This window comes from Pseudomonas sp. R4-39-08, from assembly GCF_003852275.1.
Lineage (GTDB): Bacteria > Pseudomonadota > Gammaproteobacteria > Pseudomonadales > Pseudomonadaceae > Aquipseudomonas.
In genome coordinates, this window is sequence record NZ_CP027733.1 from 2,972,317 (window position 1) to 3,028,167 (window position 55,851).

At 60.2% G+C, this 55,851-nt stretch carries 53 protein-coding genes and 3 pseudogenes (2 of these 56 cut by a window edge); 30 read left to right on the forward strand and 26 right to left on the reverse strand.

Features of this window, described 5'->3' with window-relative positions; all coding sequences use genetic code 11:
* Positions 1-1,147, forward strand: the 3' portion of a protein-coding gene (gene xylB / locus C4J88_RS13510; protein ID WP_124407204.1) for a xylulokinase. It extends 314 nt beyond the left edge of the window; the window shows 1,147 of its 1,461 coding nt (coding positions 315-1,461); its start codon lies off the left edge, out of view; the stop codon is at positions 1,145-1,147.
* A gap of 145 nt (positions 1,148-1,292) precedes the next feature.
* Here the strand turns inward: xylB and C4J88_RS13515 are convergent, their stop codons facing one another.
* Positions 1,293-1,733 carry an Lrp/AsnC family transcriptional regulator gene (locus C4J88_RS13515; protein WP_124407205.1) on the reverse strand — a complete coding sequence of 147 codons (441 nt, stop codon included), beginning with the start codon at positions 1,731-1,733 and terminating at the stop codon, positions 1,293-1,295.
* Positions 1,734-1,842: 109 nt separating this feature from the next.
* Between C4J88_RS13515 and C4J88_RS13520 the strand changes: the two genes are divergently transcribed.
* Positions 1,843-2,751, forward strand: coding sequence for a DMT family transporter (locus C4J88_RS13520; protein WP_124407206.1), 909 nt, complete (start codon positions 1,843-1,845; stop codon positions 2,749-2,751).
* Positions 2,752-2,824: 73 nt separating this feature from the next.
* Here the strand turns inward: C4J88_RS13520 and C4J88_RS13525 are convergent, their stop codons facing one another.
* From C4J88_RS13525 to C4J88_RS13535, 3 genes are all read right to left on the reverse strand, one after another.
* On the reverse strand, positions 2,825-4,804 hold the full coding sequence (locus C4J88_RS13525; protein ID WP_124407207.1) for a U32 family peptidase: 1,980 nt from the start codon (positions 4,802-4,804) through the stop codon (positions 2,825-2,827).
* Between the two features lie 182 nt (positions 4,805-4,986).
* Complete coding sequence (locus C4J88_RS13530) at positions 4,987-5,367, reverse strand: RidA family protein (RefSeq protein WP_124362863.1); 381 nt, start codon at positions 5,365-5,367, stop codon at positions 4,987-4,989.
* Positions 5,368-5,439: 72 nt separating this feature from the next.
* Positions 5,440-6,309: an oxaloacetate decarboxylase gene (locus C4J88_RS13535; protein ID WP_124362864.1), complete on the reverse strand. Its 870-nt coding sequence runs from the start codon at positions 6,307-6,309 to the stop codon at positions 5,440-5,442.
* 290 nt (positions 6,310-6,599) lie between these two features.
* Here C4J88_RS13535 and C4J88_RS13540 point away from each other — a divergent pair, with 290 nt between their 5' ends.
* From C4J88_RS13540 to C4J88_RS13550, 3 genes are all read left to right on the forward strand, one after another.
* A complete protein-coding gene (locus tag C4J88_RS13540; protein ID WP_124407208.1) occupies positions 6,600-7,556 on the forward strand; it encodes an ABC transporter substrate-binding protein in 957 nt (318 codons plus the stop codon).
* 23 nt (positions 7,557-7,579) lie between these two features.
* Entirely contained in the window at positions 7,580-8,902 is a 1,323-nt protein-coding gene (locus C4J88_RS13545; protein ID WP_124407209.1) for an LLM class flavin-dependent oxidoreductase, read from the forward strand.
* A gap of 135 nt (positions 8,903-9,037) precedes the next feature.
* Positions 9,038-9,970 (forward strand): cupin, encoded by a 933-nt coding sequence (locus tag C4J88_RS13550; protein ID WP_124407210.1) that lies wholly within the window; start codon positions 9,038-9,040, stop codon positions 9,968-9,970.
* A gap of 29 nt (positions 9,971-9,999) precedes the next feature.
* Here the strand turns inward: C4J88_RS13550 and C4J88_RS13555 are convergent, their stop codons facing one another.
* Complete coding sequence (locus C4J88_RS13555; protein WP_177412746.1) at positions 10,000-10,260, reverse strand: metallothionein; 261 nt, start codon at positions 10,258-10,260, stop codon at positions 10,000-10,002.
* A 194-nt stretch (positions 10,261-10,454) separates the two neighbouring features.
* Between C4J88_RS13555 and C4J88_RS13560 the strand changes: the two genes are divergently transcribed.
* From C4J88_RS13560 to C4J88_RS13570, 3 genes are all read left to right on the forward strand, one after another.
* Positions 10,455-10,685 (forward strand): DUF317 domain-containing protein, encoded by a 231-nt coding sequence (locus tag C4J88_RS13560; RefSeq protein ID WP_124362868.1) that lies wholly within the window; start codon positions 10,455-10,457, stop codon positions 10,683-10,685.
* A gap of 326 nt (positions 10,686-11,011) precedes the next feature.
* A complete protein-coding gene (locus C4J88_RS13565; RefSeq protein ID WP_124407211.1) occupies positions 11,012-11,629 on the forward strand; it encodes a dTMP kinase in 618 nt (205 codons plus the stop codon).
* 145 nt (positions 11,630-11,774) lie between these two features.
* A complete protein-coding gene (locus C4J88_RS13570; protein WP_124407212.1) occupies positions 11,775-12,989 on the forward strand; it encodes a cytochrome c biogenesis protein DipZ in 1,215 nt (404 codons plus the stop codon).
* Here C4J88_RS13570 and C4J88_RS13575 read toward each other — a convergent pair whose 3' ends face one another.
* Together C4J88_RS13575 and C4J88_RS13580 are read right to left on the reverse strand one after the other, a co-directional pair.
* Positions 12,990-14,333, reverse strand: coding sequence for a HAMP domain-containing sensor histidine kinase (locus C4J88_RS13575; RefSeq protein WP_124407213.1), 1,344 nt, complete (start codon positions 14,331-14,333; stop codon positions 12,990-12,992).
* Positions 14,330-15,070 carry a response regulator gene (locus tag C4J88_RS13580; protein ID WP_124407214.1) on the reverse strand — a complete coding sequence of 247 codons (741 nt, stop codon included), beginning with the start codon at positions 15,068-15,070 and terminating at the stop codon, positions 14,330-14,332. Before C4J88_RS13580 ends, C4J88_RS13575 begins: the two co-directional genes overlap by 4 nt.
* Before the next feature lie 268 nt (positions 15,071-15,338).
* On the opposite strand from C4J88_RS13580, the gene C4J88_RS13585 reads away from it, so the two are divergent.
* The 4 genes from C4J88_RS13585 to C4J88_RS13600 all read left to right on the forward strand — a co-directional run bounded on the left by C4J88_RS13585 (position 15,339) and on the right by C4J88_RS13600 (position 19,111).
* Positions 15,339-16,661: an epoxide hydrolase family protein gene (locus C4J88_RS13585; RefSeq protein WP_256659021.1), complete on the forward strand. Its 1,323-nt coding sequence runs from the start codon at positions 15,339-15,341 to the stop codon at positions 16,659-16,661.
* Between the two features lie 62 nt (positions 16,662-16,723).
* The gene (locus C4J88_RS13590; protein WP_124407216.1) at positions 16,724-17,797 is read left to right on the forward strand and encodes an alpha/beta fold hydrolase; all 1,074 of its coding nucleotides are present in this window, start codon (positions 16,724-16,726) and stop codon (positions 17,795-17,797) included.
* A 14-nt stretch (positions 17,798-17,811) separates the two neighbouring features.
* A complete protein-coding gene (locus C4J88_RS13595) occupies positions 17,812-18,312 on the forward strand; it encodes a cytochrome P460 family protein (RefSeq protein ID WP_124407217.1) in 501 nt (166 codons plus the stop codon).
* Positions 18,313-18,334: 22 nt separating this feature from the next.
* Positions 18,335-19,111 carry an alpha/beta fold hydrolase gene (locus C4J88_RS13600; RefSeq protein WP_124407218.1) on the forward strand — a complete coding sequence of 259 codons (777 nt, stop codon included), beginning with the start codon at positions 18,335-18,337 and terminating at the stop codon, positions 19,109-19,111.
* Positions 19,112-19,152: 41 nt separating this feature from the next.
* Here the strand turns inward: C4J88_RS13600 and C4J88_RS13605 are convergent, their stop codons facing one another.
* Positions 19,153-19,872, reverse strand: coding sequence for a helix-turn-helix transcriptional regulator (locus tag C4J88_RS13605; protein WP_124407219.1), 720 nt, complete (start codon positions 19,870-19,872; stop codon positions 19,153-19,155).
* A 74-nt stretch (positions 19,873-19,946) separates the two neighbouring features.
* On the opposite strand from C4J88_RS13605, the gene C4J88_RS13610 reads away from it, so the two are divergent.
* The gene (locus C4J88_RS13610) at positions 19,947-21,122 is read left to right on the forward strand and encodes a cytochrome P450 (protein ID WP_164487715.1); all 1,176 of its coding nucleotides are present in this window, start codon (positions 19,947-19,949) and stop codon (positions 21,120-21,122) included.
* A 43-nt stretch (positions 21,123-21,165) separates the two neighbouring features.
* Here the strand turns inward: C4J88_RS13610 and C4J88_RS13615 are convergent, their stop codons facing one another.
* Entirely contained in the window at positions 21,166-22,077 is a 912-nt protein-coding gene (locus tag C4J88_RS13615) for a LysR family transcriptional regulator (RefSeq protein WP_124407220.1), read from the reverse strand.
* 121 nt (positions 22,078-22,198) lie between these two features.
* Here C4J88_RS13615 and C4J88_RS13620 point away from each other — a divergent pair, with 121 nt between their 5' ends.
* The gene (locus C4J88_RS13620; protein ID WP_124367069.1) at positions 22,199-22,939 is read left to right on the forward strand and encodes an SDR family NAD(P)-dependent oxidoreductase; all 741 of its coding nucleotides are present in this window, start codon (positions 22,199-22,201) and stop codon (positions 22,937-22,939) included.
* A 19-nt stretch (positions 22,940-22,958) separates the two neighbouring features.
* Positions 22,959-23,174: a 4-oxalocrotonate tautomerase family protein gene (locus tag C4J88_RS13625; protein ID WP_124367070.1), complete on the forward strand. Its 216-nt coding sequence runs from the start codon at positions 22,959-22,961 to the stop codon at positions 23,172-23,174.
* A gap of 46 nt (positions 23,175-23,220) precedes the next feature.
* Here the strand turns inward: C4J88_RS13625 and phzG are convergent, their stop codons facing one another.
* From phzG to C4J88_RS13660, 7 genes are read right to left on the reverse strand one after another with little or no spacing between them, the layout of a single operon-like run.
* Positions 23,221-23,889, reverse strand: coding sequence for a phenazine biosynthesis FMN-dependent oxidase PhzG (gene phzG, locus C4J88_RS13630; protein ID WP_124407221.1), 669 nt, complete (start codon positions 23,887-23,889; stop codon positions 23,221-23,223).
* Positions 23,886-24,722 (reverse strand): PhzF family phenazine biosynthesis protein, encoded by an 837-nt coding sequence (locus tag C4J88_RS13635; RefSeq protein WP_124407222.1) that lies wholly within the window; start codon positions 24,720-24,722, stop codon positions 23,886-23,888. Before C4J88_RS13635 ends, phzG begins: the two co-directional genes overlap by 4 nt.
* Positions 24,723-24,724: 2 nt before the next feature.
* A complete protein-coding gene (locus C4J88_RS13640; RefSeq protein WP_372238018.1) occupies positions 24,725-26,614 on the reverse strand; it encodes an anthranilate synthase family protein in 1,890 nt (629 codons plus the stop codon).
* Between the two features lie 20 nt (positions 26,615-26,634).
* Positions 26,635-27,258, reverse strand: coding sequence for an isochorismatase family protein (locus tag C4J88_RS13645; RefSeq protein WP_124404198.1), 624 nt, complete (start codon positions 27,256-27,258; stop codon positions 26,635-26,637).
* Positions 27,255-28,475, reverse strand: coding sequence for a 3-deoxy-7-phosphoheptulonate synthase (locus tag C4J88_RS13650; RefSeq protein WP_124407224.1), 1,221 nt, complete (start codon positions 28,473-28,475; stop codon positions 27,255-27,257). The genes C4J88_RS13645 and C4J88_RS13650 overlap by 4 nt, the downstream gene beginning before the upstream one ends.
* 23 nt (positions 28,476-28,498) lie before the next feature.
* On the reverse strand, positions 28,499-28,987 hold the full coding sequence (locus C4J88_RS13655) for a PhzA/PhzB family protein (protein WP_124367076.1): 489 nt from the start codon (positions 28,985-28,987) through the stop codon (positions 28,499-28,501).
* Between the two features lie 25 nt (positions 28,988-29,012).
* Positions 29,013-29,504: a PhzA/PhzB family protein gene (locus tag C4J88_RS13660; protein ID WP_124407225.1), complete on the reverse strand. Its 492-nt coding sequence runs from the start codon at positions 29,502-29,504 to the stop codon at positions 29,013-29,015.
* Between the two features lie 402 nt (positions 29,505-29,906).
* Here C4J88_RS13660 and C4J88_RS13665 point away from each other — a divergent pair, with 402 nt between their 5' ends.
* Positions 29,907-30,632, forward strand: coding sequence for an autoinducer binding domain-containing protein (locus C4J88_RS13665; RefSeq protein WP_124365155.1), 726 nt, complete (start codon positions 29,907-29,909; stop codon positions 30,630-30,632).
* Positions 30,633-30,679: 47 nt separating this feature from the next.
* Here C4J88_RS13665 and C4J88_RS13670 read toward each other — a convergent pair whose 3' ends face one another.
* A complete protein-coding gene (locus C4J88_RS13670) occupies positions 30,680-31,270 on the reverse strand; it encodes an acyl-homoserine-lactone synthase (protein ID WP_124407226.1) in 591 nt (196 codons plus the stop codon).
* A gap of 266 nt (positions 31,271-31,536) precedes the next feature.
* Here C4J88_RS13670 and C4J88_RS13675 point away from each other — a divergent pair, with 266 nt between their 5' ends.
* From C4J88_RS13675 to C4J88_RS28105, 4 genes and pseudogenes are all read left to right on the forward strand, one after another.
* The gene (locus C4J88_RS13675) at positions 31,537-33,720 is read left to right on the forward strand and encodes a PAS domain S-box protein (RefSeq protein WP_124407227.1); all 2,184 of its coding nucleotides are present in this window, start codon (positions 31,537-31,539) and stop codon (positions 33,718-33,720) included.
* On the forward strand, positions 33,717-34,082 hold the full coding sequence (locus tag C4J88_RS13680; RefSeq protein WP_124367081.1) for a response regulator: 366 nt from the start codon (positions 33,717-33,719) through the stop codon (positions 34,080-34,082). The genes C4J88_RS13675 and C4J88_RS13680 overlap by 4 nt, the downstream gene beginning before the upstream one ends.
* Before the next feature lie 207 nt (positions 34,083-34,289).
* Positions 34,290-34,967: pseudogene (locus tag C4J88_RS28100) on the forward strand (PAS domain-containing protein); the annotation flags it as partial.
* A gap of 111 nt (positions 34,968-35,078) precedes the next feature.
* Positions 35,079-35,555: pseudogene (locus C4J88_RS28105) on the forward strand (methyl-accepting chemotaxis protein); the annotation flags it as partial.
* A gap of 220 nt (positions 35,556-35,775) precedes the next feature.
* Here the strand turns inward: C4J88_RS28105 and C4J88_RS13690 are convergent.
* Positions 35,776-36,972 (reverse strand): hypothetical protein, encoded by a 1,197-nt coding sequence (locus tag C4J88_RS13690; protein WP_124407228.1) that lies wholly within the window; start codon positions 36,970-36,972, stop codon positions 35,776-35,778.
* Positions 36,973-37,497: 525 nt separating this feature from the next.
* Between C4J88_RS13690 and C4J88_RS13700 the strand changes: the two genes are divergently transcribed.
* The gene (locus tag C4J88_RS13700) at positions 37,498-38,103 is read left to right on the forward strand and encodes a class I SAM-dependent methyltransferase (protein WP_124407230.1); all 606 of its coding nucleotides are present in this window, start codon (positions 37,498-37,500) and stop codon (positions 38,101-38,103) included.
* Positions 38,104-38,209: 106 nt separating this feature from the next.
* Here C4J88_RS13700 and deoC read toward each other — a convergent pair whose 3' ends face one another.
* Positions 38,210-38,893, reverse strand: a complete 684-nt coding sequence (gene deoC, locus C4J88_RS13705) for a deoxyribose-phosphate aldolase (RefSeq protein ID WP_124367085.1) — start codon at positions 38,891-38,893, stop codon at positions 38,210-38,212.
* 128 nt (positions 38,894-39,021) lie between these two features.
* Between deoC and deoR the strand changes: the two genes are divergently transcribed.
* Complete coding sequence (gene deoR, locus C4J88_RS13710; RefSeq protein WP_124362918.1) at positions 39,022-39,780, forward strand: DNA-binding transcriptional repressor DeoR; 759 nt, start codon at positions 39,022-39,024, stop codon at positions 39,778-39,780.
* Here deoR and C4J88_RS13715 read toward each other — a convergent pair.
* The 5 genes and pseudogenes from C4J88_RS13715 to C4J88_RS28115 all read right to left on the reverse strand — a co-directional run.
* Complete coding sequence (locus C4J88_RS13715) at positions 39,777-40,823, reverse strand: aldose 1-epimerase family protein (protein WP_124407231.1); 1,047 nt, start codon at positions 40,821-40,823, stop codon at positions 39,777-39,779. The genes deoR and C4J88_RS13715 overlap by 4 nt on opposite strands.
* On the reverse strand, positions 40,820-42,151 hold the full coding sequence (fucP, locus tag C4J88_RS13720; protein WP_124407232.1) for an L-fucose:H+ symporter permease: 1,332 nt from the start codon (positions 42,149-42,151) through the stop codon (positions 40,820-40,822). Before fucP ends, C4J88_RS13715 begins: the two co-directional genes overlap by 4 nt.
* A gap of 26 nt (positions 42,152-42,177) precedes the next feature.
* Positions 42,178-43,098, reverse strand: a complete 921-nt coding sequence (gene rbsK / locus C4J88_RS13725; RefSeq protein WP_124407233.1) for a ribokinase — start codon at positions 43,096-43,098, stop codon at positions 42,178-42,180.
* A gap of 191 nt (positions 43,099-43,289) precedes the next feature.
* Positions 43,290-44,153 (reverse strand): methyl-accepting chemotaxis protein, encoded by an 864-nt coding sequence (locus C4J88_RS28110; RefSeq protein ID WP_372238019.1) that lies wholly within the window; start codon positions 44,151-44,153, stop codon positions 43,290-43,292.
* Positions 44,148-44,903: pseudogene (locus tag C4J88_RS28115) on the reverse strand (MCP four helix bundle domain-containing protein); the annotation flags it as partial. The gene C4J88_RS28110 and the pseudogene C4J88_RS28115, both read right to left, overlap by 6 nt.
* 134 nt (positions 44,904-45,037) lie before the next feature.
* Here C4J88_RS28115 and C4J88_RS13735 point away from each other — a divergent pair.
* On the forward strand, positions 45,038-46,234 hold the full coding sequence (locus C4J88_RS13735; protein WP_124407235.1) for a multidrug effflux MFS transporter: 1,197 nt from the start codon (positions 45,038-45,040) through the stop codon (positions 46,232-46,234).
* Positions 46,235-46,237: 3 nt separating this feature from the next.
* Here the strand turns inward: C4J88_RS13735 and xerC are convergent, their stop codons facing one another.
* Positions 46,238-47,152: a tyrosine recombinase XerC gene (xerC, locus tag C4J88_RS13740; protein WP_124407236.1), complete on the reverse strand. Its 915-nt coding sequence runs from the start codon at positions 47,150-47,152 to the stop codon at positions 46,238-46,240.
* A 108-nt stretch (positions 47,153-47,260) separates the two neighbouring features.
* Positions 47,261-48,073, reverse strand: a complete 813-nt coding sequence (locus C4J88_RS13745) for a M949_RS01915 family surface polysaccharide biosynthesis protein (protein ID WP_124407237.1) — start codon at positions 48,071-48,073, stop codon at positions 47,261-47,263.
* A 414-nt stretch (positions 48,074-48,487) separates the two neighbouring features.
* Here C4J88_RS13745 and arnC point away from each other — a divergent pair, with 414 nt between their 5' ends.
* The 7 genes in view from arnC to C4J88_RS13780 are tightly spaced (each overlapping or abutting the next) and all read left to right on the forward strand, a layout consistent with a single transcriptional unit that may run on beyond the window.
* The gene (arnC, locus tag C4J88_RS13750; RefSeq protein WP_124407238.1) at positions 48,488-49,522 is read left to right on the forward strand and encodes an undecaprenyl-phosphate 4-deoxy-4-formamido-L-arabinose transferase; all 1,035 of its coding nucleotides are present in this window, start codon (positions 48,488-48,490) and stop codon (positions 49,520-49,522) included.
* Positions 49,519-51,510, forward strand: a complete 1,992-nt coding sequence (gene arnA, locus C4J88_RS13755) for a bifunctional UDP-4-amino-4-deoxy-L-arabinose formyltransferase/UDP-glucuronic acid oxidase ArnA (RefSeq protein WP_124407239.1) — start codon at positions 49,519-49,521, stop codon at positions 51,508-51,510. The genes arnC and arnA overlap by 4 nt, the downstream gene beginning before the upstream one ends.
* Positions 51,510-52,394: a 4-deoxy-4-formamido-L-arabinose-phosphoundecaprenol deformylase gene (gene arnD, locus C4J88_RS13760; RefSeq protein WP_124407240.1), complete on the forward strand. Its 885-nt coding sequence runs from the start codon at positions 51,510-51,512 to the stop codon at positions 52,392-52,394. Before arnA ends, arnD begins: the two co-directional genes overlap by 1 nt.
* Entirely contained in the window at positions 52,391-54,046 is a 1,656-nt protein-coding gene (arnT, locus tag C4J88_RS13765; protein ID WP_124407241.1) for a lipid IV(A) 4-amino-4-deoxy-L-arabinosyltransferase, read from the forward strand. The genes arnD and arnT overlap by 4 nt, the downstream gene beginning before the upstream one ends.
* Positions 54,043-54,390 (forward strand): 4-amino-4-deoxy-L-arabinose-phosphoundecaprenol flippase subunit ArnE, encoded by a 348-nt coding sequence (gene arnE, locus C4J88_RS13770; RefSeq protein ID WP_124404218.1) that lies wholly within the window; start codon positions 54,043-54,045, stop codon positions 54,388-54,390. Before arnT ends, arnE begins: the two co-directional genes overlap by 4 nt.
* Positions 54,387-54,800 (forward strand): 4-amino-4-deoxy-L-arabinose-phosphoundecaprenol flippase subunit ArnF, encoded by a 414-nt coding sequence (gene arnF / locus C4J88_RS13775; protein WP_124407242.1) that lies wholly within the window; start codon positions 54,387-54,389, stop codon positions 54,798-54,800. Before arnE ends, arnF begins: the two co-directional genes overlap by 4 nt.
* Positions 54,797-55,851: the 5' portion of a UDP-glucose/GDP-mannose dehydrogenase family protein gene (locus C4J88_RS13780; RefSeq protein WP_124407243.1), read on the forward strand. The gene runs 325 nt beyond the window's last position; the window shows 1,055 of its 1,380 coding nt (coding positions 1-1,055); its start codon is at positions 54,797-54,799; its stop codon lies beyond the right edge, outside the window. Before arnF ends, C4J88_RS13780 begins: the two co-directional genes overlap by 4 nt.

Consider the following 55,851-nt stretch of genomic DNA (forward strand, 5'->3'; position numbering starts at 1 on the left):
AGTCTTGCAGGCCGAACAACTGGGCACCGGCTATGCCGAGATCACCGGCAGCTTGTCGATGGCCGGGTTGACCGCGCCGAAACTACTCTGGCTGCAACAGCATGAACCTGAGGTGTTCAAGGCGATTGATTGCGTGCTGTCGCCCAAGGATTACCTGCGCTTGCGCCTGTGCGGGGAGCGGATCAGCGAGATGTCGGACGCGGCCGGCACCCTGTGGCTGGATGTGGCGCGACGTGAGTGGTTTACCCCGATGCTGCACGCCACCGGCCTGACGCCTGCGCACATGCCCCGACTGGTGGAGGGCGGTGCCGCAAGCGCTGGTGTCACGGCCGCTGGCCTGGGCTTGTCGCCGCAGGTGGTGATCGCCGGGGGCGGCGGCGATAACCCGGTAGCGGCCGTCGGGATCGGCGCTATCGATGCCGGTGACGGGTTTATCACCCTGGGCACCAGCGCGGCGATTGTCGCGATTACCGCTCACGCCGCCGGCAACCCGGCCAGTGCGGTGCACAGCTTCTGCCATGCGCTGCCCGAGCGCTGGTACACCATGGGCGCCATGCTGGCCGGCGCCAGTTGCTTGCGCTGGGTAACGCGCCTGACGGGCATGGCGGATGAACAAACGCTGTTGGACCAGGTGCAGACGCAACTGCCAATCGAACACGCGGTACCGCTGTCCACCCCGTTGTTTCTGCCGTACCTGGCGGGTGAGCGCACGCCGCATAACGACCCCTTGCTGCGCGGCGGCTTCATGGGGCTTGGCCATGACTGCACACCGGCGATGCTCGGCTATGCGGTGATGGAAGGCGTGGGTTTTGGCTTGCTCGACGCTTGGCGCGCGGTGCAGTCGACCGGGGCTGAGGTCAAATCCTTCGCGCTCGTCGGCGGAGGGGCGCGCAGTGAGTATTGGGCGCAACTGCTGGCGAATATTCTGCAGCGGGAGGTTTTTACCCTGCATGGCAGCGAACTGAGCGCGTGCATCGGGGCGGCGAAATTGGGGTTCATGGCCATCGGGGAGGGCGCTGATTTGCTGGCGGCGGGGATGCCGGTGAAGGCGCGGTATGTGCCCGATGAGCAAGTGCAGCCGGTATTGGCGGCGCGGTATGGCAAATTCCAGGGGTTGCTTGCGGCAGCCAAAGCCCTCCGGGATTGAACAGGATCATTCCCACGCTCCCGCGTGGGAATGCAGCCCGTGACGCTCTGCGTCACCTGCTCACTTGCAGCGGTTGGCGAGACGCAGAGCGTCCCAGGAGGCGTTCCCACGCAGAGCGTGGGAACGATCAGTGTTCTGCGTGCTGTCAGTCGGTCAACGGCGGCAAGCGCCGTTTCACCGGGGTTTTCTTGACGATGGCAGTGTTGGTTTCGGCATACCCGTTGATCCGGTCGAGCAGGCTGTCCAGGTGGTCCATGGTGCGCACATGCAGGCGGGCGATGAAGCAGTCGTCGCCGGTGACTTTGTCGCATTCGGTGAATTCGGGGATTGCCTGAATCTGGCGTTCCACTTCCTGCAACTTGCCGGGCAGCGGACGGATGCGCACGATGGCTTGCAGCAGATAGCCAAAATGCTTGGGATCGATATCGACGGTGTAGTGGGTCAGCACGCCGCGTTCCTCCAGGCGGCGCAAGCGCTCGCCGACGCTTGGCGAAGACAGCCCGGTGATGCCGGCCAGGGCTTTGAGGGATAAACGCGAATCATCCATCAAGGCGGCGATCAGTTGCTGGTCGATGGTGTCAATCATAGGGTTCGCCTAATAAGAAAAGGTGAATCGACGGTTTGGGCTTTTTTAGTCGCTGGAGCGGCTGTCGGGCAGCTTGCCATAATTGAGCCTCACTTGAGGAGCATCAATCATGGATACAGCTGTCCGTCGCGGAACCTGGGAAATGATCGCCGCCATGCTGATCTCCGGCACCATCGGTTGGTTTGTGCTGGTGTCCGGCGTGTCGGTGATCGAAGTGGTGTTCTGGCGCTGCATGATCGGCGCGCTGGCGCTGCTGCTGGTGTGCGCATGGCTCGGCTACCTGAAGCTGGACTTGCTCAGTTGGGCCAGGTTCGGGCTGGCGGTACTCAGCGGTGTGGCCATCGTCGGCAACTGGCTGCTGCTGTTCGAATCCTACTCGCGTGCGTCAATCGCCATCAGTACGGCGGTGTACAACGTGCAACCGTTTCTATTGGTGATGCTGGCGGCGCTGTTTCTCGGTGAGAAAATCACCCTGCAGAAGATGGCCTGGCTGAGCGTGGCGTTCCTGGGCATGCTGGCAATCGTCACGGCCCATGGTGAACAACCGGCTGGCGAGGACTATTTGACCGGCATCGCGCTGGCCCTGGGCGCGGCGTTGTTGTACGCGATTGCAGCGCTGATCATCAAGCAGCTCAAGCAAGTGCCGCCGCATTTGATGGCGTTGATCCAGGTGACTACCGGCGCGGTATTGCTGGCGCCGCTGGTGCCTTGGGACCGCTTACCCACGTCGACTGATGCCTGGGCGGCACTCGCCACCCTGGGCCTGGTGCACACGGGTTTGATGTATGTGTTGTTGTACGGAGCCATTCAGAAGCTACCGACTGCGATGACCGGCGCCTTGTCGTTCATCTACCCGATTGCGGCGATTTTCGTCGACTGGATCGCCTTCGGGCATCGCCTTGGATGGCTGCAATGGTTGGGCGTGGCGGCGATTCTGCTGGCGGCGGCGGGGTTGCAGCGGGGCTGGTGGTGGCCCCGTAGCTTCGGCAGGAGCGAGCTTGCTCGCGAAGAACGCTAACGATAACGCAGCTCATCGAGTTAACACGCGGCGTTCTCAGGTTTCTCGCGAGCAAGCTCGCTCCTACAGAGGGTCAGTGTGTGCCCTGGAAAATGAGGTTCTCGGGGTTGAAATGCTCCACGGCGCTGCCCGGCTGCGGCAATCCGAGGATGTGCCCCTTGATCTTGCCGACCACGTGCATTTCGCACGGTTTGCAGTCGAACTTCAGCGTCAGCACTTCATCGCCATGGATCAACTGCATCGGCGCCACCTTGGTCTTCACCCCCGTCACACCCTTGGCCTGTTTAGGGCACAGGTTGAACGAGAAACGCAGGCAGTGCTTGGTGATCATCACCGGTACTTCGCCGGTTTCTTCGTGGGCCTCGAAGGCGGCATCGATCAGCTTCACACCGTGACGGTGGTAAAAGTCGCGGGCCTTCTGGTTGTACACGTTGGCCAGGAACGACAGGTGCGCGTCCGGGTACACCGGCGGCGGCGTGGTCTCGGCTTTGCGTGCACCCCGCGGGTGCGCGGCGACGCGAGCGACGGTCAGGGCTTCGATCACTTCACGGCGCAATGCCTTGAGCTGCGAGTTGGGAATGAAGAACGCGTGCGGCGCGTCCAGCTCGATGCGGGTGGCGTGGTACTCGGTGGTACCGAGTTGGCCCAGCAGGTCGCGCAGGGTATCCAGGGCCTGTTCCGGCTTGTTGGCCACGCCAAACGGGCCGGGCAGGGTGACGCTGGCGCTGATACCTTCTTCGCTGGTGGCGGTGAGGTGCAACTGCTCTTCACGCAGGCGCGCCACCCAAGCCAGGCCGATACGACGCTCGGCCGAGGTCTTGAGCAACGCCTGCTGCCAGTTATGGTCCAGGTTGCGGTTCAACGGGTGATTCGGGCGCAGCTGGTGCAGGCCCGCCGGCATTTCGTTCGGTTCGACGCGGTAGCGGTAGCGCTTCTCGCCGTCTTCCTCGAATTCGCCCTTGGGCTCGGCGATGTTGGCGCGGAACCCCACCACTTCACGCTTGACCAGTACATTGAGGCCGTCGCCGTTGGACAGCGGCTCATGGGTGACCACCTGCAAGTCGCGCTTGCCGGCTTTTTCCACCACACCCACCGGCAGGCCGGTGAAGGTCGGGGTGTCGAAGGCGCCGATATCGATCTTGCGGTCGCTGACAAAGTAGTCGGTACTGCCACGGTGGAAGGTTTTTTCCGGGTCGGGCAGGAAGAAGTGCGCGGTACGCCCGCTGGAAGCGCGGGCCAGGTCCGGGCGGTCTTCGAGGATTTCGTCGAGGCGCTGGCGGTAGTAAGCGGTGATGTTCTTCACATAGCCCATGTCCTTGTAGCGGCCTTCGATCTTGAACGAACGCACGCCAGCTTCGACCAGTGCGCGCAGGTTGGCGCTCTGGTTGTTGTCTTTCATCGACAGCAGGTGCTTTTCAAAGGCGACGACGCGGCCCTGATCATCTTTCAAGGTATACGGCAGGCGGCACGCCTGGGAGCAGTCGCCCCGGTTGGCGCTGCGGCCGTTCTGCGCGTGGGAGATATTGCACTGCCCGGAGAACGCCACACACAGGGCGCCATGGATGAAGAACTCGATGGCGGCATCGGTCTCGTCGGCGATGGCGCGGATCTCTTGCAGGTTCAGCTCGCGCGCCAGTACCAACTGGGAGAAACCGGCCTGGTCGAGGAACTTGGCGCGGCCCAGAGTGCGGATATCGGTCTGGGTGCTGGCGTGCAGCTCGATGGGCGGAATATCCAGCTCCATCACGCCCAGGTCTTGCACGATCAAGGCATCGACACCGGCGTCGTAGAGCTGGTGGATCAGCTTGCGCGCCGGCTCCAGCTCGTTGTCATGCAGGATGGTGTTGATGGTGGTGAAAACGCGAGCGTGGTAACGCCGGGCGAATTCCACCAGTTGCGCGATATCGCTCACCTCGTTACAGGCATTGTGACGGGCGCCGAAGCTCGGCCCGCCGATATAAATGGCGTCGGCGCCATGCAGGATAGCCTCGCGTGCGATGGCCACATCGCGGGCAGGGCTGAGCAATTCCAGGTGATGCTTGGGCAAGGACATAGTTTTTTTAGTCAGGCTTGTCACGGTCGAGGCGGGCATTGTAGCTGCGAAAAGTCTTACCGGCATCTACCACAGGGCTGTCGGGCTCATGGACCTGCCCCCGATGGCGGTGTGTCAGTCACACATGCACTTACTGGCAATGCCTCATCGGGGGCAAGCCCCCTCCCACAGTTTTGATCGAGTCAGGCCTTGGCCGCCATCGCCGTTACTTCAACACGCATACCTTCTACAGCCAACGCGGCAACACCCACCGCCGCCCGTACCGGCCATGGCTTGGCGAAAAAGCGTTTGTAGACTTCGTTGAATGCGGCGCGGTCGGCCATGTCGGTCAGGTAGATGGTCAGGTGCATCACCCGGTCCATGGAGCTGCCGGCTTTTTCCAGCGCGACTTTCAGCGCTTGCAGGGTGCATTCGCTTTGCAGCGTGATATCGCCCAGCTCCAGGCTGCCGTCGGCGCGGGTTGGAATCTGGGTTGAGACCAGGATGCCGTTGAAGCCGATCACGTCGGAGGAGATCGAATCGGCATCCGGGTCGGGTGTGAAGGTCAGGTCGTGGTTGGCCATGGGCGCCTCGTGTTGGCAGGAACGAAAAGGCGCCATGGTCCCTGAAAAAATCACCTGGGGCAAACCAGGTGTTTACTCTTTCACGTCCATGAACTCCTCAGCCCACGCCACATAGCTCTCCGGCAATGTATAGGTGTGGGTCAGCTCGGTCGCGCTGAGGTTCGATGTGCTGTGGGTCAACTGCCGTTGCGCGCGCAGGCTGTCGTAAGTGGCCTTGATCGCGGCGAAGTAGGCGCCATGCCCAGCCACCACGATGCGCACGCCCAGGCTCGCCAGGCGCTCGCTGTCGTGCAGCTGCGGGTTGCCGTAGGTCACCAGCATCAATGGCACCGTGAGGTTCTCGGCGATTTTTTCCAGGTGGTCGAAGTCTTTGACGCCGACCATGCAGATTCCATCGGCGCCGGCCTTTTCATAGGCCTGGGTGCGCGCAATCACGTCTTCGGTGGGCAATACGCCGGCGTTGGTGCGCGCGATGATCGACAGTTCAGGATCGACACGCGCTTCCAGAGCCGCCTTGACCTTGCCGATGCCTTCTTCGACAGAGATCAGGTCCGTGGATTTACGCCCGAATTGAGCAGGCAGCAGGGTGTCTTCAATGGTCAGCGCCGCGACGCCAGCGCGTTCCAGCTCTTCAACCGTACGCATCACGTTCAGGGCATTGCCGTAGCCGTGGTCGGCGTCTGCAATGAACGGCAACTGTGCGACGCGGCCGATGCGGGTGGCCTGTTCGACGAACTCACTCAGGGTAATCAACGCGAAATCGGGTGCCGCCAGTACCTGCAGGGAGGCGACGGAGCCGCCGAGAATACCCACCTCAAAACCCAGGTCGGCCGCGATACGGGCGGACATGGGGTCGAAAACCGAGGCGGTTTCAACACAGATGGGCGTGGCAAGCAGTTCGCGGAAGTGACGGCGCAGCGCTGAGTGAGAAATCTTGGGCATGGTCTTTCCTGGCTTTGGTCATCGTCAAGTGACGATCAATGTCTATTCGTGGTGGCGTGAGATTACCACGCAGACGGGCAGGGGTTGATGACGTTTGAATGCGCAAGAGGCGTCTTGCGCGGCAATGCGCGAATAAAATGCAATATGTGCATTTTTAGTGAATTACGTTATGCAATATAAATATTTTACATGTCTTTCTTGTAACCTCATCGTAATGCCCCTTACGACTATCGCCGAGACCGCACGCGCGGATCGACTTGACGTGCCTCCCATGGCATCTGGAGACGAACGTGCGTTACCTGTCAAAACTGGCGACCGGCATGGCCGCCGCATTGATCTGCCTCACCGCCCATGCGCAAACGCTGGTAGTGGGCGATCAAAGCTATAACGCCCAAGCCGCGATGGAAGCGGCGGGGGTGCTTGAGGATCTTCCCTACACCCTTGAATGGAAGCAATTCACGGCCGGATCGCCGGTGGCCGAAGCGCTCAACGTCGGCAGCCTGGATATCGGCCTGCTCGGCGACGCGCCGGTGTTGTTCCTGGGCGCATTGGGCGCGCCGATCAAGGTGATTGCCATCAGCCGGCAAAGCCTGGCGGGCGTGGCGATTCTGGTCAAGCAGGATTCGTCGATCCACAGCCTGGCGGACCTGGCGGGCAAACGTGCAGCCATCTGGAAAGGTTCCTGGAGCCAGCAACTGCTGCTGAGCGCACTGGATAACGCCGGCGTTGCCCGCGACGCGCTGCAGTTGCGTTACCTCAGCGCACTGGATGCGTCCCATGCGCTGGAAGGCGGCTCGGTCGATGTCATCGCCACCTGGGAGCCTTATGTGACCCAGCAGGAACGCCAAGGTGCACGGGTACTCGCGACGGCCGAGGGGTTGATTCCCGCCCAGAGTTTTATCGCCGCCAACGCCACGGCGGTCGACGACAAACGCGCGCCCATCAACGACTTTCTCCAGCGCCTGAAAAAAGCCCGTGACTGGGCACGCCAGAGCCCGGCCAACACCAACGCCTACGCTGACGCATGGGCCAAACGCACCCGCGCCGACGCTGAAATCGCCCGCGCCTGGTTTGCCAGGGCACGCACCACGGTCGAACCACTGACCGCCCAGGCACCGGTCGAGGCGCAAAAGACCGTGGACTTCTTCGCCAGCGAAGGCCTGATCAAGGCTTACCCGGCCGCCAGCCTGTTCGACCCGTCATTCGCCGCGGCCCTGCAACCCGCCGTCGCCCAGGCACAGCCCTGAATACACCAAGGAATCTCTCTGACATGACCAAACGACAGCTCAAACTGGGCGCCTTGACCATGGGCTGCGGTGGGCCGGGCCGCCACAACCTGTGGCTCGACCCGCAATTGCCGGCCGACGCCAGCGTGAACATCGACTGGTACATCGATATCGCGCGCCAGGCCGAGGCAGCGTTGTTCGACTTGATCTTTATCGTCGACAGCCAGTTCATCACCCCGGGCTCGCCTTCCCATTACCTCAATCGCCTGGAACCGCTGACGCTGTTGTCGGCGCTGGCCGTGAGCACGCGGCATATCGGCCTGGTCGGTACGCTGACCACCTCCTACAACGCGCCGTATAACGTTGCGCGGCGCCTGGCCTCCCTGGATCTGATCAGCAAAGGCCGCGCCGGCTGGAACGTGGTGACCAGCGGCGATGCCGGTACCGCCGGCAATTACAGCCTTGATGAGCATTATGACTACACCACGCGCTACAGCCGCGCCGCCGAACACGTCCAAGTGGTGCAGGGGCTGTGGAACTCCTATGAGGACGACGCCTTCGTGCGCGACCGCGCCACCGGCCAGTTTCTCGACCCGAGCAAACTGCATAGCCTGAATCATCAGGGCGAACACTTTGCGGTGGCCGGCCCGCTGAACATCCAGCGCTCACCCCAGGGGCAGCCGGTGATCTTCCAGGCCGGGGATTCCGAGCAAGGCCGCGACCTGGGCGCCGCCACCGCCGACGTCATCTTCACCCACGCCGCCAGCATCGAGCAGGGCCAGGCGTTTTACCGGGATATAAAGGGCAGGGCGCTGCAACGCGGACGCGATCCGGAGCAGGTATTGATCATGCCCGGCGCGGAAATCTATGTGGGCGACACCGATGCCCACGCCCGCGAAATCGAGCAGCATTATCATCAGGTCGACCATAGTTTTGAGCTGGCGCTGAAAGAATTCGGGCGTAATTTCGGCTGGCATGACTTCAGTCAGTACGACCTGGATGCGCCATTTCCTCAAGAAAGCCTGGAGGCTGCGCGCAGCAGCTTTTTCACTGCGGCCAAACGCATCGCCGATCAGGCCCGCGAGAAGGGTTTCAGCCTGCGCCAGGCCGTAGAATCTGGCCGCCAACTGCGTCCGGGGGCCTTCACCGGCACGGCTGACACGGTGGCGCAGAAAATGGCGGATTGGCTGCACGCCCGCGCCGTGGATGGTTTCAACATCTACATCGGGCACCCGGAGCAGTTCACTCGCTTTACCCGAGAAGTCATACCGTTGCTGCAGGAACGCGGTGTTTACCGGACCGCGTATGAAGGGAGTACGTTACGCGAGCGCCTGGGGCTGGAAATTCCGCAGTTTGCACGGCGTTAAGCCGCTGCCATCGTTTGACCTGACTACCGTGCGGATCAAGGATGCATCCGCCGGCGCGCTATGCCTATAGTTCACTCACCCCCACAGCGCACTCAACGGCGCTGTGCAAACCCGCCGAAGACTGAGGTGAGCCTGATGAACCGTGAATTCAGCCGCGCATTGTCCGATCCCCACCAAGTGGACGCCGAGTACTTCGAGTACACCAAGGCCGCCAACCCCATCAGTGCCAATCTCATACCGCGCATTCCCTACCACAGTTTTCCTGCCGCGCTGTATGACAGCGGCCCTTCACGCGTCGTGCCGCTGGACCTCAGCGACGCCCTGGGCTGCGAAGGCCCGGCCACCGGTCCCGGATTGTGCGCCAACTTTATGCGACTCAACCGTGGCGACACGCTGACCGTGCAACCCAACGCGACCTCCCAGGTTTTCTACGTGATCGCCGGGGAGGGCCGCGTGGTGCAGGCCGAGCATGAGATTCAATGGTCCAAAGGCTGCTTTATCGCGCTGCCGGGTTTGCAGGCGGCGCACTTCAGCGCCAGCGCGGATGCGCGCCTTTACTACGTGCACGATGAACCGTTGCTGCGCTACCTCGGGGTGGTACCCAGTGCAGATCGCTTCACGCCAACGCTGTACCCCGCAGCGCTGGCCAACGCCAAGCTGCGCGAAGCGGCGGATGACCCGCGTGCCCAGGACCGCAGCCGCATCAGTATCCTGCTGGGCAATCGCAACTTCCCGCAAACGCGCACCGTCACCCATGTGCTGTGGGCGATGTACGGCATTCTGCCGGCCGGATCGGTGCAAAAGCCCCACCGGCACCAGTCGATTGCGCTGGATTTCATCATTGACTGCCCGCCAGGCTGCTACTCCCTGGTCGGCACCGAGCTGGACACGGACGGGCAGATCCGCAATCCGGTACGGGTCGACTGGTCGCCCGGCCTGGCGTTCGTGACGCCGCCTGGGTATTGGCATGCGCACTTCAATGAATCCGACACCGAGGCGTTCCTCATCCCGATCCAGGACGCGGGGCTGCAAACCTACCTGCGTGCGTTGGATATTCGGTTCAGTTGATAAAGCAACGCCCCATGTGGAGCGCACGATCAGGGTGAAATAGGATCGCTCGCCGGGAAGGTTTCTTCGATGGCCTCGTCAAGCTGGCTATCGCTGACAGCGCGGTCCTGCACCTTTACATGCGACTCGCAATGGCATTCGGCACTGGGGCATGCCTGACCGCGTGGGTGCAGGTCGGCGCAGGCCTGGCTGCAAAAGGCTTTACCGTCGCGTTCATAGCGTGCGGCAGCGGTTACCTGGCAACTGCAGCCTGGGCAGGCGCATGGCAAATCCGGGGTGGCGTGGTTCATGAGTCCTCCGATTGTCAGTCATGGTTGAAGCGTCCACACCTAGTTTGATAAGCCGAAATACAAGAGTTTAAAAAAACACAGGGCAGGGGTGATGAACGGCGGGTGTGCGTGTGTGAGACAAGAAAACGAACCCTGCGCTGCCTCGTGCGTCTATGGTGATAACAACGATCACACAGACGCGAGGAGGTTTACCCATGAATGATTACCCAGCGGGCGACACCGATTCAGAAGCGCGCAACCGTTCGATCGGTAATGCCATAGGCCTGGCCGCCGATGAAGTCGAGTTGTGGGTGGCTTCGGTGGAAGAAGACGGCAGCGGCATGGGCTATGTGCTGACGTTTTCCGCGGACACGCCCAGCGAAATCCTCGCCAAGGTCGAGGGGCTGGGCGCTGACCGCACGATTAATATCGGTCCGATTGACTGAGCCCTGTAAGGCCGGTAGCCATTCACGGCTGCTGGTAATGCCCCGGAATGTCATGGCCTTCGTAGCCGGCTTAGTGCGTTTTTGCACCTGAACATCGCTCTATCGCGCATCCTTGAGCTTGGCAAAGCGCTGCCTGAGCAGGGACTGATGCCAGGCCACTGTAGGAGCGAGCTTGCTCGCGAAAAGCGCCCAGGCGACGCGTTTATTCTGGATAATCGCGGTGGCCCTGAATTTTTCGCGAGCAAGCTCGCTCCTACAAAAAGCCTTGATTGACTGGCATAAGGGCAGGGCCTGCCCAACACGATGTCCGCCATGGAGCAGGTCAAATGAGTCGCCCGCTGTTCATTTCGCTGGACGGGCCCAAGGGCACCGGCAAGACCACGCTGCTGGAGGCTGTTACCTCAGCATTGAGGGCAGACGGCAAAAAGGTGATCCGACTGTGCGAAAAAAAGAGTGATCCCCATCGGGGTGAAACCATGGCGCTGGTCAACCAGCTCGTCAGGCATCCCAGCCCGGCACTGGAGTTGGCGGTGTGTGAGCGATTTGCTGATAGCCGTGGCTGGATTTCCCGGCATGTACTGCCCAAACAGCCTTCTGACAGCATCATCCTGATTGACCGCTGGTACCCGTCTGACGCGGCGTTTCGGCGCCTGATTCCGTTCGCGCAGATTCTAAAGTTGAACATCGAGCGAGGCGTACAGGTGCCAGACCTGCATGTCGGGGTAGTCACCGATGCTGAAACGTCATGGGCGAGGGCGGCAGCACGAACACGTGGGCTGGGCAGTACGGTGCTGCACTCCCTGGAAGAACAGGTGGCCTGCACGCTGGGCTTCGAGCGAGCGGTTGCCGATCACGGTTGGGTGCTTTGCCGTAACGAAGGATCGATCGAGGACGCCACGGCGCAGGTGGTTGCTGAGATCTATGGCGTGCTGGGTGGGCGCTAGCAGTTCCGTATCGCAGTGTATCTACAGGCCCTGCGGATACTTGCGGATTCAATAGACCGCTTTACCGACACATCCGCGATACCTGCAGGCGGTTCAATTGGCTCCAGCGAGGGACACCCCCTCGGCCAATTGAGCAGGTAGCGCCATGTTCTTGATCGCCTTTCTCGGCGGCATCGTCACGGTACTCAGTCCGTGCATTCTTCCCGTCGTGCCGTTTTTATTCGCCCGTGCCGATCGCTCGCCAGCGTCGGTGGTGTGGACACTGCTAGGCCTGGCGCTGACCTTTGCCCTCGTGTCCAGCCTCGCCGTGATCAGCAGTGACTGGGTGGTAACAGCCAACGGTATTGGTCGCCAGCTCGCGCTGGTGGTGCTGGTAGTGTTCGCCCTGTCGTTGCTTTCCGCCAAGGTGGGTAATGGATTGATGCGGCCGTTGACGGCACTGGGTAATCGCCTCGATCCCGCCACGCGCAGATTGTCGGGGCCCGGCGCATCGCTGCTGATCGGGGTCGCAACCGGCTTGCTCTGGGCACCGTGCGCGGGGCCCATCCTCGGGATCATCCTGACCGGCGCAATGCTTCAAGGCCCGAGCGCGCACACCAGCCTGCTGCTGTTGGCCTACGGCTTGGGCAGTGCCGTCTCGTTGGGCGTGCTGATCTTCGCGGGCCGAGGCCTGGTGTCTCGGTTGAAGTTGTCACTGCCCGTGATCGCCTGGCTGCGGCGCGGCACTGGTTTGGCCGCGCTGGTGGTTGCGGGGGTGATCGCCAGTGGCTCGCAAAGCCAACTGCTTGCCGGCACTTCATCCCAGGGCGCTGCCAGGCTGGAGCAGTCGCTGCTGAGCGGTGTGCCCAAAGTCACTGATTACCTGGTGGACAGCGTCAAGGCCGCGACCACACCTGACCTGAGTGCCAAGGGTGAAATGCCGTCCCTGTCGGGTGCCGTCCAGTGGCTGAATTCACCCGAACTGAGCAAGGAGTCGTTGCGAGGCAAAGTGGTGTTGGTGGACTTCTGGACCTTCGACTGCATCAATTGCCAGCGCAGCATTCCGTATGTGAACGAGTGGGCAAAGAAGTATGAGAAGGAAGGGCTGGTTGTCATCGGCGTGCACACCCCGGAGTATCCCTTTGAAAGGGTGATAGACAACGTGCGCAAAAACGTAGCGAAGCTGGACCTCAACTACCCGATCGCGATCGACAATAACTATGCGATCTGGCGCGCATTCGACAATCAATACTGGCCCGCACACTACCTCGTCGACGCCGAAGGCAAGATCCGCTACACCCACTTCGGCGAAGGCAGCTATGACACTCAGGAAAAAGGGATTCAGCAGTTGCTGGCCGAGGCGAAGAACAAGGAGGGATGATCACCGGGGATGATCCATGGGCGCCTTTGCGGTAAGTCTCAGTGTTGGCGGCAGTTTCAACTCCGCACACAGACCGCCGCCATCCCGGTTGACCAAGCGCAGGGCGCCTTGCAGGGTAAGCGCCAGTTGTTGCGAAATCGCCAAGCCCAGTCCCGTACCACCGGTTTCCCGGTTTCGCGAATTCTCCACACGATAAAAAGGTTTCAGCACTTCGGGCAATTGGTGGTCAGGTATGCCGGGGCCACGGTCCAGCACTTGAATCAGCAGCCCACCGTCCGGCTGGCGCTGCGCGAGGATTTGCACCTCTGATCCGAACTTCAAAGCATTGTCCAAGAGGTTGACCAACACCCTGCGCAGCGCATGGGGGCGAGTATCGATGGCTGCGCCGCCGTCAGCCTTTAACGTCACTTGCTTGCCGGTATCGAGGTAGTCAAAGACCAGGCTTTCCAGAAAGGAATCGACATCCACGCGCCGGCTTGGCTCATTGGAACCCGCCATGCTCCGCGCGTAGGCCACACCTTCCTGGACCAGGTGCTGCATTTCCTCCAGGTCGTTGCAGAGCTTGTCCTTTTCCATCGAATCGTCCATGAACTCCGCGCGAAGCTTCATCCGTGTGATCGGGGTTTGCAGGTCGTGGGAAATCGCTGCCAATAGCTGCATGCGTTCCTTGACGTAAGTTGCGATGCGCTCCTGCAGGGTATTGAAGGCGACGGCCGCGTAGGCCACTTCGATTGGCCCTTCCTCCTTGAGCGGTTCGCCCTGGCCATTCGGATCGAGGCTGTCTACCGCTTGGGAAAGCCGCGTCAGTGGCCGTATGACCGTGCGTACGGCGAGCCAGGTACAGAGCAAGAGCAGCAACAGTTGCGCCACCAGCACTGCTGGCAGCCACGGTGATAGCGGCATCACCGCGGGTCGCACATCAATCGTCAGGGGGCTGCCGTCCTTGAGGCGCAAGTGGGCCTGATAATGAGGGCGCGCATCGGCAATATCGCTGAAGCTCAATGGGTAGTCCCGGCCCAGCGTGGCTTGCATGGAGCGCACGGAGACGGGAGCGCTGGTCATGTCCATTGGCGTGCCCGGCTGGCCCTCATCAAGTTCGTATCGGTAGTTGGGGTGTTCCAGGCGCGGCAACCATGCCTCACGCTCATTGGCCGGCAACCGCTCCAGTATCGCCAGTGAGGTGGTCAGGTCTTGTTCGAAATTGTCCAGCATCAACATCTTGGCACTTTGGTAGCGCTCATAGAACTGCAGCCCGAATGACAATCCATGGGCCACCGCCAGGCTCACCAGGAAGATCAGTGTCAACCGCGAGGCCAACGTGCGCGGCCAACGCGTCATGGTCATGGCTGTGCTCCTGACACTTGCACCGCGTAGGTAAAGACATAGCCCTCGCTGCGAACAGTCTTGATGTAGGCGGGATCGCGGGCATCGTCCTGCAGCCGGTGGCGCAGCCGACTGACGAGCAAGTCAATCGAACGGTCGAAGAGGTCGGCGTCCCGGCCCTGGGTGAGATTGAGCAGTTGATCGCGGTTCAGCACGCGCTGGGGGTGATCGAGGAAGACGCGCAGCAAGCGATACTCGCCGCCACTTAACGTCACGATGGTGCCTTCGCTGTCCAGCAGGTGTCGAGCCGTGGTGTCCAGCCGCCATTTGCCGAATGCGAGCAGCCGGCCTGCTTCGGTGACGATCAGGTTGGGCGGCAACATGCGGGTGCGGCGGAGCACGGCATTGATTCGCGCCAGTAACTCCCGGGCGACAAAGGGCTTGGCCAGGTAATCGTCGGCGCCCATCTCCAGGCCGATGATTCGATCCGTATCGTCATTGCGCGCGGTCAGCATCAGCATCGGCGTGGCCTTGTGCTTGCCTGCGCGCAGTTCCCGACACAGCACCAGCCCATCGTCTCCGGGCATCATGATGTCCATCACAATCAAGTCGACCGGCGTGGACGCCAGAAAGGCCCGCATCTGGCGACCGTCCGCCACTACCGTCGTGCGCAGTCCGTTTTTCTGAAGATAGTTCCCCACCAGCTCTCTGATCTCGCGGTCATCGTCGACGATGAGGATGTGATCTACGTGCTCCACTTGACTCACCTTTATCCCTGTTTAACGGCGTTGAAGAAGGTGGCGTCGAGTATATCCAGGTGGCGGTTTGCAGCTGGTAAAACTTTTGCACCAGACTCGCCTGGGTGGGTTTGTATCGTTGTGTATCTGCGCCCCGGCCCGATACACAGTGATTCGTTCAAGGCGGTTGGTGACACATACCGGATACCTGCGGGGCGTTAAATGAACACATCGAGAAGGCGCAGTCCCTCTTCAATTGATGGCTCATCTAACGCTCGGAGATCTCGTTATGCCCTGGAAAAACCCCGTGTGGATGGGCGTGTTTGGTTTGGCCCTGGTCGCAGGCAGCGGCGGTGCCTGGGCCGTCGAGGCGTCAGTTGCCAGCTCGGCCGCGCCCCAATCCGAATCGATTCGGCCATACCGAATTCATGTCGATGAAGCTCAACTGACCGATCTCAAACAGCGCATTACCGCGACCCGCTGGCCAGACAAAGAGACGGTCAATGATGTCTCCCAAGGCGTGCAGCTGGCCCAGATTCAGGCGTTGGTGAAGTATTGGGGCAACGGCTATGACTGGCGCAAGGCCGAAGCGAAGCTCAATGCGCTGCCCGAATTCATCACCACCATTGACGGCGTGGATATTCAGTTCATCCATGTCCGCTCGCGCAACCCCAACGCGATGCCGCTGCTGCTGACACATGGATGGCCGGGCTCGCAGTTCGAGTTCCTGAAGACCATCGGCCCGCTGACCGACCCTGTGGCTTACGGCGGTAAGGTCGAAGATTCGTTCGACGTGATCATCCCCTCGATCCCCGGACACGGCTTTTCCGGCAAGCCCACTGAGTTGGGCTGGGGGCCGGATCGCGTCGCAAAGGCGTGGGATGTGCTCATGAAGCGTCTCGGATACTCCCACTATGTTTCCCAGGGTGGCGATCACGGCTCGGTGATATCGGATGCACTGGGTCGCCTGAATCCGCCGGGTCTGCTGGGCATTCACTTGAACATGCCGGCCACCATTCCGCCCGAGCTGGTCAAGCCGATCAACAGTGGTGACCCGGCACCTGTCGGGCTCAGCGAGCCTGAACGCAAGGCGTTTGAGTCCCTGAGTACCTTCTTCGGCCGCAACGCGGCATACGGCGCGATGATGGTGACGCGCCCGCAGACCATCGGCTACCTGCTGGCCGATTCGCCCACCGGCACGGCGGCGTGGATGTACGAAAAAATCGCCGCCTGGACCGACAGCAACGGTCAGCCTGAACGGGTACTTAGCCGTGACGAGATGCTGGACGATATCAGCCTGTACTGGCTGACGAACGTCGGCGCATCGTCATCGCGTTTCTACTGGGAAAACAACAACAACAATTTCAGCGCCGCCGCGCAGAACACCGCAAGCATCAAGGTGCCGGTGGCGATCACGGTCTTCCCCCACGAAATCTATCAGGCACCCAAAAGCTGGGCGCAACGCGCTTACCCCTCACTGGCCTACTACAACCAGGTTAACAAGGGCGGCCACTTCGCTTCCTGGGAACAACCGCAACTATTCAGCGAAGAATTGCGTGAGGCCTTCCGGCCACTGCGCGCCAAGCTCGGCGTAACGAAGACCGCTCACTAACGCCTACCCAACCCTGTCAATACACCGGGCCGTTATGCGGCGGCTCGCTACGGAGAAACATCATGGAGATGACCTTGCTGAACAACCAGAATAAATCCGGCCGCCTGCAGGGTTTTGCCCCCTCGCTACTGGCAGCAGCGTTGCTGCAATTGGGCGCCGTGGCGGCAGGGTTTGCCCAGGCCAGCGCTGCTGACGTACCGGCCTCCACGGTGGCCGTTATTACGCCGGGCGCTCACACTTCGCTGGGTGACCTCAAGCATGTGAAAGCGGGTCTGCTGGACGTTTCCTACGCGGAACTCGGCCCCTCCGACGGCCCGGTGGTTATTTTGCTGCACGGCTGGCCCTACGATATCAACGCCTTCGCTGATGTCGCGCCGGCTTTGGCGGGCAAGGGCTATCGGGTGTTGATCCCGTCTGCCCGTGGGTATGGCGACACGCATTTTCTCTCGCCCAAGATCGTTCGCAATGGGCAACCCGCTGCACTGGCCACCGACCTGATCGACTTCATGGACGCGCTGAAGATCAACAAAGCCGTGCTGGGTGGATTCGACTGGGGCGCCCGCACTGCCGATATCGTTGCCGCACTGTGGCCGGAACGCGTGAAAGCCCTGGTGGCGGTCAGCGGTTACCTGATCGGCAGCCAGGAAGCGGGCAAAGCACCACTGCCACCCGCCGCCGAGTTGCAGTGGTGGTACCAGTTCTACTTCGCAACCGAGCGCGGGCGTCTGGGCTACGAGAAAAACACCCATGACTTCGCCAAGCTCATCTGGAAGCTGGCGTCGCCAAAGTGGAATTTCGACGACGCCACCTTTGACCGCAGCGCGGCATCCCTGCAAAACCCGGATCACGTGGCCGTGTCGATGTTCAATTACCGCTGGCGCCTGGACCTGATCAAAGGCGAGCCCAGGTACGACGCGATCGAGAAGAAGCTGGCGGCATTCCCTTCCATCAGCGTACCGACCATCACGATGGAAGGCGACGCGAACGGCGCGCCCCATCCACCGGCTGAAGCCTATGCAAAACGGTTCACCGGCAAGTATGAGTACCGCCTTGTCAGCGGTGGAATAGGCCACAACCTGCCGCAGGAAGCGCCGCAGGCGTTCGCCCAGGCGGTGATTGACGCCGATCATCTCTGACAGGGAGCGTCACCATGAAACTCATGCATCTGTCCGGGGCTGTTGCAGCGCTTGCGCTCACCGTCACTGGCCTCGCAGCGGGCGATTCCGCTGGCGGTGACGCTTCACCAATCTACGGCGTGAAGATTCCCGAAGGCTATCGCCAGTGGCCGCTGATTGCGCCAGCGCAGGAAGCCGCGCCCTTGGATGAACTGCGCGCCGTGGTCGGCAATAACCTGGCAATCAAGGCCTACCAGGATTCAGCGCTGCCGTTTCCCGATGGCACGGTGCTGGTGAAACTGGCGTGGAAGCACGTCCAATCACCCGAGTTCGAGCCCGCCTCGATACCCGGCGCGGCCACCACGGTTCAAGTCATGGTGAAGGATTCGAAGCAGTACGCGGCGACCGGTGGGTGGGGCTTTGGGCGTTTTATCAACGGCAAAGCGGTCGACCAGGCTCAGCACGAGACGTGTTTTGCCTGTCATCAAGCGCGCGTCAAAAACCATGATTTCGTGTTCACCCGGTACGCCCCATAACCCCAAGTTCAAGGAGTTCTCCATGAAGAAAATCATTGCCTCGCTGGCAATCGCTGCCTCTGTGTTGGTCGGTGCTGACGCGTTCGCGCAGACTGAGAAGCCAACGGTCGTACTTGTTCACGGCGCCTTCGCCGACGCCTCGAGCTGGAACGGCGTGGTCAAGATCCTCGAAAAGGATGGCTACACCGTCGTCGCCGCAGCAAACCCGTTGCGCAGTGTGAAAAGTGATGCCGCATCCGTTGCGTCACTGATCGCGAGCATCAAGTCACCCGTGGTGCTGGTGGGGCATTCCTACGGCGGTAACGTCATCAGCGAAGCGGCTAATGACCAGGCCAACGTCAAGGCGCTGGTCTACGTGAGTGCGTTCGCCCCGGACACCGGCGAAACCGTCGCCGGCCTGGCTGGCAAGTTTCCCGGCAGCACCTTGGGGCCGACCCTCGCGGCACCGGTGCCATTGAGTGAGGGTGGCAAGGATCTGTACATCCAGCAGGACAAATTCCACGCGCAATTTGCCGCTGACGTGCCCGCCGCTGAAGCGGCAGTGATGGCCGCCACCCAGCGTCCGGTCACCGAAGCCGCGCTGAATGAGCCGTTTGCCACGCCGGCGTGGAAGCACATTCCAAGCTGGGCTATCTACGGCGACAAGGACAAGAACATCCCGCCCCAGGTACTGGCCTTCATGGCCAAGCGAGCGGAGGCTAAAGCCGTGGAAGTGGTGAAGGGCGCCTCCCATGTGGTGATGGTTTCAAACCCGGGGCCCGTTGCTCGCTTGATCGAGAGGGCCGCGTCTGCGAAATGATGAGCAGCGCTGCAAGCTACGGTATTGCGGAGCGCCCAGAGTTACTCGCACCCTTTTGCCGAACTCAGCATGATCCCGAATCGGTCAGACAGCTCCTTTCGTCCCTTGGATGTCACGGCCAGCGCTCGACTATCAAGGTCCTGGATCACCCACTCGCGGCTTATGACCGTCTGTAGAACAGCCGCTCCGAGTGCTCCGGCAAGATGTGGGCGGCGCATGCTCCAGTCCAGGCAAGAGCACGCGAAACGGCGTCGCTGGGCTCTTGCTTCTTCTATCCCGATACCGAGACCGCTCATGGCTTTTTCGCCGCTTGTCGTAAGCTGATACAGGCCTTCACCTGAAACCGGCACGGTTAACCAGCCTGACGCCATGAAATGGTCGTGCAGTTGTACTGCCAGTGTTCCTGCCATGTGGTCATAACAGGTGCGCGCGAACTGCAATCGGGTCGGGGTCGTGGACACATATTGTATCGCTGCGTTTTGGCTGATCACCATGAGAGCCTCAATAGCCTGGGCCACTTGCGCGTCAGCCAGACTGTAGTAGCGATGCCGGCCTTGGGTATGCAGCCTTACCAACCCGTCCTCTTTTAGCCTTGCCAAATGCGCGCTCGCCGTGGATGCGCTCACGTCGGCAATGACGGCCATTTCGGTACTGGTACGGGCGTGGCCGTCCATCAGCGAACACAGCATTTTCGTCCTCGCAGGTTCGGCTATCGCGCCGGCTACCCGAGAAATCGCGGTGTCATTGCTTTGAGCGTCCATATTTCGTTCCTGAGCGAATCGTCGCCATGAAGGGTGTTCGATAGTAGCTGTTCTTTGTGAACAGGATTTGTGGAATGACGCCTTTTGAAGCAGCGACCCATGCTGATCCTTACGCTTATTACTCGGGCCTCAGGCGACAAAAAGGCCTGTTATTCGATGCAGGTCTGCGTTTATGGATCGCAAGCAGCGCCAACGCTGTGGAAGCCATTCTGGGGCACCCCGACTGTCGGGTTCGCCCGCTGAACGAGCCGATACCGCCTGCCATTGCGCAGGGCGCGGCGGGCATGATTTTCGGTCGGTTGATGCGCATGAATGAGGGCCCGCGGCACCTGTGCCCCAGGATGGCTATCGAACCCGCCCTGGCCTCTGTAGAGGCGCAAAGCATCGCAGCCATCGCGTCACGCTTGATCGAGACGCTCGATAAGCCGCTCGAAGACCCGGATGAGTTGATGTTCACGTTACCGGTTTGCGTCGTTGCGGCCTTGTTAGGCCTCCCATCCAACCGGCTACAGGAAGTAGCTCGACTGACACGGGGCTTTGTCGCCTGCTTTTCGCCCTTAAGCGATGAAACTCAACTCGGTGAATCCAATTCCGCAGCCGCTGGGCTAAGCCAGTTATTCAGCGCGCTGCTGAGTAAGGACGATCAACGCAGCTGCTTCTTGAGCCATATCTGGAGCGGCTGCGAAGCCACCGCCTGGAGAGATGATGAGGCATTGATCGCTAACCTGATCGGCCTGTTGTCACAGACCTGCGAAGCCACTGCGGGCCTGATCGGCAATACCCTTGTAGCGCTCAATCGTAACCCTGGTCTGCTTGAAGACTTGCAAGCTGCGCCGATGCTCGTTGCAGACCTGGTGAAAGAGGTCGCGCGCTACGACTCGCCCGTGCAAAACACCCGGCGATTCGTTGCGAAACGATGCACTATCGAGGGCAGCCTCTTGGAGGCGGGTGATACGGTTCTAGTGTTACTCGCTTCAGCGAACAGGGATTCCTCTGCGAACCCGGACCCCGATAGCTTCTTGCTCAAACGAACTAATCGACGCCAATTCAGCTTCGGCTCTGGTAGACATGAATGCCCAGGCCAGCAACTTGCATTGACGATCGCCTCCGAGGCGATTTCGGCATGGCTACATCGCAAGCCAGCCTCGTCTGATCGTCATTATCAGTGGAGCTATTTACCCTCTCTTAATAGCCGCATTCCCAGGTTTTATCGTGATAGGGAACTCAGTAGCGATCGCAGTTATGTGTGAAGCATGGCTGCACGAAGAGTAACCGTCTTGCCTGACGTAATATTCAACGCGTCAGATGCTCCATCAAGTAGTCGATAAACACCCTGACACGCAGCGGCAGGTGCCTTTTTTGCGGAAATATCAGAAAAAATGGCCGGGTCGTACCGCCGTACTCGGTCAGCACCGCTTGCAGGGCGCCGCTGTCCAACTCGTCCTGAACCGTAAAACGGTACGCCTGCATCAGGCCCGCACCGCTTTTGGCCAGGGTTGCAGTAGCGAGGAAGTCGCTCTGGCAGGTGTAGTTGCCCGAGGTTTCCAATTCCACCTTCTGGCCGTTGATGTTAAATGCCCATAGCGACCTGCGCCCGCTGCTGGGCATTTCGAACTGGATGCATTCATGGCCGTTCAGGTCTGCCGGGGTCTGCGGTATACCGGCGCGTTTCAGGTAATCGGGAGTGGCAACCACCAACAGTTCCGTGTCTTCAAGACGCCTGGCGATCAAGCCGGAGTCGTCCGGTTGCCGTCCTCTGATGGCGAGGTCGAAACCTTCCTCTACGAAATCGATGTTGCGATTGCTCACATGAATGTCGATTTTTACGTGGGGATAACGCTGGCGGAAGCTCGGCAGCAGGGGCAGCAGCCGATAGTGCGCATAGGGAGTAGGGGCGCTGATGCGTATCCGCCCCGACGGTGCATCCTGGGCACCGGTGATCTCCCGTTCAGCCTCTATCAGTTGGGTCAATGCCTGCTGGCATTGCTCATAGTAGGCGCGGCCGCCTTCTGTCAGGCGCATTTGCCGCGTGGTGCGCACAAACAACACCACGCCCAGGCGCGCCTCCAGCCGGGCGATCGAGCGGCTCACTGCCGCCGGGCTCACGCCTGCCTTGGTGGATGCAGCCGTGAAGCTGCCACTTTCGGCGGTCAGGCAGAACAGCTCGATACTGCCCAGGTTGATGTCATCGAAATAGCGGCTCATGGCACTCTTATTCATTACATGGGGTATCAATTGAAATGCTTTCTACACCATTTTTCAATGCCAGGTTGTCATTTAGAGTGCAGCCTCATCCACATTAAATGCCTCAACAGGCGGAGCATCTATGAAAGCAGCACGAACTGTTATCGTCACGGGCGCGTCCAGCGGCCTGGGGTTTGCCATCGCCAAGGCCTACCTTGAGCGCGGTGACAACGTAGTCGGCAACGCCCGCACACACGCTCGGCTGCAGGAAGCCGCGGCTCGTCTGGGCAATCCTTCCAATTTCATCCTCGTGGCAGGCGATATCGCCAAGCCGGAAACCGCACAGGCCTTGTTCGATCAGGCCGTGGCTGCTTTCGGCAAGGTCGACATCCTGATCAGCAACGCCGGCATCTTCATCCCCAAGCCGGTAGGTGAATACACCGAGGCCGATGTGGACGCCATGATCAACACTAACCTGAAGGGCTTTTTCTACCCAGCCCAACTGGCAGCCAGGCATATGGCCGCCAACCAAAGCGGTCACATCATTGCGATTACGGCATCCATAGCCATGCAGCCCAATATCAAGGTTCCGGCACTGTTGCCAGTGCTGATCAAGGGCGGCCTGAATCATGCCGTGCAGGGGCTCGCCCTTGAGCTGGCGGCGGCGCAGGTGAAGGTCAATGCGGTGGCGCCGGGCATTATCAACACGCCGATGCATGGCGACAGCGAGCAACTCCATGCTGCGCTCAAGGGCATGAGCCCGAGTGGCCGTATCGGCTCGCCTCAGGATGTGGTCGATGCGGTGCTGTATCTGACCGACTCCTCATTCGTCAGCGGCGCGATCCTGCCCGTGGATGGCGGCGCTACAGCCGGAACCTGGTGAACAATAGGAGAGCAGGCACATGCCGTACGTAAACATCAAAGTGACTCAGGAAGGCGTGACCGCTGAGCATAAGCGTCAACTTATCGAAGGTGTGACTGCGTTGTTGCACAGCGTGCTGAACAAGCCGCCGGCATCGACCTTCGTGGTGATTGACGAGGTGCCCACCGACAACTGGGGTGTTGCCGGCGAGACCATCACGGCGCTGCGAGTGAAGGAAAACGCCCTTAAGCCATAGCCTTCCCAGCAGCGCCTGCGTTCGGAGCGTGAGTTGGCCGCACGCTTCAGGGCTGCAAACGCCGCACCCTCCAGCCCGTATCGCTGCGGTCGTAGCGCAATCGCTCATGCAGGCGCTCCTGCCCATTCCCCCAGAACTCCAGCGATTCAAGCCGCAACTCGAACACGCAATACCCCTCGGGACGTGGCAGCGGGCCTTGCGCCTCGGCCAGTTGCCTGGCGGCGTTGCGCATGGCTTGCACGTCCTCTAAATCTTCACTCTGGCGCGATACCGATGACATCGGATGTGTCGCATACGGGCGCTTGAGCCATGCTTCATCGGCCTTGGCATCTGGCAGGCGCGCGGCCCGGCCGTTGAGGATGATCTGCTGACTGGTCTCGCGCCAATACAGCACACCCGACGCCCACGGGTTGTCGGTCAGTTCACGGCCTTTCTGGCTGCCGGCATGGGTGCTGAACAACAGCCCGGCGTCGCTGATTTCACTGATGACCACGATCCGCGTGGAGGGCCGGCCCTGGCGGTCGGCGGTGGCCAGCGCGAGGGCCTTGGGTTCGCGGATGCCCACGCGGCGCGCACGCTCCAGCCAGTTGTGCAGCACGCTCATGGGATCGGCGGGCAGCGTCTGATATTCGGGGAAGGGCGCATCCAGGGTGCCGGTGAGGGATTCCGACATGCCTTTACCCAGCAGCGGCTTGCCTTGCAGTGAAAGGTTCATAACACAATGCTCCCGCGTCCGAACGTGACGCCATTACCGGATACCTCGACTCGCGTCACTTGATCTGCGCGGCCCTCGGCTTTAGCGAACATCAGTGAAGGGCGGCCGATTTCCACGCCCTGCAAAATCTCCACGGGTTGGCCGAACGCTATCTGGCCATGGCGCGCCAGGTGAATCGCCAACGGCCCGGCAGCAGAACCGGTGGCTGCATCCTCGACCACGCCGTAGGCCGGCGAGAACATCCGGCTGCGCCAATGCCGTCCCGCGCCGGCAAAACAGTTGATGGCCATGTCGTGGAAGCTGGACAGCGCACGGTGGTCGGGGTGCAGGGCCGACAAGGCTGCAATGCTCGGCAGGCCGACGAACACATGGCGCGGGCCGTTGTGATAAATCTCGATGGGAAAGGTCGAGTCGCCGATGCCCAGGGCCTCGAGCAATTCAGCGTCGCGGCCCAGGGCCGTCCAGGTCGGGATCGGCTGGTCCATGCTGGCGGCGATCACGCTGCCGTTCTGGCGCTCGAGTTCAAACGCGATGGTGCCCATTTGGGTTTCCAGGTACAGCCGGTGATTGTCGGTGTGCGCGCCCAGGGCAATGGCCGTACCCAGCAACGGGTGGCCGGCGAAGGGCAGTTCGTTGACCGGGGTGAAAATTCGGATCAGCGCATCCCCACCATTACGTGGCTTGAGCACGAAGGTGGTCTCCGACAGGTTCATTTCTCGGGCGATGCGTTGCATCTGCGGGGCCGGCAAGTCGTCGGCGTCAAAGAACACCGCGACCGGATTGCCTTCCAGCGGCACGCTGGCAAAGGCGTCGATGATGACGTAGTTGTGCATGGTTATCTCCCGGCGGCCGAAACGGTGCTGTCGACAGGTGCGTGGATGAGGGCGTGCCGCAGCAGGTCGGCGATGATGCGCGGGCCTTCCTGGGTCAGCAGCGACTCGGCATGAAACTGCATGGAGGCAAACGACGGCCCGCGCAGCGCGTGGACCTCGCCGGTCTCGCTGTCGCGGCTGATCTCGACCGTGCCGATGCCGTCGATGTCCAGGCGGTCACTGGAACTTTGGGCCGCGAATGTGTTGTAGAAACCCACCCGTTCGGCGTTGCCGAACAGGTCGATCTGTTTTTGCACGCCCTGGTTGGGAATGGCCTTGCGTTGCAACTGCAGGCCCAGGCACAGGCTCAGCACCTGATGACTCAGGCACACCGCCAGGAAAGGTCGCTGCTGGCTGAGCAGGGAACGAATGGCTACATGCAAATGGTCGATTTTCGGCAGCTGGACATCGCTTGGGTTGCCAGGACCGGGGCCCATGATCACCAGGTCGTAACCGTCGAAACTGTACTCGTCGCTGAAGCTGCACACCGTCACCACCAGGCCCAGCGCCCGCAGCTGTTTGGCGATCATCGAGGTGAACGTGTCTTCGGCATCGACGATCAGCACATGCCGCCCGTTGAAGTCGGCTTGGGTCTGTTGGCGCTGCTGGCTGTCCATCAACCAGAAATCCGAGACGTAGGCATTGCGGCTGGCCAATGCTGCGCGTACCTGCAGATGGCCACCGAAGCGCGAAGGCGCCTGGTTTTTCAGTGCGGCGATCAGGCCGGCGGCCTTGGCCCGGCTTTCGGCGGCTTCGGTCAGCGGCTCGGAGTGGCGCACGATGGTCGAACCCACGCTGATGCGTACTTGCCCGCTGTTATCGATGTCGGCGGTGCGAATCAGGATCGCCGAGTCCAGGGAACGGCCGCCTTTGCCATCGCTGCCGATCAGCGCGGCCATGCCGCTGTAGTACGCACGGCCTTGCGGCTCATAGCGCTGGATCACCCGGCAGGCGCTTTCCAGCGGGCTGCCGGTAACCGTCGGGGCGAACAGGGTTTCGTGCAGGATCTCGCGCACATCGCGGCGGGTCTTGCCTTCGATGAAGTACTCGGTGTGGGCCAGGTGCGTCATTTCCTTGAGGTAAGGACCGAGGACGTGCCCGCCGTCTTCACAGATGCGCGCCATCATTTTCAGCTCTTCGTCGACCACCATGTACAGCTCATCGGCCTCTTTGCGGTCGGCCAGGAAGTCCATGACGTCGGTCAGGCTGGGGCCGGCGGGAGGGTAGCGATAGGTGCCGCTGATGGGGTTCATCACCGCGAGCCCATCCTTGACGCTGATGTGGCGCTCGGGGGACGCGCCGACAAAGGTGCGACTGCCGGTGTGGATGATGAATGTCCAATAGACGCCTTTTTCCCGCTCCAGCAGATGACGAAAGAACGACAGCGCACTGGCCGGGCCGTACTCACTGATCTCGGCCAGAAAGGTGCGCTTGATCACGAAGTTGGCGCCTTCCCCGGAGCCGATTTCGTTGGCGATCACTTGGCTGACGATCTCGGCATAGGTGGCGTCGCTGAGGTCGAAGCGTTCGTTGTTCAATTGAATCGGCACGTTGGGCAGCAACGCCAGCAACTGCTCAATGCCGATGGACTGCTGCTCGGTGATGTTCATCGCCAGCAACGGTGACCCATCGTCCACCGCCTCGAAGCCGCGTTCTGCAATCTGGCGGTAGGGAATCACCGTCAGTACATCCAGGCGCGGGGCACCGATCGACGGGGCAGGCAAGTCGATATCGGCCAAGACCCGTGGCTGCGACATCTCGCCGATCAGCACGTTCAGCAGCCCGGGGCCGCTGGATTCCGGACGGTACAAAAGGGCAAACGGTTCGGGCGCCGGTTGCAGGATGCGTTCCATGAGGCGGGCGGCGGCTTGGCTCATAGCACCACCTCGTCGGTGGTGATGACCATGGCGCAACGGCTGGCGGCGTATTCCATGGCCATCCAGTGATGCTCCTTGCTGAAGTCGGCGATCGCGTCGGCCACGAGGAAGGGTTGGATGTCGTTGGAGTAGGCATCCACGCTGGAAATCAGTACCCCGACATGCGCATACACCCCGCACAGGATCAACTGATCGCGCTCGCCGGCGTGCATGCGTTGCAGCAAGTCGGAATTGAAGAAGGCGCTGTAGCGCCACTTAGTCAGCAGCCAGTCACCCGGTTGGGGCGTGAGGGCGTCGACCACCTCGCGGTCGGCCGGGCTGGCCTGCATGCCTGGGCCCCAGAAATCCTTGAGCAGCCCGCGTTGCTCCGCGTTCATGCTGCCCGGTTGGGCGGTGTAGGCCACCGGCACGTGGTTGTCGGCGGCCCACTGGCGAATGCGCGCGGCATTGCTGACCACTTCTTCACGCAGGGCCTGGGGCAAGGGCCGCAGGAAGTAGCGCTGCATGTCATGCACCAACAGCACGGCGCGCTCGGGGTCGATACGCCACTGCGCGAGGTTGGAGGGCAGGTCGCGGGAGGTGGGCAGGGCGTAAGGGACGATCGATGGAATGCCGGTCATGGCGACAAACTCCAGTCAGAGGGAACCAAGGGTGGAGGAGGGCAGGTTTGCCAGGCCATCACCGCAGCAATGGCTTGCCTGGGGTTCAGGCGCGGGTCGCACAGGCTTGTGTAGTGGCTGGCAACCTGGCTCAGGCCGGCGGCATCGGAGGCGCACTCGCTGACGTCATCGGGGGTGGTTTCCAGGTGCAGTCCGCCGGCCACGCCACCGGCCGAGATCACGGCATGTTTGAAGGCGGTGATTTCCTCGGTAATGGTCTGCACCATGCGGGTTTTGTTGCCGCAGGGCGCGACGATGGTGTTGCCGTGCATCGGGTCGCTGAGCCAGATGATCTGGTGGCCGGCACGGCGCACCGCTTCAACCAGCGGTGGCAGGCGGTCAGCAACCTTGTGGGCGCCCATGCGGGCGATCAGCGTCAGCCGGCCGGGTTCGTGCCTGGGGTCCAGGCGCTCGCACAGGCTCAGCAGTTGGTCCTGGGTGATGTCCGGGCCGACCTTGCAGGCCACCGGGTTGAGTACTTCGCTGAGCAACGCTACGTGAGCGCCCGTCAACTGGCGGGTACGCTCGCCAATCCACGGCCAGTGGGTTGAGCCGAGAAATACCCGGCCCTGTTCGTCCTGGCGCACTTGCGGCAGTTCGTAGTCGAGCACCAGCATTTCGTGGCTGGTCCAGGCGGGAGAACCGCTGAGCGGTTCCTTGCCGGCCGGGTCCTTCCACCCCAGATGCTGCATGATGTCCTGCGCCGCGCGATAGCCGCGCACCAGGCGTTGCGCATCATGCTGGCGATGGCCGCTGACTGCCTCGCGACCGTTGACCATGTCACCGCGATACACCGGCAACTCGACATCGCCGATGCGTTCGCTGTGGTTGGAACGCGGCTTGGCAAACTGCCCGGCAATCCGCCCCACCCGCACCACCGGTTGCTGGGTTACCAGCCGGAACGCACCGGCCAGGATGTCCAGCACCGCGGCTTTGCGCGTCACATGGCTGGGCGCGCTTTCATCCATGTCCTCGGCGCAGTCGCCGCACTGGATGATCATCGCTTCGCCAGCCGCGACCCTGGCCAGGGTGGCACGCAGGACCAGAATATCTTCGACGCGAATCAGTGACGCGCTGTCCCTGAGGTAGGCCTGCGCGTCATGCAATTGCGAGGGTTCGCTCCATTGAGGCTGCTGGAACGCTTCACAATTTAGAACCCGTTTCAGTAAGTCTTCCATGATGCGATCACTCTCCCAAAGGATTAAGTAGGGATGCCTTCACGCTTGATGTGCGGTACCGCAATACCCAGGGCGCGCAGTTGTTGAAAGACGTTCATGAATTCACGATTGCGTTTTACTTTGCCGTCCTCCAGTTCGAAGGAGTGCAGGAAGTGATTCTCGTAATAACCTTCCGGGTAACCCGGAAAGAGAATCTTGCCGTGACCATCGCACTCGACCCAAATATGGTTAGGGTCATCGGTTTCAAACACCTTGACGTTGTACCATTCCCAATCCGGGAAGCACTTGAGTGACCAAACAGCGTGTTCGGCCAATTTGGCTTTGCCACTGATTACAATCGGGGCGCCGGTATCCGTGGTCCATAAGCCGCCGGAACCGTCTTCAGTGAATAGTTCATGACGGCGCAGGCGATCCTGGCCTTTGGTGCGCATGTATTGCTCGACCGTGGCGCGGTTCTTGCGACGTAGTTCAGTGTCATTAGTTGTCAGTTGTTGTGCTGCGCTAGTAGACATGCTCAATCTCCAATGGATAAAGGGCTTATGAGGCGGGGATCCCTTCACGCTTGATGCTTGGAATCGGGATGCCCAAGGCGCGAAGTTGTTGGAAGGGGTTCATGAATTCACGGTTTTGCGTGATCTTGCCGTTGTCCAGCTCGAAGGAATGGATGTAATGGTTTTCGCAATACCCCTCCGGGTAACCGGGCACCAGGGACTTGCCGCGACCGTCGCTTTCCACCCAGAAATGGTTGGGATTGTCGGTTTCAAACACCCGGACGTTGTGCCACTGCCAGTCTGGAAAGCACGTGTCCAGCCACACGCCGAGGGCGGCGAGTTTCGCGTGGCCTTTAAACACAAGGGGCTGACCGGTTTCGGTGTTCCAGGAGCCGCCGCTGCCATCCGGCGTAAACAGCTCATGCCGGCGCAGGCGATCTGCGCCGTTAGTGCGCATGTACTGTTCAACCGTGGCGCGATTTTTTTGGCGAAGTTCGAGCTGATCATTAAAACCGCCGGTGATAAGCGAAGCAGGCATGGGCAGCGTTCTCCTTAGTTGGATTAAGATTTAAAAATCAAGTAAATATTTAGTTAATTGCGCATGGCTGTATCTAACAGTTGTTTTAACTGTCGCACCTTTGCGGCTGTTCCGAGCGGTGTTGTTTATACACCCGCATTTCCGGGGCTTGGAACTACCAGATCTTGTAGTGGCTCAAGCCTGAGTGGGGCGGTGCGGGCTGTCGCACAGGTTGTTGCAGTATTATGAATGGGCAGGTTCATTCGTCGGCCGAGAAACAGTGGCCTATGGCTAGTTAGTTGGGTTAGACATAAGAAATCTAGTGCTAGTGCGAAGCAGTCTATGGCGCTGGAATTTTATGTTTGACATGAGTTCAGGTTGGTTTAGTCTCACGACTCCTTTCAAGCTTTATAGGTGTTCAAAATGGAATTAGGACAACTGTTGGGGTGGGATGCTTATTTTTACAGTATCTTTGCGCAAACCATGAACATGGAGGAATTCACGGCGGTTTCATTAAGGGTCTTGCGTGAACTGCGGTTTGATTTCTTTGCTTATGGCATGTGCAGTGTGACGCCGTTCATGCGGCCCAGAACCCATATGTACAGCAATTATCCCGAAGACTGGATACAGCGCTATCAGGCAGCTAACTACGCAACGATCGACCCTACGGTGAAACACAGCAAAGTCTCGTCGGCCCCCATTTTGTGGAGCAATGAGCTGTTCCGGGGCTGCCCGCAGCTGTGGTCTGAAGCCAACGATTCGAATCTACGCCATGGCCTGGCACAACCTTCGTTCAACACCCAAGGGCGTGTCGGGGTGTTGAGCCTGGCACGCAAGGACAACGTCATCAGTCTTCAGGAGTTCGAAGCATTGAAGCCGGTGACCAAAGCGTTTGCCGCGGCGGCCCTGGCGAAGATTTCCGAGTTGGAAAGCGATGTTCGTGCGTTCAACACCGATGTGGAGTTCAGCGAGCGGGAATGTGACGTGTTGCGCTGGACCGCAGACGGCAAGACCTCAGAAGAAATTGGCGTGATCATGGGCGTGTGCACCGACACCGTGAATTACCATCACCGCAACATCCAACGCAAACTCGGTGCCAGCAACCGCGTGCAGGCCGTGTCTTACGCGGTCGCGCTGGGCTATATCTGAGGTTCATCGACTGCGCCGAGTCGTCCAGCAGGACGACTCGGCCGGTATCATGCGGTCTCTTCCAGAAACGCCTCGGACGTGAAGGCTGAAGGCATGCGCGCACCACGGTGGTGTTCACGGTGAGCCGAAAGTTTGATCGCGAGGATTTTTTCGTCCTGGTGCAGGGTGACTGGCCCCAGGCGTTCGTAGTTGACCCCATTGATTTTGTAATAGCGCTCCATCGTGCTGTTGACGATTCCGACGATGGCATCGGCGCCTGCCAAGCTGGCGGTCTTGAGGCTTTTCCAGAACAAAGGCATGGCCAATTGCGGTTCGCGGGTGGTGAAGCGGGTCATTTCCCAGATGGCGGTATGCTTGGGCGGTGTACCTGCGCAGGTATGGCTGAAGACGCCCTCCAGCAGGTTGGGGAATATTGTGGGTATCAGGCGGGCGCAGCCTATAATGGAATGGTGCTCGTTGAATGCCAGGAGGTAGCGGGCGTGCTCCGTGTCGTATTGATCCCACTCACAACCGGCCTGGTGCGGCTGGATGGGCAGTCGCCATCCAAGTTTCTCGACGAATTGTTCGTGCCGAAAGCGACCTAACATGAGTTTGAGCTCGTCACTCATTTCGCTCAGCGTATGCTCTTCCATGTGCATGACAGGATGTTCCTTGGGAGGGGTGAAGTGCGGGTTTTTATAGAGGACTTGTAGAGGCTTGGCACCTACAAGATCTTGTAGTGGGCTCTATGCGCCATTTTTACTGAACTACCGAAACCCATAATGATCTAGCGTCCATTGCAGGCTCAGAAAAGATCTTTCCGGGTGAAACGAGATTTATCTGAAGTGGAACGCCGTCTCAGGCAGAGTAGGCCCCAAGACGGTGGAAACAGATGCGTTCCAATCAGGTGTTTGAGGGATGAACGATGTTGAATTTTGATGAGCGCCCCAGGGACGCGCGCGAGCCCAGTGAGTACGAGAAGCTGGTCGCGATGGGAACTCAAACGCTCGATGCCATTCCCGGGGCTATCTATCTCTGTGACCACAACGGGTGGCTCGTCCGATTCAACAGCGAAGCGGTCGAGCTGTGGGGTAGGACACCGGCGCTGGGGGAGGGCGGAGACCGCTTCTGCGGTTCGTATCGCCTTTATTCCACAGATGGCACGCCGTTGGCCGTTGACGAATGCCCAATGGCCTCAACCCTCAACGCGGGCCAGTGCGCGCGTAACCAGGAAGTCTTGATCGAGCGCCCTGACGGATCGCGATTCGTGGCACTCATGAGTATCCGCACGCTCAGAGACCGGGAGGGACACATCCAGGGCGCAATCAACTGCTTTCAGGATATCTCGACGCACCACGCCATCGCCGAGGAACTGCGGCGCAAAAGCTCCGACCTTGAAGACTTTTTCGAAAACAGCGCCGTGGGCCTGCATATTGTCAGCGGAGAAGGCATCATCCTGCGGGCCAACAAAGCCGAGTTATCGCTGCTGGGCTATTCAGCGGACGAGTACATCGGCCGTCATATCACCGAATTCCATGTGGATGAGCCGGTTATCGGTGACATCCTCACCAAGCTTGGCAGCGGCGATTGCCTGAACAGCTATCCGGCGCGCCTAAAAGCCAAGAACGGCACCATCAAGCATGTCGCGATTACATCCAATGGGCGCTTTGAAAACGGCAAATTCTTCAATACCCGTTGCTTCACTATCGACGTGACCCGCGTGCACGACGCCGAAACCGAGCGCCAGGAAAGCGATGACCGCTTGGCGGCGACTTACGAGGCGGCGACCATCGGCATTGCGGAAGCAGGGGAGGACGGTCGCCTGCTGCGGGTGAACGATGCCCTGTGCACCATGCTCGGTCGGTCTCGCGAACAACTGCTGGCGATGACCTTCCTGGACTACACCCATCCAGACAGTGTCGAGCAGGACGCGGCGTTATACGCACGGCAGGTGGCGGGCGAACTGGACAATTACGTGTTGCGCAAACGGGCCGTAAAGCTCGATGGCCAGCCGATCTATCTGGATATTCACAGCTCATCAGTAAGGGCTGCCGATGGCAGGTTCCGCTACGGCGTACGGGTCATCCAGGACGTGACGCTGGCCCGAGAGATGGAACACCGCGTGCGCGAAAGCGAGCGACACATGCGCAACCTGCTGGAGGCGCTGCCGGCGGCCGTCTACACCACCGACGCCGAAGGGCGCATCAACTTCTATAACGGCGCGGCCGTCGAGTTGTCGGGGCGCACACCGCAACTGGGCGACCTGTGGTGCGTCACCTGGAAACTGTTCAACACCGATGGCACGTATCTGCCTCACGACCAATGCCCCATGGCCGTGGCGCTCAGGGAAAATCGGCCCGTGCGGGGCGTCGAGGCCATTGCGGAGCGCCCGGACGGCACTCGCGTATCCTTTGCGCCGTATCCGACCCCTCTGCACGATGCCGACGGAAACCTGATCGGTGCGATCAACATGCTCGTGGACATTACTGAGCGAAAGCAGGCAGAAGACCGACAGAAAAACCTGATCGATGAACTCAATCACAGGGTCAAGAACACCCTGGCCACGGTCCAGTCCCTGGCGGCGCAAACAGCGCGCAGCGCGCGGGACGCCAACGAAGGCTATGTCCGCTTCGAAGCCAGGCTGCTCGCGTTGTCGCGTGCCCACGACTTGTTGACGAAGCGGCATTGGGGCCACACTCCGCTGAGCGTGCTGGCCCATGAAGTGCTAATGCCGGTATTCGGCGATGAACCTGGGCGCATCATGATCGCCGGTGATGCCATTGATGTGGACACCCGCGTCGCCCTGAGCCTCACCATGACCCTCAATGAGCTGGCAATCAACGCCCTGAAATACGGTTCGATGTCGAACGAGACCGGGACACTTTACGTGAACTGGAGCGTTCAACCCCAACCGGACGGCGCGCTACTCACCCTGGACTGGCGCGAGGAGGGCGGCCCTGCGGTGATCACGCCAGAACGCAAAGGGTTGGGTTCGCGTTTGATGCAGCGCTGCATCGAGCGTGATCTAGACGGTTCTTTTGAACTCGACTTTGCCCATGAGGGCGTTCACTGCCGCTTCTCGTTTATGGTCGTTGAGAACACACCATGACCGTGTTCCCAGGGATCAGGGTGCTGTTGGTTGAAGACGAAGGCGCCATCGCGATGTTGATCGAGGAAATGCTCGAAGACATGGGATGCACGGTAGTCGCCTCCGTGGCCCGACTCGCGAAGGCACTCGAAAAGGCCAGTGTGCTCGACGTAGACCTGGCGATTCTGGACGTGAACCTGGCGGGAGAACGCGTGTTTCCGGTTGCCAGCGTTTTGCGTGCGCGCAATATTCCGTTTTTATTCAGCACGGGGTATGGAGCCAGCGGCCTGCCGAAGGAGTTTGCTGGCTGTCCGGTTTTGCATAAGCCGTTTGCGGAAGACGATCTTCGGTTGAAGATGGCGCTGGCGTTGAATGAGGCGTGATCAGAGCGCGGTTTATTGACGTCAAATCATAATTGTGTAGGGCGCCATTCAGTTGCCCGATTGACCGCCGATATCTATTCAAGTCGTATCCGTTGGCGGTAAACCGAGGGTCAGTCCATGTTCAATAAAACTATAAAAGATGAACTGGAGGCCAGGAAGGCCGAAGTAGTGGGTTACAAGGGATTGTTCGAAGCACTGGGCCGCTCTATGGCGGTGGTCGAGTTTGATCTGGACGGAAAGGTGCTGCGAGCCAACGATAATTTTCTCGCCACCATGGGCTATAGCGCTGACCAATTGCCTGGTAAGTCGCATCGGGACTTCTGCACCCCTGCGTTAACCCGCAGCGCGGATTACAGCCAGTTTTGGGCGCAACTGCGTGCCGGTACATTCGTGTCGGGTACTTTCCAGCGAATTAACGCGATGGGGCAGAATGTCTGGCTTGAAGCCAGTTACAACCCGGTGCTCGACGAGCGCGGTCAAGTGAACAGGATCGTCAAGTATGCACTGGACGTGACTGAAAAAGTCGCTCAAGAAGCGCTGGCGCGGGGCAAACTGGCCGCGCTGGATCGCGCCATGGCTGTGATTGAGTTTGATCTAACTGGCAATATCCTCTCGGCCAACGACAACTTTCTACACACCATGGGCTACGGCCTGAACGAGCTCAAGGGTAAGCACCACCGGCTGTTTTGCGAGCCAAGCTTGATCAATAGCAGCGAATACAGCGACTTCTGGCGTCGATTGAATGCCGGCGAGTTTTTCAGTGGCCAGTTCAAACGTATCGGCAAAAACGGACGGGTAGTCTGGCTGGAAGCGACCTATAACCCGGTGTATGACGCTGACGGCAAATTATCGAAGATCGTCAAGTTCGCCAGTGATATCACCGCGCGCATCGAGCGCTTTGAAGAGGACTCGCGCGGCGCTTCCCGGGCGTACCATATTTCCGCCGAGACTGAGAAAGTCGCCGAACAGGGCGCCCAAGTCATCCAGGAAACAGCCAGAGAGATGCGCCAGATAGCCGAAAACATTGGTGCGTCGGCGCGGCTGGTCGGTCAGCTGGGTGACCGTTCCGAACAGATCACGGCGATCGTCAATACCATTCGCGGTATCGCTGATCAGACCAACCTGCTGGCCCTCAACGCCGCCATTGAAGCCGCTCGAGCGGGCGATCAGGGCCGAGGCTTTGCGGTAGTGGCCGACGAAGTCCGACAACTGGCAGGGCGCACCAGTCGCTCGACTGCCGAAATTGCCGAAATGATCGGCAAGATCCTTTCCGAAACCCGTGATGCCGTCGCCAGCATGAACGCTACTCAAGAAGGTGCGCAACGCGGCGTAGGCCTGGCCGATCAGGCCGGCTCGGTGATATTGCAGATCCGCAGCGGCACCAGCGACGCCGTCGCGGCGGTGAGCATGTTCGCTTCCAAACTCGACGAGTCGGAAGTGATTCCCAAAACTGCGGTCAGTTGGGTCGGGTAAAAGGTTAGAGCAGGTGTGCGCTTTTGGTTGGGACATGCCTGCCTTAATACTTAATTTAACAAGTGGGCGATGTCAGATGTTCATAAGCAGCTAACGGAGCAGAGATTGCTGACTCAATGCTCTGGAAATTAGCTCAATTGTTCATCGTTTGATGTTCATAGAGCCATTTTTCTACCCGCTTAATCCCGCTGCCCCTACATCTGACGGTTCGGAACAGGACCTAAAGCTCGACCTCAGTCTGCTTGCTATTTCGACTTTGGAACAGTTGAGTGATGTCGTGAGTAGTTGGCGGAGCAGCCACCGTCATAGGTTTCAACTTGGATTCGATGGGGGCGTCCATGACGATTTGATTGACGAGCTTTCGTCGCTCATCGCAGGGCTCATCAGCTTTCTCCCAAGCATCTCGGAAGGCGGTATGCAGGATATAGCTATAGCTCACTTTGCAAGATACTCGGTAGGAGCGCTCCTGCTCCTTCCAAAAGTCGGATTTCTGAAGGCTGCGCACGTCCGAAGGTGTCCAACCTTCCTGGGTCGTCCGCTCAGCCCAGTATTCGCTGACACAATTTTGGATATTGCCTTCGCCGGCCTGCATCGCCGACTGAAATGCTGACTGCCAGTCGGCATATGCTGGTGTAGGGCATGTCAGCTCTTTAGCATGTTTGGCCAAGCCTTCTTGGTAGTTTCGCGCCATTAACGCATCGACTGCGGCGCTGGGAGCCCGGGCTTGCTTGGTGGCCTCAGCCTTCAATTGGGCTAGCGTGGTCTTTGCCAGATCGAGCGGTTGCAGCTGTAAGGATTGAAGTTTTTGTGCAATAGAGTTTGCTTCTGCTTCTTCGAAGACTTTCAGGGTATAGGTGCTACCCGACCTATTCAGGATTTGAACGACACTGCTGGGTAATGCCAGATCGCCCAGTAGGCTCTGTAGCTTCAGCCCATAGTGCTGAGTTTGGAGAGCGGAGAGGGCGGACTCAGCCGTTTTGGCCTCAGCAATTGCCTTTCCGGCTCGACGCGTCGCATCGAGCGCCGACTTCCCAGCATCTTCGACCTTCTGGTTAAGCGTCGCGACTTGAGCTTCGATGGCAGATCGCTGATCGGCCAATTCTTTGTTTCTTGCTTCCCCCGCCGCCAAGGTTTTGGTCTGCATATCCATCTGCTGTTGAAGTTTCCGTTGCTCGATCTGCAGGCGGGCTAGGTCCTCGGAGACAAGCTCCTTCTGAAAGACTGGGCGGACGGTATAGATGTACCCATAAACAACGACCACCAACATGAGCGCTTGAGATACGTTTGTGACAATCCCTGTATACGACACCGCTTTCTCAAGCCTTGAGGAGCTGCCAGTGGGCTTGGCGGGCTGCGTCACGTTAGCGCTGGGGCACTGTTTTCCGAGAAATCGTACGTATCGATTACGAGCTGCCACTCTGTTTCCTAATGGGTGAACATTACTAATGGTTGGCGCTTAAGCGCGAAAATTCAACTGATGTTTTTGGTATGGCGCAGTGATATCAGTCTGCGCTCCGCATCACAATACTTTTGGTGGGGTGCGTCGGCGTAAAGAGGGATGCTACTCCGATATACCGCTTTCCCATTTTGGCAATGAAACGAAGTGAATCGTTTTGCCCACGTCTGACCTCAGGTCTGCGCTGGACCGGCGCGAAAACCAGTACACCGAAGAATTGGCAGGGCTCGCCGGTGGCGTAACCGTCCAGCAAAGCCAGAATCGTTTCGAAGTGGCAGGCCAAGATAGCCTCATCGATATCAAGATCCCGGGTTCTGGCACGCCAAATATGAATTCGTCGAATCAGTGACTTACGTGGTTTATGAGCATATCTGACATAGCACACGATTTAACATAATATACATTATGCGTACTCACAGATATTCCATACAGGGCGTCTCCCAGGTACATTTCATACCCCAGCCACATCCCCTCAGGATTTCCCGCATGCATGAAGCAGCCCATCACATCATCGATCTTTACGAACGTCACGCTCAAACATGGGATCGAGTTCGTTCACGGCGCCTCGTTGAACAATCCTGGCTGGATCGTTTTCGTCAGGCCATGCCGATTGCGGCTGGTGATGTCCTCGACGTTGGCTGTGGCTGCGCCGAACCCATGGCAGCTTATTTGATCGACGCGGGTCACGCTGTATGTGGGATTGATTCGTCCACGGCGATGATCACCTTGTGTCGGCAACGTTTCCCGCAGCACGCCTGGCATGTGGCCGACATGCGCCAGTTGGCGTTGAATCAGCGTTACGCTGGCATTCTGGCGTGGGACAGTTTCTTTCACCTGACGCCTGATGATCAGCGTCGAATGTTCCCTATTTTCCAAGCCCATGCCCAGCCTGGTGCTGCACTGATGTTTACCAGTGGCACGGCACATGGCGTTGCGCTGGGCAGCTTTGAGGGCGAAACGCTTTATCATGCCAGTCTGGACCATGGTGAATATATTGCGCTGCTCAATGCCCGCGGTTTCAGCGTCGTTGAGCAAATAACAGAAGATCCGGAATGTGGCGGGCATACCATCTGGCTGGCTGTTTTCGGCTGAAATCGACCTGTTGCCCTGCCTGTTTTTATAGATATATCGTATAACTCAACTAAATGACTATTTAGTATAGTTATATCTACCGATCACCAATCAGCAAAAAAAAACTTCAATAACCACCCGCCGCCGTCATCGCTCCGCCCACGATCGCAATTCCTGAACTACTGCCCAAACGTGTCGCCCCGGCTTCAATCATCTTTAAAGCCGTCGGATAATCGCGCACACCGCCGGACGCCTTTACACCAACCCCTGCGCCCACGGTCTGGCGCATCAGTGCCACATCTTCGACTGTCGCACCGCTTCGGCTGAAGCCGGTGGAGGTCTTGACGAACGCCACACCCAAGTCGCGGCAGATTTCGCAGGCCTGGACCTTCTGCTTGTCGTCGAGCAGACAGGTTTCCAGTATGACCTTCAACGGCACGGCGCCGCAGGCCTCGTGGACCAGGGCGATGTCTTCGCGCACGGCGTCCAGCAGCCCGTCTTTCAACCATCCGATATTGAGCACCATATCGATCTCCCCTGCCCCGGCGGCAATTGCCCGTTGGGCTTCGAAAGCCTTGGTGTCACTCAGACCGGCCCCCAATGGAAAGCCCACAACAGCACAAATCACTACGCTTTTGTCGGTCAGGCATGACGCGGCGTAAGGTACTTGACCCGAGTTCAGGCAAACGGAGTAAAAGCCGTGTTCGCGGGCCTCTTCGCACAAGGTTCGGATCTGCTCACGGGAGGCGTCGGGAGCCAGCAGGGTGTGATCGATGTACTTGGCCAATGCTGCGGGTGGAAGATTGTTCATTTAACGAGCCCTTGCCTGTATGTTGCCAATGATTGTGGCGCGCGTGTCACAGTGCGCACATAAAATAGTTACAATATTAACATTTAATGTTACTTATTTAACAACAACAATCAACCTCTGGAATACTCGTGGACAGTAGAAAAGCCGAGCGACTGAAGCTCATTCAACAAGCCTTGCAGGACCAGAATGCCATTCACTTGAAGGAAATGGCCGCGCTGCTGGAGGTTTCCGAAATGACCCTGCGCCGCGATCTCAACCATTTCAGCGATCATCTGCGCCTGCTGGGCGGCTACATCACGCGAGTCGGCAACGAGGCCGGCGATTATCGCGTGGCGGAGCAGGACACGCGTCACGTTGAGGAAAAACGCCGCATCGGAAAGCTCGCTGCCCAGTTGATCCAGGCCGGTGACACGGTGTTTTTTGACTGCGGCACCACCTCGCCTTTTGTGGTTGATTTCATTCCCGATGCGCTGGAGTTCACGGCGGTGTGCAGCTCGCTGAACGTGCTGCTCAAACTGCAGAACAAGCCCAATTGCCACATCGTGTTGTGCGGTGGCACCTTTCACCGCAAGAATCAGGTTTTTGAAAGCCGCGCCGAAAGCAGCATCCTCGACAGCGTGCGCCTGACATGGGCCTTTGTGACCGCCGCCGGCGTCAGCCAGGAATTCGGCGTGACGTGCTTCAACTTCAACGAAGTCGAGGTCAAGCAAAAGGTCATACGCCAGGCCCAGCAGCGCGTGCTGCTCGCCGATTTCAGCAAGTTCGACACGGTGCGCACCGCTCACTTCGCCGCCCTGGAAGACTTTCACTACGTGGTCAGCGACAAGAAAATCCCCCGTGGCTACAAGGAAGTCATCCAGGCCAACGGCACGCAATTGCTGGTCTAACCCAACAGTTTCTGCCGCTCCTGCGCACTCAAGTAACCGGTGGTGACACTGAACGAAGCGCTGGCTCCAGCCGCCAGCACACGCACGTGACCTTTGGCTTTCTCGGCGTTATAGCCCTCGGGTTCACAGGTGGACGGCAGAACGAACGCCGCCACTTGCTGATCCGGCGTGTACAGGATCCAACGCGCGGCGTGCTCGAACTGTTCGGGACGGTAACGGGTGTAAAACGCCGCGCCATCGGGATGATCGAGTAGAAAATGCGCCTGGCCCGCGGCGTCAGTGGCAACACCATCAAAGAAAAACACGATCTCGGGGTCGTACAGTGACGGCTGTTCAAGGCAGGCCAACTGAGTCGGGTGCTCGGCCAGTCGGGCCATGTAGGCGCTCCAGGCTGGCGTCGGCTTGACGTGGTCCGGCACGCTGGTACGCAGGCGCAGGCGTTGCACGCCCAACGGTTCGACAAACCGCGCACCGGTCACAAACGCGTAGTTCATGTGGGCCATGTACATCAGGTCCATGGGCTTTGCGGCAAGGTTCGTCACGTCCATATCGATATCGAACAAGGCCGAATCGGCGCGCAATGTGACGCTGGGGCAAGCCAGGTAACGATCGCCAAACCCCTTGGCGTACTGATACGAGCCGCCCAGGCGCAAAAAGCCCTCGCCCACTTCCAGCCAGGCCGTGTCCAGCGGCGCGCAGGGCATTTCGCCGTGCAAGGCGTGCGTGTCGTCCGGTGTCGGGCAACCATTGCGCAGCAGGCCACTGTGAAACATGAAGCAGCCATAGGTGTCGATGATCGTCGGGCTGGGCCGAGGTTGCTCGAACAGGTTGTTCATGGTCAGGTTACAACCGTCGAACTCGGCTGACCAGATCATCTGTCCTTGATAAGGCAGTACCACCAGCTTGCCACGGCTGTTCTCCAGGCTCAGGGCCAACACACCGGACGCATAGGTCCAGGCACTGACCTTGAATGCAGGGGATTGCAGGAGGATCTTTTCCTGCTCGCCAAACACCGCTCGGTACAGTGGGATACGTGTATTCATGAGGCCACCGCCCCGGTGGCGCCCGCCGGTAAGGTGCCGGGTTGGCGCATGCACTTGAGCGCATACATCACGATCACGATAAAGCACAGTAACGGCACGCTGTAAGCCAGCTGCATGTTGCCGCCGCTGGCGTCGGACAGCAGGCCCTGGAAGATCGGGATCACCCCGCCGCCTACAATGCTCATCACCAGCAAAGAGCCACCGACACCGGTGTCTTCACCCAGGCCATCGATGGTCAGGCCGTAGATGGTCGGCCAGCAGGGGCCGAGGAAAATGCTCACGCCGACTGCTGCATACACCGCCGAAATGTTCGGCACCAGAATGGTATAAGCCAGCAGCACGATACACAGCACGCCGTAGATCGCCAGGACCTTGGCGGGGTGCAGCCGCCGCATCAACAGGTTGGCGATCAGCTTGCCGACAAAATACGCGGCAAAGGTGGTCAGCAAAAACCAGGAGGCGCTGCGCTCGTTCATACCGCCCATTTGCATGGCCAGGCGAATGGTGAAACTCCACACGCCGACCTGGGCGCCCACGTAAAGAAACTGCGCCAATACGCCAAAGGTAAAGCGTGGGTTGCGCCACAGCCGGCCCAGGCTCTGACGCAGACTGCCGGGCTTGCTGCCAGCGGGCTTATTGCCCTTGCAGGCGGGAAATCGCGTAATGGCGATCAGGATAAAGATCAGCACCAGCACGGCAATCATCCACTTGTAGGGCAAGAGCGTGGACTGGATCATTTGCAACTGCGCAACCGCCGCCTCGGAAGCGCTCATCTGCGTCAGTTGTTCCGTGGTGGCGTCCGTGTCCTTGAACATCACAAAGCTGCCTACGTACACCCCGGCCATTGCGCCGAAGGGGTGGAAGGTTTGCGAAATGTTCAAGCGTCGGGTCCCGGTTTCCCGTGGCCCCATCAGTGTCGAATAGGTGTTGCACGCGGTTTCAAGGAACGACAGCCCGGCGGCTATTACAAACAGCGCCAACAGGAACATGCCGTACTTGGCCGTGGACGCCGCCGGAAAAAACAACAGGCAGCCGAACATATACAGCAGGAGGCCGATCAGGATCGTGCTCTTGTAGCTGAGGCGACGCACCACCATCGCGGCCGGGATCGCCACGAAAAAGTAGCCCAGGTAGAACGCCGACTGCACAAAGGCGGTCTGGAAATCACTGAGCAGAAACGCTTTCTTGAAATGGGCGATCAGCACGTCGTTCATGCTTGCCGCCGCCGCCCACAGCGCAAAGATGCTGCACAGCAGGATAAAGGCGAACCAGGGCGTGCGGTTCAGGTAGAAGCCATCGGGAGTCGGTTGCAGCGCAGGTTTGTTCATTATTGTTCTCCGGGCTGGGTGGGGTGTTACCGCTGTTGCTGGAAACGCGTGAACGTTTCGTGGTCGGGATAAGACGTTTGCGTACCCAGCGCCATGACCGAGCACGCGGAATACGCTACCGCCTGTTCAATGGCCTGGCGGATATGACCGTCGCGGTTCCAGTGGTGAATGAAGCATCCGATAAAGGCATCGCCGGCCCCCGTGGTATCACGGGCCACCACCTGAACGCCGGGCACATGGAATTCGCCCTCTTCGCCCACGTACAACGCACCGTGCTCGCCAAGGGTGACGATCACGTGGCGAATGCCGCTGGTGACCAGGCTGCGCGCGGCGGCCTGGGCCGAGGCCGGCGAGTTCACGACGTGACCGGTGATCAGCGCCAGTTCCGATTCGTTGGGGATCAGGAAGTCCAGGTGCGCCAAATGCTTGGCGCTCAACCCGGTCAGCGCCGGTGCCGGGTTGAGCAGCACCGCGATAGCGTGTCGGTGAGCGAATTCGATGGCGTGGTAGACCGTCTCCAGGTTGATTTCCAATTGCAGCACGATCAGCGTGCATTCACGCAGGTCCGCTGCAGCGGCATCGATGTCCGCCGGCGACAGATGCGCATTGGCTCCTTTGACGATCAATATGCTGTTGTGCGAGTCAGTTCGCACGAAGATCGGCGCGACGCCGCTGGAAACACCCGGCACGCGCTGCACGTAACGGGTGTCGATGCCAAAGCGTTGGAAGTTGGCCACGGTGTTGTCGGCAAACATGTCGTCGCCGACCTTGCTCAGCATCAGGACATCAGCCCCCAACTTGGCGGCCGCGACGGCCTGGTTGGCCCCCTTGCCGCCGCAACCGAGGGCAAAACCCGGCGCTTCGAGGGTCTCGCCCTGGGCCGGCATGCGGTCGATGTAGGTAATCAGATCAACCATATTGCTGCCGATGACTGCGATCTTGCTCATTGCTATTCCACCTTGTTACGGCACGACGAGGCAAAGCGTGCCGCTCTTGTTTTGTTATTTAAATAACATTAGGTGTGAATATTCAATCTTTTTTTGTGGGGTCGGATCAATTTTGCCGGATGGTCTTACCCGGTTCCCCTTTCTCCGGACAAAAAAAACCGGCCTCAGAGGCCGGCCGTTAATCAACAGGTCTACACGCTGAACCGATCCACCGACTGCGACAATTTCCCGGCCAGGCCGGCCAGCTCATCGGTGGTCGCGGCTGTCTCACCGATGACGCGGCTATTGTTTTGCGACATACCGGCGATCATCTCCACCTGGTGGGCGATTTCATTGCTGGCCAGGCTCTGCTCGCCGATGGTCCGGGAGATGTCGTTGACCAACTCCGTGGTGCTCAAGGTGGCCTGCAGAATCTCGCGAATGGCGCGCTCCACATCGGCGGTCACGGCCATGCCTTTGTCCACCTGGGCGACGCCCTCCTCCATGCTGGTCACCGCTTCCCGGGTGCTTTGCTGGATACGCCCGACCATGCTGGCGATTTCCTGGGTGGAGGCGCTGGTGCGGCCGGCCAGGCTGCGTACTTCGTCGGCAACAACGGCAAAACCGCGCCCTTGTTCACCGGCGCGAGCGGCTTCGATGGCGGCGTTGAGGGCCAGCAGGTTGGTTTGGTCGGCGATGCCCTTGATCACTTGGATGATGCTGTAGATGGCCTCGGATTCCTTGTCCAGGGTGCGAATGACCAGGGCCGATTGTTGGGCGGAACGGGCAATGCCGTCCATGTCGCTGACCACTTGGTGAATCACCCGGCCGCCGTCCTTGGCCAGGGCTTCGGCCTGGTTGGCCATGTCCAGCGCGCGCCCGGCGTGGCGGGTGATTTCTTCGATGCTGGCGGTCATTTCGCTGGCGGCGGCGGCCATGGTGCTGGCTGCGGCGCTTTGCTGCTGGCTGCTGCCCGCCACTTCATGGCAGCCCTGGCTCAGTCGTTCGCTCACGCCATTGACGCCGTGGGCATTGCTGCGCACCACGTCGATCATGCCGCGCAGGTCGCGCTGCATGGTGGCAAGGCTGCGAATCAATGAACTGGCTTCGTCCTTGCGGCTGGGCTCGACAATCGGCTCGCTCAAGTTGCCGCTGGCGATACTCGCGGCGATGCGGCTGGCAGCCTGCAGAGGCCCCATGATGCTGAGGATTACCCAGCGTCCCTGGGCCAGCAGTAGCAACAGGCTGGCGATCAGTACCGCGCCCAGGATCAGATTGGCGTTATGGATGGTGCGTTGGGTAGCCTCGCCGGTGCGTTCGGTATGGCTTTCGATCAACTCACTGAAGGCGCCCATTTGATCTTCGAGCTGGCTGAAGGCTTTATTGAAAGTTTCAAGCTCCCCGCGAGCGCCTTCGGGGTTGCCCAAGGCCAGCGCGACGATACGCTCGGCGGCGCTGATGTAGGTGTCCAGGCTGGGCTTGATGTTGTCGAGGTTGGTTTTGAGCGTGGCTTCCAACGGCAACTTGAGGTTGTCCCCCAGTACCTTGCGAAAGTTCTCGGCGTGCTCCTTGAGCGAACTATTGACCTCTGCGGCGGTGGTGGTGCTTTTGCCCAGGCCCACCAGCATGGCGGACAACACATCGGCGCGCAGCGCGTCATGCATCATGTCGGCTTCCATGTGGTTGCGCAAAACGGTCATGCTGACCTCGTTTTCCTGCACGGCAGCGCTCATCTGTCGGTTTCCAAGGTAACCGGCCAGGCTCATGACCAGGGCGGTCAGCAACCCGGTCGCAATCAACAGCGTCAAGCGTAATTTGATCGTCATGCGGATATCCCCTTACCCAAGCGCCGATGCGTCGTTACTAGCGTTATCGGCATCACTGGCTGTTAGTGAAGCTCAAGTTTGCGGATCTGCGCGGATACCTTAAGCTGGGCGTCTTTTGCTTGCCCGGGACACCCATGCCTCAACGTATTGCCCACCTCGCCTTGCTGCTGGGGTTGATCACCGCCATCGGCCCGTTCGCCATCGACAGCTACCTCCCCGCCCTGCCCACCCTGGGCGCCAGCCTGCAGGCGTCGCCCGCCGCCGTGCAGATGAGCCTCACGGTATTTTTCATGATCATCGGCGTGTGCCAGCTGTTCTACGGGCCGCTCAGCGATGTGTATGGACGCAAGCCGCCGATCTACGCCGGCCTGGTGATTTTCGCCGTGGCCAGCGTCGGTTGCGCGTTGGCGCGAACCATTGAAGTGCTGATCGGGTTTCGCGCCCTGCAAGCGTTTGGCGCGTGCGCCGGCATGGTCATCCCGCGGGCGATCGTGCGCGACCTCTATACCGGCCATCAAGCCGCGCGCTTGATGGCGCTGCTGATGCTGGTGATGAGTGTGTCGCCGATCCTCGCGCCCCTGGCCGGCAGTGTGGTGATTTCACTCTGGAGCTGGCGCGAGGTGTTCGCCGTGCTGGCGGTGGTGGCCGTGCTGTGCCTGGTGATGACCGTTGTACAACTGCCCGAAACCCACCCGGCCGAGCGGCGCCTGGGCAAAACCCTGGGCGGTGCGATCCGCAGTTACGGGGCGCTGCTGCGCGATCCGGTGTTTATCGGCCTGGCGGTGGTCAGTGGCTTTGGCCTGGCCACGTTCTTCGTGTTTATCGGCAGTGCGCCATTTGTGTATATCCAGTATTTCGGCTTGACGCCAACCCAGTTCAGCCTGTGCTTTGCCGTCAACGCCGCCTCGTTTTTCGCCATGAGCCAGCTGACAGCCCGCCTGAGCGCGCGCTTTGGCCTGGCACCGCTGATTCGCTGGTCGGTAATTGCCGTGGCGGCCGTGATGGCGCTGCTGGCGGCCACCACGCTGTGGGGCGATAACCTGGCGTTGATGATGACCCTGCTGTTTGTCGGCTTCGGCTTTCTCGGCCTGTTGTTGCCGGCCGCCGGGGTGTTGTCGCTGGAGGATCACGGTGCGGTGGCAGGGTCGGCGTCGGCGTTGCTGGGCGCGATTCAGATGGTCACCGCCGCTGTGTCGATGACGCTGGTGGGGCTGTTCGCCGACCATACGCCCGCGCCAATGCTGGTGGGCATCGCGCTGTGCGCGGCCGCCGCCCTGCTCACGGTGATATGGACGCTGCGCCGCTTGCCGCCGCACCTGGCGAATGCTTGAACCTTACAAATCGAAGCGATCCACCGCCCGCCGCCGCTCATTGTCGTCACGCACGTCATAGCTGGCGGTGGTCTGGATATTGGTGTGATGGGCCAGCTTCTGCGCGATCGACAGGTCATGCTCCTCGATCACCCGGGTAATGAACGAGCGGCGAAAATCATGGGGCATGATCTTCACGCCCACCTGGTCCCCGCGCTGGCGAGCGATGTAGTAAATCGCGTGTTTGGTGATGCGTTCCCGGGTGATATGGCTGCCGCGACGGATACGGTTGAACAGGAACGGGTCGTCCTGTTCGCCTTCCTTGAGTTGCCCGCGACGAAACTCCAGCCAGGCCTGCAGCTTGGCGAAGGCCCAGTCCGGCGCGTATTTGATCAGCTCTTTATTGCCCTTGCCGATCACGCGCAAGCTGCGCTGCTCAAAATCGATCTGCGCCAGGTCAAGGTTGACCGACTCCGACTTGCGCATGCCCGAGCCGTACAGGATGCCGATAACCGCGGCATCGCGCAGGCCTTGCGGGCGCGGGTCGGCGGCGCAGACCTCCATCATTTCGCGGATCAATGTGCGGCGCAGGTTACGCCCCTGCCCCAGGCGCGTACCGGACGCGGCCTTGACCGAACGCATTTTCAACAAGTGTTCCTGGCTGATCAGGCTCATCCGCCATGCTTCGTTCATCACCCCGCGCACGGCATTCACATACAGCGACGAGGTGTTCGGCGCATAGCCGTCTTCGCGCAACGCAGCGACCAGGCCGATCACCTGTTCGGGCTGCAGCAGGTGCCAGTCGATGTCTTCAAGGTTGACGTCTTCAAAGCCCAGGCGGTCGGCGGCGTCCTGCAGCACGTAGCGCATGGTCAGCTGGCTGGAGAGCGCCAGGCGGGTGAGGTAGAGGGTCAGCGGGTTGCGGATGGACTCAGTCAAGGTAGATCAGCCTTTGGATTAAATATCACGAGCAATCTATTGATTAATCGCGATATTTATTGAATTGGCGAGGGCCGAGTCTAGCGCAGTCTTGGCACTGCCATCAAATCACGGCGCCACGTCATCCTCTTGCGTGGGCTGCTGGGGTTGGGTCTGGGACTGGCTCCAGTCGGCATCCTGTTTTTTCATCAGCGCAAACCAGTGCTGACGCATGAACGCCAGGTAGCTGTCCGGCGCCTTGGCAAAATCCTTCTCGTCGCCATAGCAGCCCGGCAGCGGTAGCTCGGTGCCCTGCTCTTTGTACTGGCTGACCAGCGCCTGCTGTGCGGCAACGCTGCAATCGGTCGGCAACGGCATGCCGCGCAGGGCGCCGGCGTCCTCGTCCCACCAGGCTGCGCCGTAACGGTCGACGCCGCGCAGGCGATACTTCTCGGACTTGCCGGCGTGCATGATCAGCTTGAATTCATTGGGGCTCACGTCGCTGGTGCAGGTGCGCGAGTAGCCCACAGTCGCCTGGGTCGTGCCGTCACCCAAAAGGTCGGTGACTCGGGTGGCTGCCGTGTCAAAGTGCAGCCCGGCGTCGAATTCGCACTGGCGCACATCGTCGTAAAGCATCCACACGCGCTTGGGATGCTCGCCGGCCAGCAGGTACTGGGCCGCATAGACGAAGGCCGACTGGGTGCCGTCGTCGTCCCGCTCGCTGACCTGTTCGGCCAGCACCAGCAGGTTCTTGCCCTGGCGGTCGTCCCAGGTATAGGCAGCGACCTGCTTGCCGCGTACTTCGACGCCCTCCGGTACCTGGTCAACGCTGGCCAGGGTCACGCCCTCATCGGCCCGCACGGTCGTGACCCAGGCAACGCACACCAACAATCCGATCAACACCGGCCGCAACTGGCCGCGTAAAAGCTGCACGCTATTCATCCGAGTACCCTGGCAAGAGATGGCTTACTTTACCGGCACTTGAAGGGCAATGCAGAGAAGATTGTTGAATAGAGGCAGTGGAGCAACTACATGGGCTGATCATGTGAACCAGATAGGTGCCAGCCCGCTCCTATTCGGCTGAACATTCACAGGCTTTAACACCTTGGCCACATTGCTGAACACTGGCTGTCTACCTGTCAAATAAACGAGTTTTTCATCCGCCTTTCATATTCGTTGAACATTTTTGCGCTTAACCTTATAGGCATCACTTCAGAGCAATCCGGGGTTTATCGACTAACCTATTGATTACACTTTATCTTTAGCGCGGCTTTGTCATCTGCGGGCTGTAGTTTTGCCCAACAAACGCTGCAGTTTTCGCGCTCCAAGTTTGCTTCAGCCCGAGGTCATGAATCTTTGAAACCCTACCCTATTCAGTGCGTATCGATCGTTATCCCGGTTTATAACGAACAAGAGAGCCTGCCTGAGTTGCTGCGCCGCACCACCGCCGCTTGCCAACAACTGGCCTACGACTACGAAATAATCCTGGTGGATGACGGTAGCCGCGACAATTCGGCGCAATTGCTTGAAGACGCCGCCGCCGAAGATGGCAGCAAGGTAGTGGCGGTGATTCTCAACCGTAACTATGGCCAGCACGCCGCGATCATGGCGGGTTTCGAACAGTGCCGCGGCGAAGTGGTGATTACCCTCGACGCCGACCTGCAAAACCCGCCGGAAGAAATCCCGCGCCTGGTGGAACAAGCCGCCTTGGGCTACGACGTGGTCGCCACGGTGCGCAACAATCGCCAGGATTCGGCCTTCCGCCGCTGGCCTTCGCGCCTGATCAACCTCGCCGTGCAGCGCTCCACCGGCGTGGCCATGACCGATTACGGCTGCATGCTGCGCGCCTACCGTCGCACCATCGTCGACGCGATGCTGGCCTGCCGCGAGCGCAGCACCTTTATCCCGATCCTGGCCAACGGTTTCGCCCGTCACACCACGGAGATCCTGGTGCACCACGCCGAGCGTGAACACGGCGAGTCCAAATACAGCGCCATGCGCCTGATCAGCCTGATGTTCGACCTGCTCACCTGCATGACCACCACGCCGTTGCGCCTGCTGTCCATCGTCGGGTTCAGCCTGGCGGCGCTGGGCGTGCTGTTTGCCTTCGCGCTGATCGTCATGCGCCTGGCCTTCGGCGCCACTTGGGCGGGCGACGGCCTGTTCGTGCTGTTTGCGGTGCTGTTCGTGTTCACCGGTGGCCAGTTCATCGGCATGGGCCTGCTGGGTGAATACCTGGGCCGTATGTACAGCGATGTGCGCGCCCGCCCGCGTTTCTTCATTGAAAAAGTGCTGCGCAACCAACCGGCAGCACCGGCTCCCGTGGTCGTCGTCGATGGCCTGGTGTCTTCCCATACTTCTACTTCTTCTTCCGATCAGGTTCAGTCATGAGTTCAAAAGCCGTTGTATTCGCCTACCACGATATTGGCTGTGCGGGTATCGAAGCCCTGCTCGCTGCGGGCTACGACATTGCCGCCGTGTTCACCCATGCCGACGACCCCAAGGAAAACAACTTCTACGGCTCCGTCGCCCAGCTGTGCGCCCGCAACGGTATCCCGGTGCACGCCCCGGAGGACGCCAACCATCCGCTGTGGGTCGAGCGCATCGCCAAGCTGAACCCGGATTTCATCTTCTCGTTCTACTACCGCAACCTGCTCAGCGAACCGCTGCTGGCCCTCGCCCGCCAAGGCGCGTTCAACCTGCATGGTTCGCTGCTGCCCAAATACCGTGGCCGCGCGCCAGCCAACTGGGTGCTGGTCAACGGTGAAACCGAAACCGGCGTGACCCTGCACCGCATGGTCAAGCGTGCCGATGCCGGCGCGATCCTGGCCCAACACAAAGTCAGCATCGAGCGCAGCGACACCGGTTTGAGCCTGCACGCCAAGCTGCGAGAGGCCGCCAGCCACCTGCTGCGCGACGCCCTGCCGCAACTGGCCCAGGGCAAACTGGCTGAAACTGCCCAGGACGAAAGCCAGGCGACCTGCTTCGGCCGCCGTACTGCCGCCGATGGCAAGATCGACTGGAAAAAGCCCGCCGAACAATTGTTCAACCTGGTGCGCGCCGTGACTCAGCCTTACCCTGGCGCCTTTTGCGCCGTGGGCGAGCACAAGCTCATCGTTTGGCAGGCCGACGTGGCCAAAGGCAACGAAGGCCTGGCGCCGGGCCGCGTGATCAGCGTCAATCCGCTGCGCATCGCCTGTGGTGAAGACTCGCTGGTGATCAAGTTCGGCCAGCGCAACGACAACGGCCTGTACCTGGCCGGCCCGTCCCTGGCCGATGAACTGGGCTTGGTGGACGGCTCCGTGCTGCGCGGCGCCGAGTCGGGCCGCAAGCCACGCCGCACCCGCGTGCTGATCCTGGGGGTGAACGGCTTTATCGGTAACCACCTGTCCGAGCGCCTGTTGCGTGACGACCGTTACGAAGTCTACGGCCTGGACATCGGCTCCGACGCCATCGAGCGCCTGCGCAGCCACCCCAATTTCCACTATGTGGAAGGCGATATCAGCATTCACACCGAGTGGATCGAATACCACATCAAGAAATGCGATGTGGTGCTGCCGCTGGTGGCCATCGCCACGCCGATCGAATACACCCGCAACCCGCTGCGCGTGTTCGAGCTGGACTTCGAAGAAAACCTCAAGCTGGTGCGCTACTGCGTCAAGTACAACAAGCGCGTGATCTTCCCCTCCACGTCCGAAGTCTATGGCATGTGCCAGGACCAGTACTTCGACGAAGACACCTCCAACCTGGTGGTGGGCCCGGTCAACAAGCAACGCTGGATCTACTCGGTCTCCAAGCAACTGCTCGACCGCGTGATCTGGGCCTACGGCGACAAGGGCCTCAAGTTCACCCTGTTCCGTCCGTTCAACTGGATGGGCCCGCGCCTGGACCGCCTGGATTCAGCGCGTATCGGCAGTTCCCGCGCCATCACCCAGCTGATCCTGAACCTGGTGGAAGGTACGCCGATCCGCCTGTTCGACGGTGGCGAGCAGAAGCGTTGCTTCACCGACATTGCCGACGGCATCGAGGCCCTGGCGCGCATCATCGATAACGAAAAGGGCGTCTGCGACGGCCAGATCATCAACATCGGCAACCCGGAAAACGAAGCCAGCATCCGTCAGTTGGGCGAAGAGCTGCTGCGTCAGTTCGAAGCGCACCCGCTGCGCGGCAACTTCCCGCCGTTCGCCGGTTTTCGCGACGTAGAAAGCAAGGCGTTCTACGGCACCGGTTACCAGGACGTGGCACACCGCAAGCCGAGCATCGAGAACGCCAAGCGCCTGCTGAACTGGGAGCCGACCGTGGCGATGAGCGAAACCATCGGCAACACGCTGGACTTCTTCCTGCGTGAAGCAATGCTTGAAATAGCGGACAAAAAGTAATGAAGGCAGGCCTGCGCATCGACGTCGACACCTACCGAGGCACCCGTGAAGGCGTGCCACGGCTGCTCGAGTCCCTGGACGAAGCCGGGATTAAAGCGACGTTCTTTTTCAGCGTCGGGCCGGACAACATGGGGCGCCACTTGTGGCGCCTGATCCGCCCGCAGTTCCTGTGGAAAATGCTGCGTTCCAATGCCGCCGGCCTGTATGGCTGGGACATCCTGCTGGCCGGCACCGCCTGGCCGGGCAAGCCGATTGGCCGTGACCTGGGGCACTTGATGCGCCAGGCCAAGGCCGCCGGGCATGAAGTTGGGCTGCACGCGTGGGACCACCACGGCTGGCAGGCCAATACCGGGCGTTGGAGCGACGCACAACTGGTCGAGCAGATCCGACGCGGCGTGGATACCTTGAGCGACATCCTGGGTGAGCGGATCGACTGTTCAGCGGCCGCCGGTTGGCGCGCCGACGAGCGCGTGGTGCAAGCCAAACAAGCCTTCAACTTTCGCTACAACAGTGATTGCCGGGGCACCAGCCTGTTTCGACCGACCCTGGCCGATGGCAGCGCGGGCATCCCACAAATTCCGGTAGACCTGCCGACCTTCGACGAAGTCGTCGGGCCGGTAGTGGCTGCCAAGGACTTCAACACCTTCATCCTTGACCGGTTCAACACGTCGAAGCTGAACGTCTACACCATTCACGCAGAAGTAGAAGGGATTCTGATGGCCCAGGATTTTCGCCAGTTGCTCGCCCAGGCAGGGCAGCGCGGCATTGATTTCCAACCCTTGAGCGCGTTATTGCCCGCGGATGTGACCACCCTGCCCCAGCAACAGCTGGTGCGCGGCGCATTGAGCGGCCGCGAGGGTTGGCTCGGAGTGCAGCAGGCATGATCCGCCGCTGGGCATTGCCCTTGCTCCTGTTGGCGTTTGGCGTGTTTTACCTGGTACCGCTGGCCACCCACGGCCTGTGGATTCCGGATGAAACCCGCTATGCGCAGATCAGCCAGGAAATGCTGCTGACCGGCAAGTGGGCCGCGCCGCACTTCATGGGCATTCGCTACTTCGAGAAACCGGCGGCGGGCTACTGGATGATCGCGCTGGGCCAGGCGATCTTCGGCCAGAACCTGTTCGGCGTGCGCTTTGCGTCGGCCTTGAGCACCGGCTTGAGCATCCTGCTGGTTTACCTGATGTCGCGCCGGTTGTGGAACGACCCGCAGAAAAGCCTGATCAGCAGCGTGCTGTACATGAGTTTCGTCAGCGTGGCGATGCTCGGTGGCTACGCCAATCTGGACCCGCAGTTCACCTTCTGGGTCAACCTCACAGGCGTTGCCTTGTGGTTCTGCTTCGACAGCCGCACGCAGCGCGCCAGGTTGTGGTCCTGGGCCGTGCTCGGCCTGGCCTGTGGCATGGGCTTCATGACCAAAGGCTTTCTGGCGTGGTTGCTGCCGGTGTTGATCGCCCTGCCCTATGCCCTCTGGCAGAAACGCTCGATGGAACTGTTCAAGTACGGCCCGGTGGCGGTGGCTGCGGCGATCCTGGTCAGCTTGCCATGGGCCCTGGCCGTGCACCTGCAAGAGCCGGATTACTGGCACTTCTTCTTCTGGCATGAGCATATCCAGCGCTTTGCCGGTGAAGACGCGCAGCACGCCGAGCCGTTCTGGTATTACCTGCCGTTGCTGGTGGCGTTCACGCTGCCCTGGGTTGCGCTGTTGCCGTCCAGTCTCAAACAGGCGTGGCTGGACCGGCGCCTGCCGAACACCGCGTTCCTGTTGCTGTGGCTGCTGATGCCCCTGGCCTTTTTCAGCCTGGCCAAAGGCAAACTGCCCGCCTACATCATGCCGTGCCTGCTGCCCCTGGCCTTGCTGATGGGTTCGACCTTGAGTGACAAGCTCGCTCAAGGCCGTGGCCGCGTATTGCGCATCAACGGTTGGCTGAACCTGGTCATCGGCGTGCTCGCCCTGTTGGCAATCATCTGGTTCCAGTGGAAGAAACCGGTGTACGAACCCGGTGGAGAAACCCTCAGCCTGGTGCTGCTGTTTACCTGTCTGTTCGGCTGGATCCTGGCCAACCTGTTTCAGGCGGCACGCCCGTTGACACTGTGGGCCGCGCCGCTGATCGGCAGTGCCTTGCTGGTTGCCCTGGTGCCCGCCGCGCTGCCCCATTCGGTGGTTTATAACAAGACCCCGGACCAGTTCATCATCGATCATGCCGAAGAACTCAAGCCCTCCATTGCGCTGTTGAGCAACGACCTGGGCGCCTCCGCTGCGCTGTCGTGGCGCCTGAAACGGCCCGATATCACGCTCTACAACACCTCTGGCGAGGTGAAATACGGCCTGGCTTATGCGGACACCGCCCAACGCCTGGTCGACCGCAATCGAATCCAGGCCTGGATGGCCGAAACCCGCCGCAGCGGCGCCGTCGGCGTGGTGATGCGCGTCAACAGCCAGGGCGAAAAGGAAGAACTCGCCCTACTGCCTGCGGACGGCAAGCGCTATGCGCAGGGCAACATTGTGATTCTGATTTTCCCGCAGGTCGCGCAATGATCACCCTGCTTCTGTTACTCAGCGCCTGCCTGCTTACGTGCGCGGGCCAGGTCTCGCAGAAATTTGCCGTGGAAAGCTGGCGCGAATTGCCCGACGGTTGGGCGCTGAAGCTGCGCTCACCCTGGTTGTGGTCGGCGCTGGTGTGCCTGGGCCTGGGTTTGCTGGTGTGGCTGCTGGTGTTGCAGCGCCTGGAAGTGGGCATCGCCTACCCCATGCTCAGCCTGAATTTTGTAGTGGTCACGCTGATGGCGCGCTTTGTGTTCGCTGAACACATCGATGGCCGCCACTGGCTGGGCGTGGTGCTGATCATTGCAGGCGTTGTGCTGCTGGGGCGCCAGGTATGAGCCGGATGCGCGGTTTCGCCCTGGCCCTGGGCAGTGTCGGCCTGGTCAGCGCGGCCCAATTGGGCATGCGCTGGAGCATGACGCGCCTGCCGTTGCCGGATGCGTGGCTGAGCGCCATGAGCAGCGCCAGCCTCGACCTGAACGCCCTGGGCGTGGTGGTCCTCGCGATCAGCGCCTATGCACTGTCGATGCTCTGCTGGCTCGGCGCGCTGAAGCACTTGCCCCTCGGGCGCGCTTACTCGCTGCTGAGCATCAGCTACGCGCTGGTGTACCTGCTGGCCGCCTGCCTGCCGGTATTCAACGAACACTTTTCGCTTGCAAAAACCCTGGGGGTGGCCTTGGTCATCCTCGGCGTACTGGTTATCAACTCTCGTCGTGCTAGCACCTCAAGTCCCAGGAATACCCCATGAAAATCAGTGTATTTGGTAGTGGTTATGTCGGTTTGGTACAGGCCACCGTATTAGCCGAAGTCGGTCACGATGTTATTTGCATGGACGTTGACCGGAGCAAGGTCGAGTCGCTGCAGAAGGGGCATGTGACGATCTTCGAGCCGGGCCTGGCGGCCATGGTCAAGGAAAACCTGGAAAGCGGACGCCTGCATTTCACCTACGATGAAAAACTCGCCGTCGAGCATGGTGAGGTGCTGTTCATTGCGGTGGGCACGCCGTCGGATGAGGACGGTTCGGCCGACCTGAAATACGTGTTGTCGGTGGGTGACGCGGTGGCGCGCCATCGCGTGGCGCCGGTGATCCTGGTAGAAAAGTCCACTGTTCCCGTCGGCACAGGCGACACCCTGCGCGCGCATATCGAAAAAAACCTGCGCGCCGCCGGCCGTGAGCTGCAATTCGATATCGTCTCCAACCCGGAATTCCTCAAGGAAGGCTCGGCCGTGGCCGACTGCCGCCGTCCTGATCGCATCATCATTGGCTGCGAGCGCGAAGAAGTGCGGGAGATCATGCGTGACCTGTACGCGCCGTTCAACCGCAACCATGACCGCATCATCTTCATGGATGTGCGCAGCGCCGAACTGACCAAGTACGCCGCCAACTGCATGCTCGCCACCAAGATCAGCTTTATCAACCAGATCGCCGAGCTGGCCGAACACCTGGGCGCCGACATCGAAGCCGTGCGCCTGGGCATTGGCGCCGACTCGCGCATCGGCTACCACTTCATCTATCCCGGTTGCGGCTACGGCGGCTCCTGTTTCCCGAAGGACATGCGCGCCCTGATCCACAGCGCCAAGCAGGCCAACTGTTCCAGCGACCTGCTGGAAGCCGTGGAAGCGATCAACCAGCGCCAGAAAAGCAAGTTGTTCGAGCGCATCAACGCGTTCTTCAAGGGCGACCTGCGCGGCAAGACCTTCGCCCTGTGGGGCTTGGCCTTCAAGCCCAACACCGACGACATGCGTGACGCGCCGAGCCGCGTGCTGATGGAAGCGTTGTGGGCCGCCGGCGCCAATGT

Excerpts from the sequence above, each read along its gene's own strand:
- C4J88_RS13515 (WP_124407205.1), bottom strand. The coding sequence starts at position 1,733 with ATGATTGACACCATCGACCAGCAACTGATCGCCGCCTTGATGGATGAT.
- C4J88_RS13520 (WP_124407206.1), top strand. The coding sequence starts at position 1,843 with ATGGATACAGCTGTCCGTCGCGGAACCTGGGAAATGATCGCCGCCATG.
- C4J88_RS13525 (WP_124407207.1), bottom strand. The coding sequence starts at position 4,804 with ATGTCCTTGCCCAAGCATCACCTGGAATTGCTCAGCCCTGCCCGCGAT.
- C4J88_RS13530 (WP_124362863.1), bottom strand. The coding sequence starts at position 5,367 with ATGGCCAACCACGACCTGACCTTCACACCCGACCCGGATGCCGATTCG.
- C4J88_RS13535 (WP_124362864.1), bottom strand. The coding sequence starts at position 6,309 with ATGCCCAAGATTTCTCACTCAGCGCTGCGCCGTCACTTCCGCGAACTG.
- C4J88_RS13545 (WP_124407209.1), top strand. The coding sequence starts at position 7,580 with ATGACCAAACGACAGCTCAAACTGGGCGCCTTGACCATGGGCTGCGGT.
- C4J88_RS13550 (WP_124407210.1), top strand. The coding sequence starts at position 9,038 with ATGAACCGTGAATTCAGCCGCGCATTGTCCGATCCCCACCAAGTGGAC.
- C4J88_RS13555 (WP_177412746.1), bottom strand. The coding sequence starts at position 10,260 with ATGAACCACGCCACCCCGGATTTGCCATGCGCCTGCCCAGGCTGCAGT.
- C4J88_RS13560 (WP_124362868.1), top strand. The coding sequence starts at position 10,455 with ATGAATGATTACCCAGCGGGCGACACCGATTCAGAAGCGCGCAACCGT.
- C4J88_RS13565 (WP_124407211.1), top strand. The coding sequence starts at position 11,012 with ATGAGTCGCCCGCTGTTCATTTCGCTGGACGGGCCCAAGGGCACCGGC.
- C4J88_RS13570 (WP_124407212.1), top strand. The coding sequence starts at position 11,775 with ATGTTCTTGATCGCCTTTCTCGGCGGCATCGTCACGGTACTCAGTCCG.
- C4J88_RS13575 (WP_124407213.1), bottom strand. The coding sequence starts at position 14,333 with ATGACCATGACGCGTTGGCCGCGCACGTTGGCCTCGCGGTTGACACTG.
- C4J88_RS13585 (WP_256659021.1), top strand. The coding sequence starts at position 15,339 with ATGCCCTGGAAAAACCCCGTGTGGATGGGCGTGTTTGGTTTGGCCCTG.
- C4J88_RS13590 (WP_124407216.1), top strand. The coding sequence starts at position 16,724 with ATGGAGATGACCTTGCTGAACAACCAGAATAAATCCGGCCGCCTGCAG.
- C4J88_RS13595 (WP_124407217.1), top strand. The coding sequence starts at position 17,812 with ATGAAACTCATGCATCTGTCCGGGGCTGTTGCAGCGCTTGCGCTCACC.
- C4J88_RS13600 (WP_124407218.1), top strand. The coding sequence starts at position 18,335 with ATGAAGAAAATCATTGCCTCGCTGGCAATCGCTGCCTCTGTGTTGGTC.
- C4J88_RS13605 (WP_124407219.1), bottom strand. The coding sequence starts at position 19,872 with ATGGACGCTCAAAGCAATGACACCGCGATTTCTCGGGTAGCCGGCGCG.
- C4J88_RS13610 (WP_164487715.1), top strand. The coding sequence starts at position 19,947 with ATGACGCCTTTTGAAGCAGCGACCCATGCTGATCCTTACGCTTATTAC.
- C4J88_RS13615 (WP_124407220.1), bottom strand. The coding sequence starts at position 22,077 with ATGAGCCGCTATTTCGATGACATCAACCTGGGCAGTATCGAGCTGTTC.
- C4J88_RS13620 (WP_124367069.1), top strand. The coding sequence starts at position 22,199 with ATGAAAGCAGCACGAACTGTTATCGTCACGGGCGCGTCCAGCGGCCTG.
- C4J88_RS13625 (WP_124367070.1), top strand. The coding sequence starts at position 22,959 with ATGCCGTACGTAAACATCAAAGTGACTCAGGAAGGCGTGACCGCTGAG.
- phzG (WP_124407221.1), bottom strand. The coding sequence starts at position 23,889 with ATGAACCTTTCACTGCAAGGCAAGCCGCTGCTGGGTAAAGGCATGTCG.
- C4J88_RS13635 (WP_124407222.1), bottom strand. The coding sequence starts at position 24,722 with ATGCACAACTACGTCATCATCGACGCCTTTGCCAGCGTGCCGCTGGAA.
- C4J88_RS13640 (WP_372238018.1), bottom strand. The coding sequence starts at position 26,614 with ATGGAACGCATCCTGCAACCGGCGCCCGAACCGTTTGCCCTTTTGTAC.
- C4J88_RS13645 (WP_124404198.1), bottom strand. The coding sequence starts at position 27,258 with ATGACCGGCATTCCATCGATCGTCCCTTACGCCCTGCCCACCTCCCGC.
- C4J88_RS13650 (WP_124407224.1), bottom strand. The coding sequence starts at position 28,475 with ATGGAAGACTTACTGAAACGGGTTCTAAATTGTGAAGCGTTCCAGCAG.
- C4J88_RS13655 (WP_124367076.1), bottom strand. The coding sequence starts at position 28,987 with ATGTCTACTAGCGCAGCACAACAACTGACAACTAATGACACTGAACTA.
- C4J88_RS13660 (WP_124407225.1), bottom strand. The coding sequence starts at position 29,504 with ATGCCTGCTTCGCTTATCACCGGCGGTTTTAATGATCAGCTCGAACTT.
- C4J88_RS13665 (WP_124365155.1), top strand. The coding sequence starts at position 29,907 with ATGGAATTAGGACAACTGTTGGGGTGGGATGCTTATTTTTACAGTATC.
- C4J88_RS13670 (WP_124407226.1), bottom strand. The coding sequence starts at position 31,270 with ATGCACATGGAAGAGCATACGCTGAGCGAAATGAGTGACGAGCTCAAA.
- C4J88_RS13675 (WP_124407227.1), top strand. The coding sequence starts at position 31,537 with ATGTTGAATTTTGATGAGCGCCCCAGGGACGCGCGCGAGCCCAGTGAG.
- C4J88_RS13680 (WP_124367081.1), top strand. The coding sequence starts at position 33,717 with ATGACCGTGTTCCCAGGGATCAGGGTGCTGTTGGTTGAAGACGAAGGC.
- C4J88_RS13700 (WP_124407230.1), top strand. The coding sequence starts at position 37,498 with ATGCATGAAGCAGCCCATCACATCATCGATCTTTACGAACGTCACGCT.
- deoC (WP_124367085.1), bottom strand. The coding sequence starts at position 38,893 with ATGAACAATCTTCCACCCGCAGCATTGGCCAAGTACATCGATCACACC.
- C4J88_RS13715 (WP_124407231.1), bottom strand. The coding sequence starts at position 40,823 with ATGAATACACGTATCCCACTGTACCGAGCGGTGTTTGGCGAGCAGGAA.
- fucP (WP_124407232.1), bottom strand. The coding sequence starts at position 42,151 with ATGAACAAACCTGCGCTGCAACCGACTCCCGATGGCTTCTACCTGAAC.
- rbsK (WP_124407233.1), bottom strand. The coding sequence starts at position 43,098 with ATGAGCAAGATCGCAGTCATCGGCAGCAATATGGTTGATCTGATTACC.
- C4J88_RS28110 (WP_372238019.1), bottom strand. The coding sequence starts at position 44,153 with ATGCAGCGCGACCTGCGCGGCATGATCGACGTGGTGCGCAGCAATGCC.
- C4J88_RS13735 (WP_124407235.1), top strand. The coding sequence starts at position 45,038 with ATGCCTCAACGTATTGCCCACCTCGCCTTGCTGCTGGGGTTGATCACC.
- C4J88_RS13745 (WP_124407237.1), bottom strand. The coding sequence starts at position 48,073 with ATGAATAGCGTGCAGCTTTTACGCGGCCAGTTGCGGCCGGTGTTGATC.
- arnA (WP_124407239.1), top strand. The coding sequence starts at position 49,519 with ATGAGTTCAAAAGCCGTTGTATTCGCCTACCACGATATTGGCTGTGCG.
- arnD (WP_124407240.1), top strand. The coding sequence starts at position 51,510 with ATGAAGGCAGGCCTGCGCATCGACGTCGACACCTACCGAGGCACCCGT.
- arnT (WP_124407241.1), top strand. The coding sequence starts at position 52,391 with ATGATCCGCCGCTGGGCATTGCCCTTGCTCCTGTTGGCGTTTGGCGTG.
- arnE (WP_124404218.1), top strand. The coding sequence starts at position 54,043 with ATGATCACCCTGCTTCTGTTACTCAGCGCCTGCCTGCTTACGTGCGCG.
- arnF (WP_124407242.1), top strand. The coding sequence starts at position 54,387 with ATGAGCCGGATGCGCGGTTTCGCCCTGGCCCTGGGCAGTGTCGGCCTG.